The sequence below is a fragment of the Qipengyuania sp. genome, from assembly GCF_048550555.1.
Taxonomy (GTDB): domain Bacteria; phylum Pseudomonadota; class Alphaproteobacteria; order Sphingomonadales; family Sphingomonadaceae; genus Qipengyuania.
In genome coordinates, this window is sequence record NZ_JBLYYF010000031.1 from 1 (window position 1) to 49,382 (window position 49,382).

At 64.9% G+C, this 49,382-nt stretch carries 48 protein-coding genes and 1 pseudogene; 25 read left to right on the top strand and 24 right to left on the bottom strand.

What is annotated here, in order from left to right; genetic code table 11:
* The coding region (locus ACN4E0_RS07245) for an autotransporter outer membrane beta-barrel domain-containing protein (RefSeq protein WP_419566843.1) at positions 1-2,524 on the top strand (2,524 nt) is incomplete at its 5' end.
* A 253-nt stretch (positions 2,525-2,777) separates the two neighbouring features.
* Here ACN4E0_RS07245 and ACN4E0_RS07250 read toward each other — a convergent pair.
* The 5 genes and pseudogenes from ACN4E0_RS07250 to ACN4E0_RS07270 all read right to left on the bottom strand — a co-directional run.
* Positions 2,778-3,962 (bottom strand): hypothetical protein, encoded by a 1,185-nt coding sequence (locus tag ACN4E0_RS07250; protein WP_419566844.1) that lies wholly within the window; start codon positions 3,960-3,962, stop codon positions 2,778-2,780.
* Positions 3,963-4,002: 40 nt separating this feature from the next.
* Complete coding sequence (locus ACN4E0_RS07255; protein WP_419566845.1) at positions 4,003-4,494, bottom strand: hypothetical protein; 492 nt, start codon at positions 4,492-4,494, stop codon at positions 4,003-4,005.
* A gap of 8 nt (positions 4,495-4,502) precedes the next feature.
* Entirely contained in the window at positions 4,503-6,773 is a 2,271-nt protein-coding gene (locus ACN4E0_RS07260) for a hypothetical protein (protein WP_419566846.1), read from the bottom strand.
* A gap of 8 nt (positions 6,774-6,781) precedes the next feature.
* Entirely contained in the window at positions 6,782-8,923 is a 2,142-nt protein-coding gene (locus tag ACN4E0_RS07265; RefSeq protein ID WP_419566847.1) for a hypothetical protein, read from the bottom strand.
* Between the two features lie 561 nt (positions 8,924-9,484).
* Positions 9,485-9,715 (bottom strand): annotated as a pseudogene (locus tag ACN4E0_RS07270) (magnesium chelatase domain-containing protein); the annotation flags it as partial.
* Between the two features lie 161 nt (positions 9,716-9,876).
* On the opposite strand from ACN4E0_RS07270, the gene ACN4E0_RS07275 reads away from it, so the two are divergent.
* The 6 genes from ACN4E0_RS07275 (at position 9,877) to yihA (ending at position 14,214) form a co-directional block, all read left to right on the top strand.
* Positions 9,877-10,764, top strand: coding sequence for an alpha/beta hydrolase (locus tag ACN4E0_RS07275; protein ID WP_419566848.1), 888 nt, complete (start codon positions 9,877-9,879; stop codon positions 10,762-10,764).
* Between the two features lie 122 nt (positions 10,765-10,886).
* A complete protein-coding gene (gene rpmH, locus ACN4E0_RS07280) occupies positions 10,887-11,021 on the top strand; it encodes a 50S ribosomal protein L34 (protein ID WP_370031342.1) in 135 nt (44 codons plus the stop codon).
* 88 nt (positions 11,022-11,109) lie between these two features.
* The gene (gene rnpA, locus ACN4E0_RS07285) at positions 11,110-11,493 is read left to right on the top strand and encodes a ribonuclease P protein component (RefSeq protein WP_419566849.1); all 384 of its coding nucleotides are present in this window, start codon (positions 11,110-11,112) and stop codon (positions 11,491-11,493) included.
* Complete coding sequence (yidD, locus tag ACN4E0_RS07290; protein ID WP_419566850.1) at positions 11,490-11,699, top strand: membrane protein insertion efficiency factor YidD; 210 nt, start codon at positions 11,490-11,492, stop codon at positions 11,697-11,699. The genes rnpA and yidD overlap by 4 nt, the downstream gene beginning before the upstream one ends.
* A gap of 86 nt (positions 11,700-11,785) precedes the next feature.
* Positions 11,786-13,561 (top strand): membrane protein insertase YidC, encoded by a 1,776-nt coding sequence (yidC, locus tag ACN4E0_RS07295; protein WP_419566851.1) that lies wholly within the window; start codon positions 11,786-11,788, stop codon positions 13,559-13,561.
* Positions 13,561-14,214 (top strand): ribosome biogenesis GTP-binding protein YihA/YsxC, encoded by a 654-nt coding sequence (gene yihA / locus ACN4E0_RS07300; protein ID WP_370031334.1) that lies wholly within the window; start codon positions 13,561-13,563, stop codon positions 14,212-14,214. The genes yidC and yihA overlap by 1 nt, the downstream gene beginning before the upstream one ends.
* Positions 14,215-14,294: 80 nt before the next feature.
* On the opposite strand, the gene ACN4E0_RS07305 is transcribed toward yihA, so the two are convergent.
* Together ACN4E0_RS07305 and ACN4E0_RS07310 are read right to left on the bottom strand one after the other, a co-directional pair.
* The gene (locus ACN4E0_RS07305; protein ID WP_419566852.1) at positions 14,295-14,558 is read right to left on the bottom strand and encodes a hypothetical protein; all 264 of its coding nucleotides are present in this window, start codon (positions 14,556-14,558) and stop codon (positions 14,295-14,297) included.
* Positions 14,559-14,576: 18 nt separating this feature from the next.
* Positions 14,577-14,996 (bottom strand): VOC family protein, encoded by a 420-nt coding sequence (locus ACN4E0_RS07310; protein ID WP_419566853.1) that lies wholly within the window; start codon positions 14,994-14,996, stop codon positions 14,577-14,579.
* 104 nt (positions 14,997-15,100) lie between these two features.
* Here ACN4E0_RS07310 and ACN4E0_RS07315 point away from each other — a divergent pair, with 104 nt between their 5' ends.
* Positions 15,101-15,763 (top strand): glutathione S-transferase family protein, encoded by a 663-nt coding sequence (locus ACN4E0_RS07315; RefSeq protein ID WP_419566854.1) that lies wholly within the window; start codon positions 15,101-15,103, stop codon positions 15,761-15,763.
* Entirely contained in the window at positions 15,730-16,629 is a 900-nt protein-coding gene (locus tag ACN4E0_RS07320; RefSeq protein ID WP_419566855.1) for a S1/P1 nuclease, read from the top strand. Before ACN4E0_RS07315 ends, ACN4E0_RS07320 begins: the two co-directional genes overlap by 34 nt.
* On the opposite strand, the gene ACN4E0_RS07325 is transcribed toward ACN4E0_RS07320, so the two are convergent.
* Positions 16,626-17,093 carry a cupin domain-containing protein gene (locus ACN4E0_RS07325; protein ID WP_419566856.1) on the bottom strand — a complete coding sequence of 156 codons (468 nt, stop codon included), beginning with the start codon at positions 17,091-17,093 and terminating at the stop codon, positions 16,626-16,628. The two genes, ACN4E0_RS07320 and ACN4E0_RS07325, sit on opposite strands and share 4 nt — an antisense overlap.
* A gap of 29 nt (positions 17,094-17,122) precedes the next feature.
* On the opposite strand from ACN4E0_RS07325, the gene dapE reads away from it, so the two are divergent.
* The 3 genes from dapE to ACN4E0_RS07340 all read left to right on the top strand — a co-directional run bounded on the left by dapE (position 17,123) and on the right by ACN4E0_RS07340 (position 20,018).
* Positions 17,123-18,259 carry a succinyl-diaminopimelate desuccinylase gene (gene dapE / locus ACN4E0_RS07330; protein ID WP_419566857.1) on the top strand — a complete coding sequence of 379 codons (1,137 nt, stop codon included), beginning with the start codon at positions 17,123-17,125 and terminating at the stop codon, positions 18,257-18,259.
* A gap of 117 nt (positions 18,260-18,376) precedes the next feature.
* On the top strand, positions 18,377-19,615 hold the full coding sequence (locus tag ACN4E0_RS07335; protein WP_419566858.1) for a dicarboxylate/amino acid:cation symporter: 1,239 nt from the start codon (positions 18,377-18,379) through the stop codon (positions 19,613-19,615).
* The gene (locus ACN4E0_RS07340; RefSeq protein ID WP_419566859.1) at positions 19,608-20,018 is read left to right on the top strand and encodes a hypothetical protein; all 411 of its coding nucleotides are present in this window, start codon (positions 19,608-19,610) and stop codon (positions 20,016-20,018) included. Before ACN4E0_RS07335 ends, ACN4E0_RS07340 begins: the two co-directional genes overlap by 8 nt.
* On the opposite strand, the gene nth is transcribed toward ACN4E0_RS07340, so the two are convergent.
* From nth to dapB, 4 genes are read right to left on the bottom strand one after another with little or no spacing between them, the layout of a single operon-like run.
* On the bottom strand, positions 20,015-20,665 hold the full coding sequence (gene nth, locus ACN4E0_RS07345; RefSeq protein ID WP_419566860.1) for an endonuclease III: 651 nt from the start codon (positions 20,663-20,665) through the stop codon (positions 20,015-20,017). The two genes, ACN4E0_RS07340 and nth, sit on opposite strands and share 4 nt — an antisense overlap.
* Positions 20,662-21,522: an ion transporter gene (locus tag ACN4E0_RS07350; protein WP_419566861.1), complete on the bottom strand. Its 861-nt coding sequence runs from the start codon at positions 21,520-21,522 to the stop codon at positions 20,662-20,664. Before ACN4E0_RS07350 ends, nth begins: the two co-directional genes overlap by 4 nt.
* Positions 21,523-21,575: 53 nt before the next feature.
* A complete protein-coding gene (locus ACN4E0_RS07355) occupies positions 21,576-22,109 on the bottom strand; it encodes a hypothetical protein (protein WP_419566862.1) in 534 nt (177 codons plus the stop codon).
* Positions 22,106-22,834 carry a 4-hydroxy-tetrahydrodipicolinate reductase gene (dapB, locus tag ACN4E0_RS07360; RefSeq protein ID WP_419566863.1) on the bottom strand — a complete coding sequence of 243 codons (729 nt, stop codon included), beginning with the start codon at positions 22,832-22,834 and terminating at the stop codon, positions 22,106-22,108. Before dapB ends, ACN4E0_RS07355 begins: the two co-directional genes overlap by 4 nt.
* A 72-nt stretch (positions 22,835-22,906) precedes the next feature.
* Between dapB and ACN4E0_RS07365 the strand changes: the two genes are divergently transcribed.
* Positions 22,907-23,608, top strand: a complete 702-nt coding sequence (locus ACN4E0_RS07365; RefSeq protein WP_419566864.1) for an NAD-dependent deacylase — start codon at positions 22,907-22,909, stop codon at positions 23,606-23,608.
* Here ACN4E0_RS07365 and ACN4E0_RS07370 read toward each other — a convergent pair.
* The 4 genes from ACN4E0_RS07370 to rpsT form a co-directional block, all read right to left on the bottom strand.
* Positions 23,597-24,370 carry a HesA/MoeB/ThiF family protein gene (locus tag ACN4E0_RS07370; protein WP_419566865.1) on the bottom strand — a complete coding sequence of 258 codons (774 nt, stop codon included), beginning with the start codon at positions 24,368-24,370 and terminating at the stop codon, positions 23,597-23,599. The genes ACN4E0_RS07365 and ACN4E0_RS07370 overlap by 12 nt on opposite strands.
* Complete coding sequence (locus tag ACN4E0_RS07375) at positions 24,367-24,798, bottom strand: DUF983 domain-containing protein (protein WP_419566866.1); 432 nt, start codon at positions 24,796-24,798, stop codon at positions 24,367-24,369. Before ACN4E0_RS07375 ends, ACN4E0_RS07370 begins: the two co-directional genes overlap by 4 nt.
* 115 nt (positions 24,799-24,913) lie before the next feature.
* Positions 24,914-26,365, bottom strand: a complete 1,452-nt coding sequence (dnaA, locus tag ACN4E0_RS07380) for a chromosomal replication initiator protein DnaA (protein ID WP_419566867.1) — start codon at positions 26,363-26,365, stop codon at positions 24,914-24,916.
* 449 nt (positions 26,366-26,814) lie between these two features.
* A complete protein-coding gene (gene rpsT, locus ACN4E0_RS07385) occupies positions 26,815-27,075 on the bottom strand; it encodes a 30S ribosomal protein S20 (RefSeq protein WP_221601287.1) in 261 nt (86 codons plus the stop codon).
* Positions 27,076-27,274: 199 nt separating this feature from the next.
* On the opposite strand from rpsT, the gene msrB reads away from it, so the two are divergent.
* Positions 27,275-27,676: a peptide-methionine (R)-S-oxide reductase MsrB gene (msrB, locus tag ACN4E0_RS07390; protein ID WP_419566868.1), complete on the top strand. Its 402-nt coding sequence runs from the start codon at positions 27,275-27,277 to the stop codon at positions 27,674-27,676.
* Between the two features lie 102 nt (positions 27,677-27,778).
* The gene (locus ACN4E0_RS07395; protein WP_419566869.1) at positions 27,779-29,968 is read left to right on the top strand and encodes a transglycosylase domain-containing protein; all 2,190 of its coding nucleotides are present in this window, start codon (positions 27,779-27,781) and stop codon (positions 29,966-29,968) included.
* Between the two features lie 78 nt (positions 29,969-30,046).
* On the opposite strand, the gene ACN4E0_RS07400 is transcribed toward ACN4E0_RS07395, so the two are convergent.
* The 3 genes from ACN4E0_RS07400 to hflK form a co-directional block, all read right to left on the bottom strand.
* Positions 30,047-31,579, bottom strand: a complete 1,533-nt coding sequence (locus ACN4E0_RS07400) for a Do family serine endopeptidase (RefSeq protein WP_419566870.1) — start codon at positions 31,577-31,579, stop codon at positions 30,047-30,049.
* Positions 31,580-31,729: 150 nt separating this feature from the next.
* Positions 31,730-32,563 carry a protease modulator HflC gene (hflC, locus tag ACN4E0_RS07405; RefSeq protein WP_419566871.1) on the bottom strand — a complete coding sequence of 278 codons (834 nt, stop codon included), beginning with the start codon at positions 32,561-32,563 and terminating at the stop codon, positions 31,730-31,732.
* A gap of 1 nt (position 32,564) precedes the next feature.
* Positions 32,565-33,731: a protease modulator HflK gene (hflK, locus tag ACN4E0_RS07410; RefSeq protein WP_419566872.1), complete on the bottom strand. Its 1,167-nt coding sequence runs from the start codon at positions 33,729-33,731 to the stop codon at positions 32,565-32,567.
* A 76-nt stretch (positions 33,732-33,807) separates the two neighbouring features.
* On the opposite strand from hflK, the gene ACN4E0_RS07415 reads away from it, so the two are divergent.
* From ACN4E0_RS07415 to ACN4E0_RS07430, 4 genes are read left to right on the top strand one after another with little or no spacing between them, the layout of a single operon-like run.
* Entirely contained in the window at positions 33,808-34,770 is a 963-nt protein-coding gene (locus ACN4E0_RS07415; RefSeq protein WP_419566873.1) for an Mrp/NBP35 family ATP-binding protein, read from the top strand.
* On the top strand, positions 34,749-37,046 hold the full coding sequence (locus tag ACN4E0_RS07420; RefSeq protein WP_419566874.1) for a molybdopterin cofactor-binding domain-containing protein: 2,298 nt from the start codon (positions 34,749-34,751) through the stop codon (positions 37,044-37,046). The genes ACN4E0_RS07415 and ACN4E0_RS07420 overlap by 22 nt, the downstream gene beginning before the upstream one ends.
* On the top strand, positions 37,043-38,092 hold the full coding sequence (gene hemH, locus ACN4E0_RS07425; RefSeq protein WP_419566875.1) for a ferrochelatase: 1,050 nt from the start codon (positions 37,043-37,045) through the stop codon (positions 38,090-38,092). The genes ACN4E0_RS07420 and hemH overlap by 4 nt, the downstream gene beginning before the upstream one ends.
* A gap of 17 nt (positions 38,093-38,109) precedes the next feature.
* Complete coding sequence (locus tag ACN4E0_RS07430) at positions 38,110-39,510, top strand: cytochrome P450 (protein WP_419566876.1); 1,401 nt, start codon at positions 38,110-38,112, stop codon at positions 39,508-39,510.
* A 112-nt stretch (positions 39,511-39,622) separates the two neighbouring features.
* Here ACN4E0_RS07430 and ACN4E0_RS07435 read toward each other — a convergent pair whose 3' ends face one another.
* The gene (locus ACN4E0_RS07435) at positions 39,623-39,781 is read right to left on the bottom strand and encodes a DUF1674 domain-containing protein (protein WP_419566877.1); all 159 of its coding nucleotides are present in this window, start codon (positions 39,779-39,781) and stop codon (positions 39,623-39,625) included.
* Between the two features lie 57 nt (positions 39,782-39,838).
* Between ACN4E0_RS07435 and ACN4E0_RS07440 the strand changes: the two genes are divergently transcribed.
* Positions 39,839-41,077, top strand: coding sequence for an RsmB/NOP family class I SAM-dependent RNA methyltransferase (locus ACN4E0_RS07440; protein WP_419566878.1), 1,239 nt, complete (start codon positions 39,839-39,841; stop codon positions 41,075-41,077).
* Here the strand turns inward: ACN4E0_RS07440 and ACN4E0_RS07445 are convergent, their stop codons facing one another.
* The 3 genes from ACN4E0_RS07445 to msrA all read right to left on the bottom strand — a co-directional run bounded on the left by ACN4E0_RS07445 (position 41,078) and on the right by msrA (position 44,137).
* On the bottom strand, positions 41,078-42,463 hold the full coding sequence (locus ACN4E0_RS07445) for an alpha/beta fold hydrolase (protein ID WP_419566879.1): 1,386 nt from the start codon (positions 42,461-42,463) through the stop codon (positions 41,078-41,080). It lies immediately after the preceding gene.
* Between the two features lie 100 nt (positions 42,464-42,563).
* Positions 42,564-43,382, bottom strand: coding sequence for a hypothetical protein (locus ACN4E0_RS07450; RefSeq protein WP_419566880.1), 819 nt, complete (start codon positions 43,380-43,382; stop codon positions 42,564-42,566).
* 218 nt (positions 43,383-43,600) lie between these two features.
* Positions 43,601-44,137: a peptide-methionine (S)-S-oxide reductase MsrA gene (msrA, locus tag ACN4E0_RS07455; protein WP_419566881.1), complete on the bottom strand. Its 537-nt coding sequence runs from the start codon at positions 44,135-44,137 to the stop codon at positions 43,601-43,603.
* Between the two features lie 103 nt (positions 44,138-44,240).
* On the opposite strand from msrA, the gene ACN4E0_RS07460 reads away from it, so the two are divergent.
* The 4 genes from ACN4E0_RS07460 (at position 44,241) to ACN4E0_RS07475 (ending at position 47,290) form a co-directional block, all read left to right on the top strand.
* Positions 44,241-45,158 (top strand): class I SAM-dependent methyltransferase, encoded by a 918-nt coding sequence (locus ACN4E0_RS07460; protein WP_419566882.1) that lies wholly within the window; start codon positions 44,241-44,243, stop codon positions 45,156-45,158.
* 71 nt (positions 45,159-45,229) lie between these two features.
* Positions 45,230-45,994: an SIMPL domain-containing protein gene (locus ACN4E0_RS07465; RefSeq protein ID WP_419566883.1), complete on the top strand. Its 765-nt coding sequence runs from the start codon at positions 45,230-45,232 to the stop codon at positions 45,992-45,994.
* Between the two features lie 10 nt (positions 45,995-46,004).
* Entirely contained in the window at positions 46,005-46,868 is an 864-nt protein-coding gene (aguB, locus tag ACN4E0_RS07470) for an N-carbamoylputrescine amidase (protein ID WP_419566884.1), read from the top strand.
* A gap of 2 nt (positions 46,869-46,870) precedes the next feature.
* On the top strand, positions 46,871-47,290 hold the full coding sequence (locus ACN4E0_RS07475) for a hypothetical protein (RefSeq protein WP_419566885.1): 420 nt from the start codon (positions 46,871-46,873) through the stop codon (positions 47,288-47,290).
* Here the strand turns inward: ACN4E0_RS07475 and ACN4E0_RS07480 are convergent.
* Positions 47,287-48,708, bottom strand: a complete 1,422-nt coding sequence (locus ACN4E0_RS07480; RefSeq protein WP_419566886.1) for a M20/M25/M40 family metallo-hydrolase — start codon at positions 48,706-48,708, stop codon at positions 47,287-47,289. The two genes, ACN4E0_RS07475 and ACN4E0_RS07480, sit on opposite strands and share 4 nt — an antisense overlap.
* A 51-nt stretch (positions 48,709-48,759) precedes the next feature.
* Between ACN4E0_RS07480 and folK the strand changes: the two genes are divergently transcribed.
* Complete coding sequence (folK, locus tag ACN4E0_RS07485; RefSeq protein ID WP_419566887.1) at positions 48,760-49,254, top strand: 2-amino-4-hydroxy-6-hydroxymethyldihydropteridine diphosphokinase; 495 nt, start codon at positions 48,760-48,762, stop codon at positions 49,252-49,254.
* Positions 49,255-49,382: the final 128 nt, after the last annotated feature.

Here is a 49,382-nt window from a genome sequence, read left to right on the forward strand (position 1 = left end):
GCTCGACGGCGCGGTGGTGCTGCAGGGGTTCGATGCCGCCAGCACAATCGCCTTCACCAACAGCGGCACCATCCTGCAGAAGGGCGTCGGCAGCAACACGGTGGTGATCGCGACGTCCGGCAAGGCAAGCCTTACCAACACGGCCACCGGCCTGATCGACACCGCCAACGCCTTGCCCGCCGGATCGAGCGAGTCTGCCGCCACCACTTTGACGCCGCTGCAATTGAGCGGCGGGGGCCAGTTCACCGTCACCAATGCCGGCACGATCAACGGCTTCCGGACCGAAAAATACGCCATCGAAGCACTCGGCGTCGGTTCGCTCAAGCTGGTCAACTCAGGCACTATCGACACCAATTTCGGGCGCAGCGTGCTGGTCGAGGGCGGGCCCGCGGATATCACGAATTCGGGCACGATGGGCTTCATCCAGCTCGCAGCGGGCGACGACCGGATCGAGAACCTGTCGGGCGGCGCGCTGACATCGGTCGTGCTCGAGGCCGGCGACGACGTATTCATCGGCTGCGCGGGTTCGACGGCAGGCAGTCTCGAAGCCGATGAGGGCGACGACGAGGTCACCCTCGAGGAAGGCGCGCTCGAAGGCACCATCAATCTGGGCGATGGCGACGACACGCTCAACTTCATCGATTACGATCCGGCGGACTTCGCGCTCCTCGAAAAAATCACCGGCGGGGCCGGCGACGATCTGATTACGCTGACGCAGGCCGCGGGCGCCTACCTCCCTTTCGATCTCGATCCGATCACCCAGAATGGATTCGAACGCTTCCACCAGTTCGGTGCGGGGGTCATCGACCTGCGCGGAGCGACCGGCATCGCGCTCGCCTACGACATCTTCGGCGGCACCACCTTGGTCAACGCGACGCTCAACCTGGTCAATTTCACCCTGCATCCGGGCGGTATCATCGGCGGGACCGGCAGCCTCGGCCCGCTGACCAGTATCGGCGGCGTGGTCGCGCCGGGGAACAGCATCGGGACCTTGACGGTGAACGGCAACCTGTCGCTCGATGCGGCGTCGATCTTCCGGGTCGAGGTCGACGATGCGGGGCAGAGCGATCGCCTCGTGGTCAACGGCACGGTGACGCTGGGCGGCGCGACGCTCGACGTGGTTGAGAGCGGCGCCTTCGCAGGGACCGATCCGTTCAACTACACCATCATCGCCAATGACGGCACCGACGCGGTCAGCGGCACCTTTGGAACGGTGCAGAACGATTTCGCATTCCTCAAGGCGATGGTCAGCTACACCGCGGGCGACGGCAACGATGTCGGCCTGACGCTGACCCCGAACGGCGTGGCTCCTCCGCCGCCGCCTCCGCCGCCGCCGCCACCTCCGCCGCCGCCTCCTCCTCCTCCGCCGCCGCCGCCACCTCCGCCGCCACCGCCGCCGCCGCCTCCTCCTCCGCCGCCTCCACCGCCGACGTCGGGTACGGGGCTGTTCCCGACCGTGGCGAAGACCTTCAACCAGACCAATTCCGCCATCCGGCTCGACAATCTCGATCGGACCACGGCGGATGGCGACGCGGTCTATATGGCGGTGCTGTTCACCACCACGCCGCAGGCGCTCGCCGCCTTCGACAGCGCTTCGGGCGAGATCTACGCAACGCTCCTCGCGCAGCAGGCCGATACGGGCCTTGCGCGCAGCCGCCGGCTGATCGCGCGCGGCCAAGAGCAGGCCGGGGAAGGCTGGGGCCTGTGGGGCGGGATCCACGGCCTCATTGGCTCGGCCGACGGCGATGGCAATGCCGCCAAGGCCGACCACGACGGGATCGGGGCCGAGCTGGGGATCGATTATCGCGGCCCCGATAACGGCTGGGCGATCGGTGCCAGCGTCGCCTGGACCGACGGCGGGCTCGATATCCCCGCGCGCGCGAGCCAGGCCGATCTCGAGGGCTGGAGCCTCGGCGCCTATGCCCGCTACGGCACCGGCCATGCCGGGTTCACGCTCTCCGCCGCACTCGATTACTCGGCGGTCCAGGCCGATGTCGCGCGCACCATCTCGATCGCCACCCTCTCGCGCACTGCCACCGGCCATGCCGATTACGACAGCATCGCGCTCGCCGCCGAGGCGCGCTACGGGCTCGGCACGCCGGGCGAAGGCTGGGCATTCGGTCCGCTCGTCTCCATCGCGCATGTCTCGGCCGACTTCGACGGGGTCGACGAGAGCGGCGCCAATGCGCTCGACCTGTCAGGCGGCAGCGCAAGCCACAAGCGCACCCGCTACGGCGGCGGCGCCTTCGCCGGCTGGCAGGGCGAGCACGGAGCGTTCGACCTCTCGGCGCAATATGTCACCGGAGCAACGCGCTTAGCGGAGGTGACGCTCGCGCTCGACGGCGCGGCGGGCGCCCCGCGGCCGGTCCGCTCCTCCGCCACCGACGGCGAAGGCGCCCTCCTCTCCGCCTCGGGCCGGATGGACCTCGGCACAGGCTGGACTCTCTCGGGCGAAGCCCGCGCTCTACTCGGCTCCGACAGCGACAGCGTCGCAGGAAGCGTCAGTATCGGGTGGCGGTTTTAGACGGTGAACCGCATGGCGACTGATTGCCGACCCAGGATTGCGTGGGAGTAGATTGCGCATCTGCAGGCCCGAGCGACTTGCCCACGTCGCTCGGCGCCTCGGCGAACGGCGGCTCTCGGCAGATAACGCCGATGTCTTCAAAGGCCGCAATGAGGGCGCGATGCTGACATTCCCGCAGGCTCGCGACTGATGTTGGAGGTACGAAGGTCGTTTCCATTATCCTTCTTCGTATGTTCTGTGAGAATTTGCCTTTCTATTGATCGAACTCGCGAAGGGCAGCTTCACGAATGCGCGCGACATCCAGATAAGCACGCAAAGTTTCTCGGTGATTGTGCCCAGCAAGCCTAGCAAGCTCATTCAAGATGTCTTCTACGCTGAAATTGGCACCAAACATACGCCGGGCCTCGCTTATCAACTCTATCGCTTTGGTAGTCAGGTAGTATGCACGGAGTGCGTGACCGCTACCTTTGACCTTCGCGCTCTCAAAAGCCGCAGACACGATGTCTTTGATACTTCCGCGACTAAGCGGACCGCCGTCTCGCCAAGATATGAAGATTCGATTGTTATTGCGTCGCTTTGCACCAACGCGGTTCGCGATCAAAGTTTGGCGCCTGCCCCAGACATGATTTAGAAGTCTAATTGCGAGATCGATGGGTACCTCAACTTCACGCTTTTTCCCTCCTTTTTCGACGATTGAGGCGGCTATCACAGTGCGGCCGCGTTCAAGAAGGCCGTTAAGTTGCCGCCTAATCCGGATCTGCTCGCTCTTTGCCTGATACAGGTTGCCAATGCTTTGGGCTTCAATCTCGATGCCTGCACTCTCAAGCATTTTATCAAGCGTTTCGATTTCTAGGCTTTCGACTCCCATAGCTCGAAGGCCAATCCTCGCCTCCACCTGACCAATCAAAAAGTTTCTTTCGCTGAGAAACTGATCATCATAATTCCCGAGTTCTCTGAGAATGCGGCCGACTTCTTCATCGGTGGGAACACGCGGTGCGCGTGACTCCTTGCCCACTTTATATTCCAATTTCATCGACCAGTGGATCAATCCTTGATCGGTGATATTGGACTCCGATAACGTCTCGAAGAACGCTGCAGTAGTTTGCGCCAACGCGGGATCTGAGCGAAGACCCTTATAGAACTGCCAGATCAGCTCCTTTCTACGGTAAGCTCGGGCGGCACTTAATTTTTGCCCCCGGTTTCCTCGGTTCCCCCAGCGATGGTAGTCTGAAGGAAGAGCGTCTTCTAAAGTCTTGTTTCTCTTAGCTAGCCAGTTGAACCAGTCGGCCAAAATATAACATTCTTGCTCAAGCGTGCTTGTTTTAAGGCCTTTGTACACTCCCCTTTCGAAACAAAAGCGCAGGACGTGTTCATCAACTCCTCTGTCCGACCAAACCAGTAGCGCGAAGTCTCGCAAGAGCGCTCCGCCGATCTCCATTTCACCTTTCAATCGATGGACACGTACCCGACTGGCAATTTTAACCATTCGGAGGGCTGCGCTTGGCCGCGCTCAAAGGAATCAAAACGCTCAGTCTTTCGGTAAGTTCAGCGATCTTTGCTTTCGATGATTCAACCATCGCCTCTTTGGCGCGAAGAGCCGCTTCGGCTTCTCTGAGGCGCATTAAAATTTCAGCGTTCTGGCGGCATAGTGCGTCCCGTTCAGACTGGATGAGCCAAGTTTCGACAGACCTATCCTTGGGCGGGCGAGGCCCTCTCATTGATTTGCCAGTCTGAAGCTTCTTAAAGCTTGGTAAGATCCGATCAAATCGAGCACGTAGATCTGCATTTCGCCCACCAGGCGCAGCCACCGAAAAACTTTTCCAAGAGGTCAAGGGAGGCGTATCCCAACTTTGTAGATCTTTGACCTTAGCGATGATCGGATATTCCGGCGGTATAACGCCGCTAGCGGTTGCCTTCTCGAGCAACTCAACCTTCAAGCGGAAGGATTTTCGGGCCTCTCGTTCTGCCATGACGTAAATCAGTCCCGCAAACGGAGTTCTCGCTGCTCTTTAAGGAGTGCGAGACGACTTCGTTCGAGCTTTCTAACCGCAGGCGATCGTTGCGAAAACTCGGCTCGCTCCAAGGCGGCTATAGTCTTGTCGCATACGCTCTCGTTCTCTGGAAACTTGACCCCGTTGGCACAACGACCGCAAATTTCGTCCGAAGCATATGATTGATCTGGACCGCTTTTTACTTGCTCGCCAAACTGTGCGGCAAGCTTCAAACACTCTGCTTGTGCTAGGTCGATGGCGCTCCCAGTGCACTTACAATAGGAGTGACCAAGCTCGTTCGGTTCCAATTGTGTCGCTTTAACAATAGGCGCGATTGCCTCGATGTAGGTGGCTTTTTTAACCTTATCGTCTGCGGTTTCTAAGCAATCTGCGTAAGCTGCAATCTGCTTATATAGCTCACGCTTCAGAAACTCGCCACCGAAGCCTGTCATCGTCTCGCGTCCATCGAGGACGGCCAAGAAGCGCTCTTGGCGGAACTCCTGTCCGGCCTTTTCAAAATCTTCCAATCGCTGCCGCGCGCGATTTTCGTCTTTCTGCGCAATGAACTCGGTGTATTTGCTCTCAGTTATATAGCGGCGCGTTTGATTAGGGTCTGAGTGCCGATAAAAATGCGCAAGCGCGATTAGCTGAGGGAAGCGATAGCGGTTGTAATACGTTACACCGAACCAACGCCGAAATTGGTGAGGGCGCGGTGACCATCTCGAGCCGTCTGCAAGTAGGGGAGTTTCGACAAACTCCGAAAATCGAGTCAAAGCTCGATATATTTGGACTTTGCCAGACCTCTTAACCTCTTCTGGGGGCGCCTCGGATTTTCCTGAACGAACTGCAAGTAGCTCATCAAATGCTACGATCCACGGTTCTCCGGTACGAACGCGCCGCTTCTCAGAAAGCCAACGAAGGACATCCACGGCTGCTTTAACGGTAGCTGGGATGGGGATTTCATCAACACCCCGCAAAGTCTTCGCGATATAGCATCTGAGCGATAGACCGATATCGGTCTCGATAATACAATCATGTCTAAGAGAGTTTATCTCATTGTGCCTGCGAGCGGAAAAAGCGGCGATAACTATCACGCATGCTATCAGCAGATACTCAAAGAGTATTGTCCTTAGGCTAGGTCTGGTCCTGCCTTCTCGGGCGGCCTCAAAGTAAGCGCCATGGACCGGCCATGGAGAGCCGGGCTCGTTTAATCCGCATGTAGGCTCAAAAACAGCTAGAGCATCCTGAATAGCGCGCTCATGTGGGCGCCAATGCCCATCTGGACCAGTTAATTCATTGGTTCGTCGCTCGATGTCTTCGATGAGGCGCTGAATATCGGGTGCATAATCGTGAACCCAAACCAACGCCTTGTCTATTAGGTAGCACGCCTGCTGGGCCGGAACCGTGAAGGTGCGCTCCGCTTCTCTATCAGTAATGGACCTCGCTATTGATTGCCGAGTTTCTCCAGGAAAGGGGATGAAACCAAGCGGGTCATGGCTGAGCTTCGAGGAGAATGTATGTAAAGCGAAAAGCGGAGAGAAGAAATTCGCTACGCGGTTCTCTGTCGGAACTATATCATCTTTGCTGACTGAATTTTTGCGGGGAACTGGCAATCCCTGTTCCGCTACTAGTTCCCAAATCTCGCGCCGCAATGAAGGAGGAACGCTCGTCATGTTCGGTACGCCAAGCTCCCTTAGGAGGGCGTTAGATGCGAATTTAACTTTGGTGCCTTTGAGGTAAGTAGGCAACTCCCTCCTTCCCGATTGAGTTTCCAGTTTTATGGCCTGGAAAGCTTCGGCGACTGGAGGGAGCCCTGCGATGCCGCGAGTTCTGACCGATCCGCGAAGATTCTCAAGAACGTCTGGAGTTAAATCTGAATTGCGGTAGATGCCGATCCCAATACGCCAGCGTACAAACTGCAGATAATTTCTGACAAATATGGCTGCTACTTTTCCTCCTGTTATTGACCCCACTCTTATAGAGCAAAGCAGCAGCAGCTTCGCAGTGAGCAGATCTTTATCGAACTGAAAGTCAGACAATAGTTGGTTAGAAGCAATTGGGACATCGAACGATATGGGGACGCTTGCCGCCCGAAATTCCGCTGCATCCTCTAAGCGAATTACCCATCGATTTTCTAAGAGGGATCCGGATATCAACCAAGGAGGAATCGGATATTCGCTAAGCACCATTTCATGAAGGGTTCGCTCTGCTCGACGCTTCTCAGTTTTAGATTCTGGTGTGGGCTGGGCGCGTTTCATGTGGGTATCTAGAATGCCCGGAACGGCTCGAGTTTGCCGTCTGCCAGTTTGTGGAGAATATCATCGGCAATCGCTTTGAATCGCTCTGCACGGGGGCCAGAAGATAGGTTGTTCCAAATGGCAATCGATAGCGCGTGGAGAGGTAGCCATATGCTGACCCAACGACTCGGGTTTCTCGCGAAAAACTCGTCTTGTGCATGATCGAGAGAAAGCCTGAGTAGGGCGGCCGAAGCCATTCCTGAACTGGTATCTGAATACTCGATTGGCGTCAGTTCCAGTTCGGCAGACCCTAGAGGAGTGCAAAGGTCGACATTCTCGTAGAATGCAAGACCGCACTCTAATGCTCTTTCGCGCAGTCGATCGAAAGCCAAAGTAGGAACTGATTGGCTTGTACTATCATTTTTTGCAGGCGCTACGACCGCAACTTCAAGTAGGTTTTGGAAATCACGTATCTGCTCCTCCAGATGGATTCGGATATAGGGCCGGTTTAAGTAATTTTGGAATGTGGTTTTGGAGCTCTGATGGTTTGCTGAGACTGCGGCAAGCTCGACATCCCCATTGCGACCAGTTGCCTTCATTTGAATGACGGTCGGTCGAATATGTTTGCGTCGAATTGGAAGCCCACCAATAATCGGGTCATCGGCGTGATCTGTCAGCAGGCGGGTCCACCAATCCCGAAAGTTCCCTGCGCTCGCCTTCCTAACCTCTCCAGCATTATTCAATCCAGTAGGTAAGATCCAAAGCCAGTCTTCAACGTTATCGCCTCCGAGGCGGTCTGAGCGAGGAGCGCCATCTTGGGCATGACTGGCTGAGCGCTTCGCCGATTCTTCTTTCGCTCGGCGTCTGATTGGTTCCGAAATCTCAAGCCAAATATCGATGGCTCGCTTGCCTGAGATTTTATATCCCATCGAATTGAGAAACACCTGTCCTCCGCCAAGAATTGCTTGAACTCTCCTGGGTCTAGGACGGTTCTTAATCGAAGACAAAACGTGGAGGTCCACTCGTCCGGAGCTTGGTTGGCCCACGAACGGCTCAGAGGAAAGATCATTGCAGGATTGAACGTTGAAGCCCGACTCAATCAGTACAATCGTATACGCTGCAACCAACGCCCTGGTCCCACCTTCAAGGAATTCAGCTACTCTCTGCGGGCCACCATGAAGCGTTACGAGGTGCCGAATACCGTGCGTAGACCAATCGTTGCTGCCACTAACTTTGCCATCATGATTTTCGACAATATGGGCTAAGAGGTTCGCCAATTGCATTTCAGCGTCGTTAGTCGGAAAGCATGCCTCCACTATCCAAGGTAATTTGGACTTCCTTTTGGCGAAATCTGGAATACTCGCCAGCCGGAATTCAGCCCGTCGAAGGGTCGATGGGTCTTGAAGGTCTTTTCTGGACAGAAGTTCTTGGCCGCGCTTGTAGGTTTCATGGCACTCTATCAATTCTGCCTCTGCAATCGTCCTCAATCGATTTAGCCGCTCTCCATTTCGAGCGACTGTGCGAGCATAGAGGCCGGCGGTGCTGTTGCTATGACGATCTAGTTTGCCGTCAGTGAACTCGAGCTCGCCCAAGGAGGGCGTAACCCCCCTCTTTCTCTTCAGTGTACATTTTAGAGTTTTGATTTTCGGCCAGCCCATGGGTGTGGCGAGGCTCCGTATCGCCGCAGAAAGTGCCTCGATAACAGGTCGACGAGTCGTGTGATTTGATGTCGTGAATATTGACCGGTCGTTGGGGTCGTTGGCGCGAGAGACGAAGTCGGACAATGCATGCTCAAAATCATCAGCATTGATCGCGGAAAATTCACATGCGATCAGCTTTTCTCGGACCAGCCGAAGCGGCGCCGCAGCCTGTGGTTCATCAGCTCGATGGAAAAGGTCAATTAACCACCTGCGGAGTCCAGCTGCGCGTTTGGAATTCGAGGATGGGGGTCCGTCGATCCATTTCAAGGTGAACTCATCGAGGAGCTTGCCTGTGAAGGCCGGGCCGTAAAGCTTTCGGATCTCACCAAGATTGACAAGTTCACCCGCGAGCCGAACCGACGAGAAAGGAACTGCTTCTAATTCCCGATTTGCAATGGGCCTCTGAGACAATGCGATGTGGGGTCGCTGTCCACTCCCGCAAACGCGGCCAGGCACGGAGGTGATCGGCACGCGCTAAACTACACTCGTGTCAGCAACACGGGGAGATTGTCGACACTCTAGTTGCACCTTCATCAACCCTTTCGGAACCAGAATTGGGCGGATTATGGTGCAATTAAAAATGCGTGAGTCAAGTCTAAAATGTGACATAAAAGTGCGCAGGAAAAATAACCACAAACAAAAAGGCCCATAGGATAGTTGTGGAAGTCTTCCTAAAAGACCCAGAAATTACCTCAAAGTTCCTTAATGTTAGGAAATTCCTTGGATGCGTTCAGGGAGCAATGGGCATTTTGCCAAGGGTCTTTTCAGAATGTTTCTCGCGATCCAGATGTCATCTTTGAGAAGCCGCAAAACTTTCGGGCCGATGCGTTCGGCGACCATAAGTCGTCCCTCCCGCAATTGATCGCGCGATCTGACGGGCGGGCGTTCGCTTGAAGGGTGGGCGTTGGCGAAGGAGAGGGTACTAAGGTTCGCGCCGCCCGGACAGTAGGCTACTCTGGCGAGGCTTCTCAAAAATCAGCAGAATAGCAGCAGCTTTTGCAGATAGAGTAGGGTTCAAAGCTTCAAAAGGACGCCTTCCTTGGGCAGGTCGGCTGGCGACAGGTTGATCGTGATCCGCTTGGGCGGCAGCGCGAGCCCCATGCTGGCGAGCGCGGCGCGCACCCGCTCCTTGCTCTCGCCGACCGCCTTGTCCGCGAGACCGACGATATTGAATTTGGGCAGGCCGGGCGCGACCGAGCACTGCACTTCCACGCCACGCGCTTCGAGCCCCAGATAGGCCACTGTTTTGACCAGTGCGACCAGCGTTAATCCCCGCCTCCGTGTTCGCACTTGGACGATGACGCGAAAGGCCCCGCTTGTCGAGGAGAAAGCACCTCCGGATCGGAGCTGAAGAATTATGGTTAACAGCGGGTTAGCCATAGGTCTTGAGCGGCTGGAAAGCGGTTGGGCGGCAAAACCTTGCCATGTCCCGAATCGCAGCCCTCCTCCTCTCCGCTTTCGCCGCGCTGATCGCGGTCCCCGCCTCCGCCCAGTCGCTGACGCTGGTCAGCCTCCCGGTCGTCTACGTGTCGAACCCGGTGGTCCAGCAGACGCACCACGGACGCAAGGTCGCACCCGCCACCGTGGTGCGTCCGGCGATGCCGCAGGCAGAACGGCAGGAGCTCGCCGCGGTCCGGCCGCAGACCTATCAGCCGGCAGCGCTGCCGGTGTGGAAGGCGCCGCCTTTCATCGACCGCCGCTTCCGCGACTACAACCGCGGGATCGCGCAGTACGGGCCGTTCCGCGTGATCGACGAACGCCGCGTCGCGCTGGTCGGCGAAACCGACGCCTCCACCCCGCGCTACTTCCGCGCCATGCTGCGCGATTTCCCCGGCCTCGAGCAGCTCGACATGGTCGAATGCCCCGGTACGCAGGACGACCGCGCCAACCTCACGGTCGGCCGGATGATTCGCGACGCGGGCCTCGTCACTCATGTCCCCGCGATCGGCTCGGTCCGTTCGGGCGCAGTCGAACTGTTCCTCGCCGGCGTCGAGCGCGACATTGCCGAAGGTGCCGAATTCGCGGTGCACAGCTGGATGGACCCCTATGGTCGCGAGGCCGAAGACTTCTCCATGGATGCGCCCGAGAATCGCCAGTATCTCGACTATTACCGCGAAATGGGCATGAGCGCCGAGCAGGCTCGCGCCTTCTACGACTTCACCAATTCGGTGCCGCACCGCCGGGCGCTGTGGCTCGCCGCGAGCGACATGCGCCGCTGGTCGGGCCGCCCGCAGCAGGCCAAGACTCCCGCGCGCCGCAATCTGGTGAAGCCGGCCCCCACGCTGGCCTATGCCAACGTCACTTTTTCTTGACGGGCAGGGCACATTCGCCTAGGCGCGCGGCCCTGTAAGGCGGTCGCTCGCAGGGGCGGCCCTTTTTGTTGGCGCGATTCGTGTGTGCCGGCAGCCAACCAATTTTTTGTAAGGACGATCCGATGAAGCGGACATTCCAGCCCTCGAACCTCGTGCGCTCGCGCCGCCACGGTTTCTTCGCTCGCAAGGCTACCCCGGGTGGCCGCAAGGTCCTGCGCGCCCGCCGCGCCCGTGGCCGCAAGAAGCTCTGCGCGTAATGTGATCCGCCGCGCCTCACGGTGCGGCGCCAATCACGAACCAGCCAGCGGGCTCCCCTCGGGGAGCCCGTTCGCGTATGTAACGCCGATGCACCCTTCGCTTTCCGTGATCCGCAAGCGCAGCGATTTCCTCGCCGCGAATCGCGGCCTGCGCGTGGCGCGTCCGGGCTTCGTGCTGCTTGCCCGGCCCAATGACGGGCAGGGCAAGCGCTACGGCATCACCGTGACCAAGAAGATCGGCAATGCCGTGGTGCGCAACCGCATGAAGCGGCGCTTTCGCGAATTGCTGTGGGCGGCGCTGCCCGAAGCGGGCCTGCCCGATCACGACCATATCCTGATCGGCCGCGAAGGCGGGGTGGAGCGCGATTTCGCCCTGCTGCGCGCGGAACTTGCCGCCGCGCTTTCGCGTGCCGCCGAGGGCAAGGGCGACCGGCCGCGCACCCCGCGCTACCACCGGAGCCGGCGCGCATGAAGTATCCGCTGATCTGGATCGCGCGCCTGTGGCAGCTCGGCCCGAGCCGAATCCTGCCGTCCACCTGCCGCTATCACCCCTCGTGCAGCCAATACGCCATCGAGGCATTGGGAAAATACGGCGCGATCAAGGGTGGATGGATGGCGCTCAAGCGTATAATGCGCTGCCAACCCTGGGGCGGCCACGGCCACGACCCGGTGCCCTAGTGCTGTCTTGACAGACTAAGACACCACCCCACATTCATGATTTCGACCGGACAAAGACGGGACCGACCTTGGACAATCATCGCAATTTGATCGTCGCTATAGCGCTTTCCTTCCTGCTGCTGGTGGGCTGGAATTCGGCGATGGACTATTTCTACCCGCAGCCCGATGCGCCGGCCGCGGGCAAGGTCGACACGCCGACCGAGCAGGCGGCCACCGCGGACGATGCGTCCAAGGCCGAGGCGACCCAGCACACGCGCACCGGCGGGCTCGTCGATCCCGAACTGCGCGCGCTCGAGAAGGCCGATCTGAAGACCGCGCTCGCCAGTGCCGACCGCCTGCCGATCGACGGCCCCCGCGTCGCCGGATCGATCAACCTCAAGGGCGGTGTGCTCGACGACGTCGTGCTCAAGGACCATATGGAAGGCACCGGCAAGGACAGCGAGCCGGTCCGCCTGTTCTCGCCCAACGGCACGCCGGCGCAGCAGTTCGCGCAGTTCGGCTATCTCATCAACGGCACGCGCATCGCCGACGATGCCGTGTGGCAGGCCGACGGCCGCGTGCTGACGCAGGATACGCCGGTCACGCTGACGCACGATCTCGGCGACGGCATCACGGCGAAAATCCGCTATGCGATCGACGACAACTACATGTTCACCGTCGAGCAGAGCGTCGCCAATACCGGGTCCGTTCCGGCGGTCGTCCAGCCCTATGGCTATGTCAACCGCACCAGCCGCACCGCCAGTCAGGATTTGTGGATCGCGCATTCGGGCCCGATCGGCGTGTTCGGCGACGCAGCCGATTACGACGTCGATTACGACGATGTCGACGAGGCGCAGACGATCACCCCTGCCGGGCGCGCAAGCTGGTCGGGCTTCACCGACATCTACTGGCTCGCCGCGCTGGTCCCGCAGGACGGCGCCGCCCCCGCCACCACCTTCCGCGCGCTGGGCGACGAGACCTACCGCGCGGACATGATCTACGACGCGGTCACCCTGCCCGCGGGCAAGGCGCTGACCACCACCTCGCGCCTCTATGCCGGTGCCAAGGAAAGCACCGTGCTCGACAGCTACGAGGATGCGGGCCTGCAGAAATTCGGCCTCGCGATCGACTGGGGCTGGTTCCGCTGGTTCGAGAAGCCGTTCCTGTGGCTGCTGCGCAATATCTACGAGCTGGTCGGCAATTTCGGGATCGCGATCATGATCCTGACGCTGATCGTGCGCGGGGCGATGTTCCCGATCGCGCAGAAGGGCTTCGCCAGCATGGCCTCGATCAAGGCGATCCAGCCGAAGATGAAGGCCATCCAGGAGAAGTACAAGGACGACAAGCAGGTCCAGCAGCAGAAGATCATGGAGCTGTACAAGACCGAGAAGGTCAATCCGGTGGCGGGCTGCCTGCCCATGCTGCTGCAGATCCCGGTCTTCTTCGCGCTCTACAAGGTGCTCGTGCTCGGCATCGAGATGCGCCACCGCGAATTCCTCTGGATCAAGGATCTCGCCGCGCCCGATCCGGCCAACCTCGCCAATGCGCTGTCGCTGGTCGGCATCCAGGTCCCGCAGTTCCTGATGGTGATTTTCGGCCTCGGCGTGCTCGCCGTCATGCTCGGCTTCACCATGTGGATGACCTTCAAGCTCAACCCGAGCCAGATGGACCCGACGCAGCAGCAGATCTTCAACATCATGCCGTGGATCCTGATGTTCGTCATGGCGCCCTTCGCCGCAGGGCTGCTGCTCTACTGGGTGACCTCCAACCTGCTCACGCTGGCGCAGCAGAAATATCTCTATTCCAAGCATCCGCAGATGCGCGCGATGATCGAGGAAGAGAAGGCGAAGAAGGCGGCCGAAGCCGCAGCCAAGGCCGGATGATGACCGAGGAAGAAGCCGCCGCGCGGGCCGAGCTCGAACGGCGGGCGAACAGACTGTTCTCGGGGCGGGTGGATTTCCTCCTCTCGGCCCCGCAGCTCAAGTTCCTGCCCGAACCGACCGTGCCCGAGATCGCCTTTTGCGGGCGCTCGAACGTCGGCAAGAGCTCGCTGCTCAACGCGCTCACCGGGCGCAAGGCGATCGCGCGCGCCTCGGTCACGCCGGGCCGTACGCAGGAACTCAACTTCTTCGAGGTCGGCGACCCGACGCTGTTCCGCCTCGTCGACATGCCCGGCTATGGCTTCGCCAAGGCGCCGGTGAAGGTCGTCGAGAAGTGGAAGAACCTCGTGAAGACCTATCTCCGCGGCCGCCCCGTGCTGGCGCGCACGCTGGTGCTGGTCGACGGGCGTCACGGCCCCAAGGACGTCGACCGCGAGATGATGAAGATGCTCGACGAGGCGGCCGTGGGCTACCGCGTCGTGCTGACCAAGGCCGACAAGATGAAGGCCAGCGAGCTCGCCAAGGTCATCGAGGCGACCGAAGCCGAGGCGCGCAAGCATGTTGCCGCTTACCCCGAGATCCACGTCACCAGCGCGGAGAAGGGCATGGGCATTGGCGAACTAAGGGCTGCGGTGCTGGGCGACGCAGGGGTTTAAGGCCGCGCTTCGAGCTGGAGCCCAAGCGTAAGCTTCAGTTCCACACAAATCCAGCACGCTGTCATGGAACTTCCTGAGTCTCATCGAATGAGGTTGGCAATCAGAAGAGCCGAAAATTGCATAATGGCTAAAAGCAGAGACAAAGTAAAACGTCGGTAGATGGCAAGCGTGAATGCCACAATTCCGGATAGTACGAACGCCGTATCGAAAATGTACATCGCCACGGTAAAATTCTCGGGTGCGAACATCATTCCTGCGATTAGGCCCGCGGCTAAAGATAAAAGCAGCGCGAATGTTGCAACGACCATGGCGCAAAGCTTGAACAAGCGAGTTTCTGAGAGCATCCGGCTTCCCTGCCTGGTTTAACTTGCAAACAGCATATCGTCGCTGGCAAACGCCTTCATCTCGAGCGCATTGCCGCTGGGATCGCGGAAGAACATCGTCGCTTGTTCGCCGGGCTGCCCCTTGAACCGGATGGTCGGCTCGATGGCGAACTCCACCCCCGCCGCCGTCAGCCGCTCGGCGAGGTCCTGCCAGTCCTCCATCGCCAGCACGATGCCGAAATGCGGCACCGGCACGCCGTGGCCGTCGACATGGTTGCTCGCACGGTCGCCCGCGCCGCCAGGCGCGAGATGCGCGACGATCTGGTGGCCGTAGAAATCGAAGTCGATCCACTCTTCGGACGAGCGGCCCTCGCGGCAGCCCATCGCCCCGCCATAGAAGGCGCGCGCCTGCGCAAGGTCGTCGACGGGAAAGGCGAGGTGGAAGGGGCGCAGGCTCATGGCGTTGGTCTAGCCCAGCCGTCGTTCGTCGCCTAGCCTCTCCGTTCAGCCTCGACAGCACCAAGCTGAACCTCTACCGCGCCCCACGAAAGGTGGGCACGGGCATGAAACTGATCATCGGCAACAAGAACTATTCGAGCTGGTCGCTGCGCGGCTGGCTCGCGGCCAAGCAGTCGGGGCTCTCGTTCGAGGAGATTACCGTGCCGATGTTCGGCGAGGCTTGGGACGAGCTCAAGTCGAACGACGGCGGCACGCAGCCTTCCTCGGGCAAGGTGCCGATCCTGTGGGACGAGGAGGCGGTGGTGTGGGACAGCCTCGCGATCCTCGAATATCTCGCCGACAAGGTCGGGCGCGACCGCTTCTGGCCCAAGGACCCGGTGGCGCGCGGCATGGCGCGCTCGATGGTCGCCGAAATGCATTCCTCCTATCAGGCGCTGCGCAGCGAATGCCCGATGAACGTGCGCAAGCGCTTCGACGGCTTCGAACCGAGCGAGGCCTGCCGCGGCGACATCCTCCGCGTCCTCGGCCTGTGGGCGGAGGCGCGCAGCCGCTTCGGCAGCGGCGGGCCCTTCCTGTTCGGCACTTTCGGCGCGGCGGACGTGTTCTTCGCCCCCGTCGTGTCACGCTTCATCAGCTATCAGATCGCGGTCCCCGGCTTCGCCGCCGCCTATATGCAGGCGGTGTGGGAGCATGAGTGGCTGCAGGCCTGGATCGAGGCATCGGAAAACGAAGAATGGGTCATCGAACAATACGAAACCATCGCCTGAACGCGCTGGCGGCACTCGCCGCGCTCGCGACATTGCTGCTTCCCGCGAAGGCGCAGGCCTGGGGCTTCTACGCGCATACGGTCACCGCCGATATCGCGCTGGAGAACGTGCGTCCCGACACGCGGGCCAGAATCGCGCGCCTGCTCAAGGCCTCGCCCATGCTCGGCACGCCCGATTGCGCGCTCGATACGCTTCAGGACGCCGCCGTCTGGCCAGACTGCCTGCGCGGGCAATACTGGCGCTGGGGCTATACCTTCGCCTGGCACTACCAGACCGAGCCGGTGACCGAGGACTACGACGTCCGCAAGAACTGCTCGGGGCTCAATTGCGTCAGCGCGCAGATCGAGCGCAACGAGCGGATCCTCGCCGACGAGAGCCTGCCCGACAATGTCCGCGTCGAGGCGCTCGCCTTCCTCGTCCATTTCATCGGCGACATCCACATGCCGCTCCATTCGGGCGATCTCGACGATCGCGGCGGCAACGACCGCAAGGCCGATTACGGCATCGTCCCGGGCCTCAACCTGCACTGGATCTGGGACGGGCCGCTGGCCGAGCGCGCGATCAGCGGCGACCCGCCCATCGCGCGGCGCTATTCGGCGGCCGAGCGGGCCGAGCTGGCGGGTGGAGCGTCGGCCGACTGGGGGCGCGAGAGCTGGGAGATCGCGCGCAGCTTCGTCTATCCCGAAACCTTCGGCTGCGACCCCTGCACGGGCGAGCTGCCGCGCGAGACCGCGCTGTCGCAGGAACTGATCGTCCGCTCGGCCCCGATCGCGCGGCGCCGCGTGCTTCAGGCGGGGCTGCGCATGGCCGAATATCTCGACAAAGCGTTCGAACCCGGGCCGCTGCCCGAGCCGGCGCGCGACTAGGGAATGCGCTTCGTCGGATAGGGCGTGCCGTCCTTGCGGGCATAGCCGTCTGGACCGAAGACCATGTCGATGTCGGGATATTCGCCCGAGTCCCTGGCCTTGTCGCCCGCGCTGACGGCGACGAAGACGCAGTCCTCGTCCGATCGGTTGTGCAGCCGGTGGCCGTTCTCGACCCCGGCGGCCCAGGCCAGCACATCGCCCGGTCGCACCACGGTTTCGCCCGCGTCTTCGATCAGCACGGCTTCGCCCGCGATCATCACCAGGAGCTCGTCCTCCACCCGGTGCCAGTGGCGCTGCGAGGAATAGGCACCCGGCTTCAGCGTGACATGGCTCGCGCCCATCTGCGTCAGCCCGGCTGCCGGTGCGAGGCGGCGATACCAGCGGCCTTTGACATCGGCATCGAAGGGGGCGGGATAGCCCGTCGTATTGGTCTGGGGGATGGCGTCGAGATCGAGCTTGGGCATTGTCGCGCACTCCTGCTAGCGGATGCAGAATGACCGATGTTCTCGATCTCGCCAAGCGGCTGATGGCCGCTGAAAGCATCACCCCGGCCAGCGGGCCGGTGTTCGATGCGATGGAAGCGATGCTCGCCCCGCTCGGCTTCGAGGTCACCCGCTTCACCCGCGGCGCGGGCGAGGCGGGCAGTCCCGAAGAGCCGGTCGAGAATCTCTTCGCGATCCGGCGCGGGCCCGAAGGATCGAAGCATTTCGCCTTTGCCGGCCATCTCGACGTCGTCCCGCCGGGCGGCGGCTGGGCCTCCGAACCCTTCGCGCCCGAAGAACGCGGCGAGCTGCTCTACGGGCGCGGGGCGGTCGACATGAAGGGCTCGATCGCCTGCATGGTCGACGCGGTGCGCGAGGTGCCCGCCGAGGCCGGAACGGTGAGCTTCATCATCACCGGCGACGAGGAAGGCCCCGCGCTCCACGGCACGCGCGCGCTGATCGACTTCATGCGCGAGCACGGCCACCAGCCCGACCTTTGCCTCGTCGGCGAGCCGACTTCGGTAAACCGCCTCGGCGACATGATGAAGATCGGCCGGCGCGGCTCGGTCAATATCTTCCTCGAGGTCGAGGGCACGCAGGGCCACGTCGCCTATCCGCACCTCGCCGACAATCCGATCCCCAAGCTGGTCGCCATGCTCGCCGAACTCGACGCGCTGGTGCTCGACGAGGGCACCGACTGGTTCCAGCCCTCCAACCTCGAGATCACCGAGATCGAGGTCGGCAATCCGGCGCACAACGTCATTCCCGAGAAGGCGAAGGCGCGCATCTCGATCCGCTTCAACGATTGCCACTCGGGCGCCTCGCTGTCGGCCAAGGTCAGCGCGATCGCCGAGAAACATGGCGGCACCGCCCTGCCGATCGTCTCGGGCGAGCCCTTCCTGACGCCGCCGGGCACCTTCTCAAGCATCATCGCCGCGGCGGTGAGGGCGGAGACCGGGCTCGAGCCCGAGCCGTCGACCACCGGGGGCACCTCCGACGCGCGTTTCCTGCGCGCCGTGTGCCCGGTGATCGAATTCGGCCTGTGCAACGCAACCATGCACAAGCGCGACGAGGCGGTGGCCATCGAGGACCTTTCGACGCTAAGCCGCATCTACGCGCGGATTGCCCGCGACGCCTTGGCCGCTTGATCTTTTCAAACCGTCATTGCGAGCGTAGCGAAGCAATCCTGGGAGGGGCGCATGGCGCTCTGGATTGCCGCGGCGACTGCGTCGCCTCGCAATGACACGCAAATGGGGTAGCGCCGCATGCTGAAGACCTGGTTCGAAATTCCGCTGTGGCAGCGCGTGATCACCGCGCTCATTCTCGGCGTGCTCACCGGCTGGGCCTGGGGCCCCGAGGCCGAAAGCATCAAGTGGATCGGCGATTTCTTCATCAAGTCGATCAAGATGCTGGTCGTCCCGCTGATCTTCTTCAGCCTCGTCTCGGGCGTCGCGGCGATTGGCGATCTGCGCAAGCTGGGCGCGGTCGGGGGCAGGGCGCTGCTGCTGTTCGTCGTCACCGGCCAGATCGCGGTGTGGCTCGGCCTCGCGCTCGGCACGCTGGTCCAGCCCGGCGCGGGCGTCGATACCTCGGCGATCCAGATGGGCGCCACGCCCGAACCCAACCCCACCACCGCGGTCGACATGATCCTCTCGATCGTGCCCGAAAGCCCGGTGCAGGTGATGGCCGATGTGGCGGTGCTGCCGTTGATCGTCTTCTCCATGTTGGTGGGCATCGGCATATTGATGGCCAAGGAGGAGGGCGAGCCGGTCCAGAAGGTCTTCGATAGCGGCGCCATCATCATGCAGAAGGTCACCATGATCGTCATGGAGCTGACCCCCTTCGGCGTCTTCGCGCTGATGGCCTGGGTCGCGGGCACGCTGGGGCTCGACGCGCTGATCGCGCTGTCGAAGCTGGTCGCGCTCAACTATGCCGGCTGCCTGCTGATCATCTTCGTGATGTATTCGGCGATGATCAAATTCCTCGCCAAATTGCCGGTGGGCGATTTCTTCCGCGGCATCATCGATGCGATGGCGGTGAGCTATTCGACCGCCAGCTCGAACGCGACGTTGCCGGTCACGCTGCGTTGTGCCGAGCGCAATCTCGGTGTGTCGAATTCGGTGGCGAGCTTCGTCATCAGCCTTGGCGCGACGATCAACATGAACGGCACGGCGATGTATCTCGGCCTCGCCACTTTGTTCGGGGCGCAGATCTTCGGGGTCGATCTCAGCTGGGGCGACTATTTCCTCATCTCGATCCTCGCCACGCTCGGCGCGGTCGGCGCGGCGGGCATTCCGGGCGCGGGCCTGATCATGATGGCGCTGGTCTTCGGCGCGGTCGGCGTCCCGCTCGAAACGATCGCCTTCGTCGCCGGGGTCGACCGGATCATGGACATGATGCGCACCACCACCAACGTCAGCGGTGATGCCGCGGTGGCGACGACGGTGGCGGTGATGACCGGCGAGATCGATACCGCCGAGATGATCTCGGCGGACGATGTCTGAGCCCTCAAGCCCAAATTTCGCGAGCGCCTACCAGCAAGTTTTGAACGAGTTACGTCTCAAGGCTCGTGAGGATTTGGCAGTTGAAATCCGCTTTGAATCCTTGCGGCGTTGGAGCGAGCAGTCCCAGCTTTCCGTCGAAAGTTTCATTGATAGGTTTGCTGTCGAGATAGCCCACGATTATCTCTCCGGCTTCTTGAATTGGGATTTCTGCGAGATGCTAGCAAATAATATGTGGCACGCCGCCGTAGTAGATAATCCGGGCCGTACCATCGAGTTGGGGTTTTTTGAGGATCTCTTTGAGGCTTTTGATGAGTCAGAGATGAGCAATCCGCCGGAGAATGATCGGCGGGCAAGGACGCTAGTTGCCGAGTATCTGGCAAAGCATATCCGAGAGAAACCTTAGCGCCCCTTCGGCTTCTCCAGCACTTTCTGTCGGTAGCTGCACAAATCCACCACCGGGCAGCGCCAGCATTCGGGCGTGCGCGCCTTGCAGACATAGCGGCCGTGCAGGATCAGCCAGTGATGCGCGCCCAGCCGGAAGGGCTGCGGCACGCGCTTTTCGAGCTTGGCCTCGACCTGTTCGGGGGTCTTGCCCTTGGCCAGCCCGGTGCGGTTGCCGACGCGGAAGATATGCGTGTCGACCGCGAAGGTCTCCTGCCCGAACCAGCAATTGAGCACCACATTGGCGGTCTTGCGGCCGACGCCGGGCAGCTTGACCAGCTCCTCGCGGCTGTCGGGGACCTCGCCGCCGTAATCGTCGACGAGCAGCTGGCTGAGTGCGATCACGTTCTTGGCCTTGGAATTGAACAGGCCGATCGTCTTGATGTGCTCCTTCAGCCCATCCTCGCCCAGTTGAATCATGTGTGCGGGCGTTTCGACTGCGCGAAACAGCGCTCTGGTGGCCTTGTTGACCCCCACGTCGGTGGCCTGCGCGCTCAGCGCGACCGCCACCACCAGTTGGTAGGCATTGCCGTATTCGAGCTCGGTCTCGGGCGCTGGATTGTCCTCCGCCAGGCGGCGGAAGAACTCGAAGATCTGGTCCTTGGTCATGGGTGCGGCTTGCTGGTCCTCTCGAGTGCGGCGAGCTTGGCTTCGACCGCCTCGTCGATCTCGTCGAGTCTGGCAAGATGCGCGCGCATGTCCTCGATCTTCTGGTCGCGGCGGCGCTGCATGGCTTCGGAAAAGGCCGAGGCGATGATCCCCGTCGGCATGGCGACGAAGGCGATGCCCGACAGCGCGAGAATGCTGCCGAAGATCTTGCCCAGCGCGGTCACCGGATAGGCATCGCCATAACCGACCGTGGTCAGCGTGATCACCGCCCACCACAGTGCGCGCGGGATCGAGCCGAAGACCTCGGGCTGGATATGCCCCTCGATCATGTAGAGCGCGGTCGCCCCGACCAGCACGAAGACGAAGGCCAGCGCCACGGTCACGATGAGATCGTCGGCGCGGTCGGCGATCGCGCCCCACACTTCCTTGATCGCGCGGCTGAAACGCCCGAACTTCATCACCGCGAAGACGCGCAGCAGGCGGATCGTGCGCAGCATGGCGGCGTCGGCGGTGACCAGCGGCAGCAGGGTGGAGACGACCACGAAGAGGTCGATCAGCCCCAGCGGCGAGCGGATGAAGGCCCAGCGCTTGGCCCAGTCGCTTGCGTCGCCCGGTTCCTCCGCCGCGGCATAGATGCGCGCGCAATATTCGAGCAGGAAGATCGCGCCGAAGACGATCTCGCCCAGCACCAGCCCGCGGTGCCATTGCGGCGGCAAGGTCGGCTCGGTCGAGAGCGCGGCGGAGACGACGGCGGCGACGATGACGAGGATCAGCAGGCGGTTGAGCAGCGTCAGCCGCCCGTCGGGATGTGCCCCGACGAAGAGCTGGTCGTGCAATGTCTTGCGCAGTCCCGCCACTGGCTGTCCCCAAGCCGCTGGTTTCCCGGCCTCAGGCTATGCCGCGATGCGTCTCAGCGCAACCAGCGGATCATGTTGGGATAGGTCGGCGCGCCCGCGGCGAGCGCGCTGCGCAGGTCGATCATCGTCATGCCGAGCTCGGCGAGCCCGTCCGCGCCGATGAACTGGCCGATTGCATAGCAACTGGCGGCGAATTCATAGCCACCCTTGTAGCCTTCGGGATGGAACAGCTGGCGCAGGTTCAGATCGCATTGCCGCGCCGCGGCATAGGACCAGGCGATCGCCATCAGCTCCTCGCCGCGATCGGGTTCGAGGTCGCACAGCGTGGCGCGGCGCTCCGCCTCGGTCACCGCGATATGGCCCGCCTCGTGAAGCACGTCGCCCGGCCACAGCGGCACCTCGGGATCGATCACCACCGCACCATTGCTGATCGCCAGCCCCTGGATCGGCTGGGTCATGGCCTCGCCTTCGCCGCGCGCACGCACGGGAATGCCGACCCCGTCGATGAAGGCGATGCACCGCCGGGCCGCCGCTTCGCCGCCGCCATCCTCGTGCCAGCGGCAGGTCGCGGCGGACAGCGTGGTCACAGCCCCAGCACCTCGTCCATCGAATAGCGCCCTGCCGGCTTGCCCATCAGCCATTCTGCCGCGCGCACCGCGCCGCGCGCGAAAATGCTGCGGTTCTCGGCACTGTGAGACAAGGTGATGCGCTCCTCCTCGCCCGCCAGGATCACACTGTGCTCGCCAGCGACCGTCCCGCCGCGCAGGCTCGCGAAGCCCACCGCGCCTTCCTCGCGTGCGCCGGTATGGCCGTCGCGCCCGCGTTCGGAATGGTCGGCGAGTTCGATCCCGCGCCCCTTTGCCGCCGCTTCGCCCAGCAGCAGCGCGGTCCCGCTCGGCGCATCGACCTTGCGGCGATGGTGCATCTCGAGGATTTCGATGTCCCACTCGGGGCCGAGCCGCGCCGCGGCCTCGCGCACCAGATGCGCGAGCAGCGTCACGCCGAGCGAAGTATTGCCGGTCTGCAGCACAGCCACCACGCGCGCGGCTTCGTCGATCGCACGATGGTGTTTCTCCTCGAGCCCGGTGGTGCCGATCACGATCGGAATGCCCGCGCCGATCGCCGCATGGAGGTTGGTGCAGAGCGCGGCCGGGGCGCTGAAATCGACCAGCACCTCGCTCGCATCGGCCAGCTTCTCGGCGCTGCCGCCGCGGTCGATGCCGCCCGACAGCTCGTGCCCCGTGGCGGCGATCACATGGGCGAGGGCGTGACCCATGGCGCCCTCGCTGCCGATTATCCCGATCCGCGCCATTCTGTCTCCCTGCCGGCCTGCGATCCATGGCCGGTCTTTGACTTGCCCTACCGCATCGCTACTTGAAGGCAAATGAGCGAGATGCGCAACATCGTGATCCTCACCGGGGCGGGGATTTCCGCCGAAAGCGGGATCGACACCTTCCGCGATGCCGGGGGCCTGTGGGAACAGCACAAGGTGGAGGACGTCGCCACGCCCGAGGCCTTCGCGCGCGATCCCGACCTGGTGCTGCGCTTCTACGACCAGCGGCGCGAGGCGATCCAGACCAAGCAGCCCAATGCCGCGCACGAGGCGCTCGCCCGGCTCGATGCCGCGTGGGAGGGCGAACTGCTGATCGTGACGCAGAATGTCGACGACCTCCACGAGCGCGCCGGGGCCAGCCGCGTACTCCACATGCACGGCACGCATCTCAACGCCTGGTGCACCGCCTGCGACACCCGCTCGCGCTGGACCGGCACGCTGCTCGACCGGCCGGGCTGCCCCGTCTGCGGCACGCCCGCGCTACGCCCCGACGTCGTCTGGTTCGGCGAGATGCCCTACGAGATGGACCGCATCTATGCCGCGCTGCGGCAGGCGGATCTGTTCGTGTCGATCGGTACCTCGGGCGCGGTCTATCCCGCCGCCGGCTTCGTCCAGGATGCGCGCTCGCTGCGCGTCCGCACGCTCGAGCTCAATCTCGAGGCGAGCATGGGCTCGCGCTGGTTCCACGACTCGCGCCACGGCCCGGCGACGCAGATCGTGCCGCAGTGGGTCGACGAGGTTCTAGCCGGCTGAGCCGCAGGCGCGGCACTCGGGGTCCTTGGCGATGGTGAAGCTGCGCATCGCCGGGGCGAGGCCGTCGAGCAGGTGAACGCGGCCCCAGTCGGCCTCGCCCAGCGCGCTGACATCCTTGAGCAGCACGCGGACCGCCTGCAGCGCGGCGAAGGTCGCGACCCAGCCTGCCATCGCGCCGAGCATGCCGTCTTCGGCGCAGGTGTCGCAATCCTCGGCATCGAAAGCGTCGCCGACGAAGCAGCGGTAGCATGCCTGGTCGGGCAGGTGCCCGGCGAAGGCCCCGACCTGCCCCTGAAAACGTCCCACGGCGGCCGAGAGCAGGGGCACGCGCTCGGCCACGCAGGCATCGGATACCGCGAGGCGGGTGGCGAAATTGTCGGTCCCGTCGAGCACCAGATCGGCACCGACGACCAGCTCGTGCGCATTTTCCGCGGTGATCCGCCGGTCGCTGATCGCCACGTCGAGGGCGGGGTCGAAGCCGGTCACCCAGCGCTTGGCGATCACCGCCTTGCCGTGGCCGACGTCGCGGCTGTTGTAGAGTGTCTGGCGCTGGAGATTGCTTGCATCGACGCGGTCGTCGTCGACCAGCGTGAGCTTTCCGATGCCGGCGCCCGCGAGATATTGCAGCGCGGGACTGCCGATCCCGCCGAGCCCCACCAGCACCAGGTGCTTGCCCGCCAGCGCGACCTGCCCCGCGCCGCCGATTTCGGGCAGCACGATGTGGCGCGCGAAGCGTTCGAGGCGCTCGGGCTCGAGGCTCATTCGGATCCGTCCCCGCTCTCGGGCAGCCGCTCGCGGCGGAAGCCGTGCATGCCGTGCCACCACTGCAGCGCGATCACCGCGCCCTTGGCAGGCTGCAGCGTCAGCAGCATGAAGATCACGGCGAGCGGCAGGATGATGGCGATGATCGCCATGGTCGAGAGCGCGAAGTCGTTGACCAGCATGATCAGCACCGGGGCGAGCAGGTGGCCGGTGACGAAGATTGAGACATAGGCGGGAAAATCGTCCGCGCGCTGCCCCGAAATGTCGAGCGCGCAGGCGGGGCAGGTGTCGACCGGCTTGAGCCAGGCGCGAAACAGCCGGCCGTCGCCGCAGCGCGGGCAGCGGCAGCGCGCCCCGCGCAGCAGCGCGGCGCCGAAGGAATGGGGCAGCGCCACATCGGTGCGCGGCGGGTTATGGGGTTCGTGCATTACGCGAGGCTCTTTGACGCCTCGCACGCCGCCTGTCGACAAGTCTGTGCATAGACCTGTCGACAGGCGGTGTGTGGATTGTGGAGCGGACCCGAAGGGCTGCGGCGTTTTCCCCTCAGCTTTCGAGCTGTCTCAACAGGCTGCGCACATCGCCGTCCATGTCGGCATCGCGCTGGCGCAGATCCTCGATCAGGCGGACGGCGTGGATCACGGTCGAATGGTCGCGCCCGCCGAACTTGCGGCCGATCTCGGGATAGCTGCGCGGCGTGAGGACCTTGGAGAGGTACATCGCCACCTGGCGCGGGCGGACCACGGCGCGGGCGCGGCGCTTGCTGCTCATCTCGCTGCGATCGATGCGGTAGAACTGGCACACGGTGCGCTGGATCTCGTCGATCGTGATCCGGCGGCGGTTGGCCGAGAGGATGTCGGTGAGCTGCTCCTCGGCCAGCTGGAGCGAGACTTCCTGGCCCGTGAGCTGGGCATAGGCGATCAGCTTGTTGAGGCCGCCGACCAGCTCGCGGACGTTACGCGTGATCGTGCGGGCGAGGAATTCGAGCACGTCGCCGGGCACTTCGAGCGGGGCGAAGCGCGCCAGCTTGGAGGTGAGGATCTTCTTGCGCAGCTCGATGTCCGCCGCCTGGATATCGGCGACGAGACCCATCGACAGGCGCGAGAGGAGGCGCGGTTCGACCCCGTCGAGCGCCTGCGGTGCGCGGTCGGCAGCGAAGACCAGCCGCTTGCCTTCGGCGAGCAGCGCGTCGATCGTGTAGAGCAGTTCTTCCTGCGCCGAAGCCTTGCCGATGATGAACTGGATGTCGTCGACCAGCAGCAGGTCGAAGCTGCGCAGGCGGGCCTTGAACTCGAGCATCTGGTTGGCCTTCAGCGCCTGCACGAATTCGACCATGAAGCGCTCGGCGCTGCAGTAGAAGATGCGGCTGCGCGGATGCGCCTGCAGGAAGCTGTGGCCGATCGCGTGGAGCAGGTGCGTCTTGCCCTGGCCGGTCGCGGCCTTGAGGTAGAGCGGCGAGAACTGCGGCTTCTCGGTCGCGCCCATGCGCTGCGCGGCGTTGAAGGCGAGCACGTTCGCCTCGCCGGTGATGAAGGCGGCGAAGGTCAGGCTCGGGTCGAGACCGACCGAGCTGGTGAAGCCGGTATCGCCGAGCGTGTCGGCGCCGATCGCCATCATGCTGGTATCGGCGCCGTCGTTGGCCGCGCGGCGCCCGTCCGCATGCAGCCGCAGGTCGGCGACCTGGCGACGGCCGGGGTGCACCTGGATGCGCACGTCGCGCACTTCGCTGCGCGCGATCTTCCATGCCAGGCTCAGCCGGTCGGCGAAGCGGTCCTTGACCCAGTTGGCGCTGAATTCGGTCGGCAGGAACAGATCGAGTGTGCCGGTGGCCTTGTCGATCCCGCCGACCTGGATCGGCTTGATCCACTGGCTGTGAAGCTGGTGACCGAGATCTTTTCGCAGGCCCTGGCTGATGTCAGCCCAGTCCGCTGCGAGGTTCACCGCTTCCTGATCTTCCATCAAATCGTCCTGTGCCTTCTGCGCGCCGCTGTCAGTCATTCTACGCATTCACAATCACCCCCGGCCGGTTCACGTCCCGACGCTAATTTTTATCGTCATTGGCAAGGCCGGGCACAGCTCCGCCCACTCCGGAAAACGGCGTTTCCCGGAGGCTCCCCAATCGTCTAATGTCTAAGAGCCCAAGCTGTCCCGTCTCGGGCTGAGAACGATTGTGTAAGTCGCCCGCCGGATGAGTCGCAAGGGGGATAACTGCAAAAAATATGAAATATAGTTGTTGACTCGGGTGTAAGCCGCAGCCCCCCGTTCAAGCCTATGGATTCATTTGAATTCGCCCAATTTTACCTCGCGAATCGCGGGATTCCTTGGGTTTATGTTACGCCGCCATTTCGGGTCGGTATCGGAACGCAACCGGAATACGACAAAGGGGCCGCCGGGTCGACCGGCAGCCCCTTGCGCAATGGTCGGACCGGTCTTCGACCGGCGCGAGATCAGAGAGCGGAGACGCGCTTCGTCAGGCGGCTCATCTTGCGCGCTGCGGTGTTCTTGTGCAGCACGCCGCGAGCGACGCCGCGAGCCAGTTCGGGCTGGGCGGTCTTGAGCGCAGCCTGGGCGCTATCCTTGTCGCCGCCTTCGATCGCGACTTCCACCTTCTTGAGGAAGTTGCGGATGCGGCTCATGCGGGCGCCGTTGATTTCGGCGCGCTTCTCGTTGCGACGGATGCGCTTCTTGGCTTGCGGCGTATTGGCCATGTTTGTCCTCGTCAGGCCGCACGGCGTGCGCGGCGGAAAATCTTGTACAATGCGTGCGAAAGGGCGGCACGGGCCGCCGGAAAGCGGCGCACTTAGCGGCGCCCTCCCGAATCGTCAAGCAAATCGTCGCTCGCTGGCGGAACCGTGGGCACCGGCTCCGGTTGCCGCTATATGGGGGTGTGACACGAAAGGACAAGGTGTGCCCGACAAGCCCGAACTGAGCGATGCCGAATGGCGCGAGAAGCTCACCCCCGAACAGTACCACGTGCTCCGCGAGGCAGGCACCGAGCGGGCCTACACCGGTCGCTACGACAAGCATTACGCCGAAGGCGAGTATTACTGCGCCGGCTGCGGGCAGAAGCTGTTCGAAAGCGATGCCAAATACAACAGCGGCTGCGGCTGGCCGGCCTTTACCGCGCCCGCCCAAGGCGAGGCGGTCGACGAACATCGCGATACCTCGCACGGCATGATCCGCACCGAAGTGACCTGCGCCAATTGCGGCGGCCACCTGGGGCACGTGTTCCCCGACGGGCCGCCCGACCGCGGGGGCTTGCGCTATTGCATCAACTCCGCCGCGCTCGACTTCGAGCCCGAGGATTGATCGTCCGGGACCCGGCGCGCGGCGTTCACGCGGCGTTAGACCTCGCCATGCAAGATTGTGGCAACTATAGGGCGGCGAGCAACAAGGATGCCTGCGTAAAATATGGATAAGAGAGGGAGTCGCCGCAAGCGTTCCACGCGCAAGGAGCGCGCTGAACGGGCCGCTGCGGACACACCGCAAAGCCGCCTCAGTTTGTGGACCCGCCGTCTGGTCATCTGGGGCGGGGCGTTCACGCTGCTGGCGGCGCTGTTTCTGGGGCTCGCCGTCGCCTTCGCGGCGCGTTCGATGCCGAACTATTACCAGCTCAAGGCGACCCAGACCGCGCAGACCATCGTCGTGCGCGCGCGCGACGGGACCGAGATCGTCGAACTCGGGCCGAGCTTCGGCAAATGGCTGGATGCAGACGAAATCCCGCAGGTGATGAAGGATGCGATGGTTTCGGTCGAGGACCGGCGGTTCTACTCGCATCTCGGGATCGATCCCTGGCGGACGGGCGGCGCGATCATCGAGGGTGTGACCGGTTCGCGCGAGCGCGTCGGCGGGACCTCGACGATCACCCAGCAGCTCGCACGCAACGTCTTCCTCAACAACAACCGCTCGCTCGACCGCAAGCTGCGCGAAGCGGTGCTGGCGATGGCGCTGGAATGGAAGTTCTCGAAGGAGCAGATCCTCGAGCTCTATCTCAACAAGGTCTATTTCGGCGGCGGCGCCTATGGCATCGATTCGGCCAGCCGGAAGTTCTTCAGCCATCCCGCGAACGAGCTGTCGGTCGCCGAGGCGGCGATCATCGCCGGCCTGGTCAAGGCGCCGAGCCGCTATTCGCCCACCGCCGATGTCGATGCCGCGGTCGGCCGCGCCAGCGTCGTGCTGCGGCTGATGAAGGAACAGGGCCGCATCGCGCCCGACGTCACGGTCGACCCGAGCACGGTCAAGCTGAAGGAAGAGCCGGGCCAGAATTCGGTCCGCTACTTCACCGACTGGGCGCTGCCGCAGCTCGACCTGCTGCTGCCCGACACGACCGAGCCGATCGAGGTCTGGACCACGCTCGACGTCGGCATGCAGCGCGCCGCGACCGCGTCGATCAAGTCGAACACGCCCAAGGGCGCGCAGGGCGCGCTGGTCAGCATGGACCGCGACGGCGCGGTGCTCGCGCTGGTCGGGGGCACCGACTATGTCCAGACCAACTACAACCGCGCGACCGATGCGCTGCGCCAGCCGGGTTCGGCGTGGAAGCTGTTCGTCTATCTCGCCGCGCTCGAGGCGGGCTACACCCCCGACGATCGCGTGGTCGATACGCCGGTGACGATCGATGGCTGGAGCCCGCGCAATTCCTCCGGGCGCAATGTCGGCGAAATCGATCTGAGGACCGCCTTCGCCTATTCGATCAACACCGTCGCCGCGCAGCTCGGCAACGAGGTGGGCTTCGGCACCGTCGCCTCGATGGCCCGGCGCTTCGGCATCTCGACCGAGATCAACACCTACCCCGCCATGGTGCTGGGATCGAACGAGGTCCGCCTGATCGACATGACCCGCGCCTTCGCGGCAGTGTCGGCGGGCGGCAATTCGGTCGAGCCCTATGGCATCCTGAAGGTCGAAACCGCCGAGGGCGATCTGCTCTATCAGCACGAGCAGGCCCGCAGCACGCAGCTGGTCCCAGACTACGTCGCCGCCGGCATTACCGACCTGCTGCAGACCGCGGTCGCCACGGGGACCGGCCGCGCGGCGCAGATCGGGCGCCCGGTGGCGGGCAAGACCGGCACGACGAGCTCGAACAAGGACGGCTATTTCGTCGGCTTTTCCTCCGGCATCACCACCGGCGTGTGGATGGGGCGCGACGACAATGCCCGCGTCGGCGGACTGGCCGGCGGGACCGCCCCGGCGCGCGCCTTCGCCGCCTATATGCGCTATGCGGTGAAGGATCGCCCGGTCGAGGAATTCGATACCGACCTGCAGCTTCCGGAATGGCAGCTGGAGCCCGACGACGAGTACATGCTCGGCGACCCCGAGGACTACTATTTCATCGACGAGCAGGGCAATCTGATCGAGCCCGGCACCTCCGACCGGCAGCGTCAGGACCCCTTCGGCGACGAGTTCGATCGCACGCTCGATCCCGGCCGGGCGCCTCCGCCGGGGCCCAATGGCCAGCGGGTTCCGCCACCCGCCCCGCGCGGCGCCGATGGTGCGCCGCAGGCGGTCGGCGACGACTTCCTCAACGAGGCGACCGGCGCGCGGCGCGAGCCGAGGCAGCAACAGCCACCCCGGCAGCAAGCGTCTCCCCGTCCGATCGAGTAGCGGACCCGGGCACGAAAAGGGCGGCTCCCTCAGATCGAGGAAGCCGCCCTTTTCCGGTCATCGCTGGGCGGTCGGCGGTCAGCGCATCCGGACGGCGATATAGGCGGGCGGACGGCCACGCCGCTGGACCCGCAGGAGTACGGCCTCGCGGTTTTCGCCCTGCGCGGCGCGGATGGTGTTCTCGAGATCGTCGAGCGTGGTCACCGGGCGATAGTTCGCGGTGAGGATGATGTCGCCGCGCTGCAGACCCTTGCGCGCCGCATCGGCATTCTGGTCGACGCCCGCGACGACGAGACCCTTGGTGTCCTCGCCGGCTCCCAGCTGGCGCGCGATCTGCGGCGTCAGGGGCAGGACCTGCAGGCCGAGCTTCTGCTCGATCACCGCATTTTCGTCCGGTTCCATCGGATCGTCGTCCTCGGCATCGGGGTTGAACTGCTGCTGCTGGCGCAGTTCCTCCTCGCTCGGGCGCTTGCCGACCGTCACGTTGACCCGGCGGCTCTCGCCATCGCGGATCAGCTCGACCGGGATGGTCTTGCCCGGCGCGATATTGGCGACGAGATAGGACAGGGTCTGGTCGGGGGTGACCTCCTTGCCGTTGACCTTGGTGACGATGTCGCCCGCGCGGATACCAGCCTTGTCGGCCGGTTCGCCCGGCTGGACCGACTGGATGAATTCGCCGCGGTTCTGCGCCACGCCGAGCGAATCGGCGAGGTCGTCGGAGACCGGCTGGATCTGCACGCCGAGATAGCCGCGTTCGATCTCGACCCCGTCGCGCAGCTTCTGCACGATCGGCGCCGCGATCTCGGCGGGGATGGCGAAGCCGATGCCCACGCTGCCGCCCGAAGGCGAGAAAATGGCGTTGTTGATGCCGATAACATTGCCCTGCATGTCGAACAGCGGACCGCCCGAATTGCCGCGATTGATCGCCGCATCGGTCTGGATGTAACGATCGTAAGCGCCGCCCTGGCCGGTGTTGCGATAGACTGCCGAGACGATGCCCGAGGTGACCGTTCCGCCGAGGCCGAAGGGATTGCCGATCGCGACCACCCAGTCGCCCGGGCGTGCCTGGGCGCTGTCGCCGAATTCGACGAAGGGGAAGGCTTCGCCGCGGCTGATCTTGAGCACCGCGAGGTCGCTCTGCGCATCGGTCCCGACGAGCTTGGCGGGATAGTCCGTGCCGTCGGGCATGGTGACGGTGATTTCTTCGACCGTCCCGCGGCCCGTCGGGCTGACGACGTGGTTGTTGGTCACGACATAGCCGTCGGCCGAGATGATGAAGCCGCTGCCGAGCGACTGGCCCTCGCGGAACTGCGGTTCCTGCTGGCCCCCGCCGCGCTGGCCGAAGAGTCCCTCGAACGGGGTCCCGGCAAAGGGGTTGCCGTTGTTGGTCGGCACTTCGATCCGCTGGCGGGTGGAGATGTTGACCACTGCCGGCTGCAATTGCGCGGTCAGCTCGGCGAAGCTGGTCGGGGCGCCGGCACGCGGAACGACGCGGGCCATGTGGCTGTCGTCGTTCTGGGCGACCTGAGCGCCGGCCGGATAGCCGGTCGCGAGCGAGATTGCGGCGCCACCCACCAGCAGCGCACTCGTCACGGAATATGCGTATCGCACGGGCTTCACGTCCTTTTCGTCCTCTTCTCTACTTGGCCGGGCTTCTGGTCGCGCTATCGCTAGCGCACCATTGGCCCTGCGGTCCGGCGGGCACTGTCTCCCCCGCCGCTGAATGCCGATTGAACGGCACGGTGCCAGCTCTACGAACGATCAACGTCGCCCGCGGAACTGCCGCAGATATTCGTTCTCCGGCGACAGGATGATGCTGCTCTCCGAAGAATTGTCGGGATTGGAGAAGGTTGCGTCATAGCTCTGCATCGCGCGGTAGAAATCGTAGAATTCGGCATCCTTGCCGAAGCTGTCGGCATAGATCTTGGCCGCCTGGGCATCGGCCTCGGCGCGGATGATGCGGGCGTCGCGACCGCCCTGGGCGCGGATCGTGCGCGCCTCGCGCTCGCGGTCCGATTCCATCCGCCGGAAGGCCGATTGCAGCGGTGCCTCGGGCAGGTCGGTGCGCATGATCTTCACATCGACCACCTCGGCACCGTACTGGCGCGCCTGGCGGTCGAGATTGGCGCGGACATTGGCCAGCGCGCTGCCGCGCTCGGCGGTGAGCATGGCCTGGAAGGTGCGCCGCCCCAGTTCCTGGCGCAGCACCGAGTTGAGGATCGGCTCGAGTGCATTGCGGACGCCGTCGGTCGAGCCGGCGCGTTCGACCATGCGAATGGGATCGGAGATGCGGAAGCGGGCATAGGCGTTGACCAGCAGGCGCTGCTGGTCGGCCGACAGCACCTCCTCGTCGTTCATCTCGAGATCGAGCAGGCGCTTCTCGACACGCACGATGCGGTCGAGGAACGGCCATTTGAGCCACAGGCCCGGGCCCATCTTGCCGCCCGGCGCATTGATCGTGCCGACCGGTTCGCCGGTGCGGACCACCACGATCTGTTCCTCTTCGGGCACGACATAGACGCTCATCATCGAGGCGATGACCAGCACGACGAGCGCGATCACGGCGGTGCGGTATCTCTGCAGGAAATCGCTCATGTCACTGGCCCTCCGGCGCGGTCACGACGGTGGGGGGCGCGGCGCTTTGCGCCCGCTTGCGGATTTCGGGCAGCGGCAGGTAGGGCGTGACGCCCGGCGCCTCGAGTATGGTCTTGTCGGTCTTGCTCAGCACGCGTTCCATGGTTTCGTAATAAAGCCGCTGGCGAGTCACCTGAGGTGCGAGGCGATACTGTTCGTAGACCTTGTCGAAGGCTTCGGCCTCGCCTTCGGCCTGTGCCAGCACCTGCTGGGCATAGCCGCGCGCCTGGTTGCGCGCCGCGTCGGCATTCTGTTCGGCGACCTGCACGTCGCGGAAGGCGTCGACCACCTGCGCGGGCGGGTCGGCCTTCTCGATTTCGACGCCGAGCACGCGCACGCCGGCGCGATAGCCATCGAGCGTTCGCTGCATGCGTTCGCGCACGTCGAGCTCGATCGCCGCACGGCCCTGGCCCGAGAAGGTCTCGTCGAGGCCCTTCTCGGCCACCGCCGCGCGCATCGCGGCCTCGGCGGAATCGGCGACCGTCTCGATCGGGTCGACCACGCGGAACTTGAAATCGGCCAGGTCCGTGATGTTCCAGCGGACGATGTAGCTGACATCGACGAGGTTCTGGTCGCCGGTCAGGATCAGCTTGGCCTGGCTGTTGCTGCCGGGGATGCGCAGCGTACGCACTCCCTCGACATCCTCGACATCGACCGTCTCGATCGGGAAGGGGGCGGTGATCCGCAGCCCCGGCTCGAGCGTGCGGCTGTAGCTGCCCAGCGTCTTGACCACCGCCTGCTGCTGCGGCGCGACGAGATGGAAACTGGTCGCGACGAGACCGAGCCCGACGATCGCGACGACCGCGACGGGGAACCAGCTCTTGCCGCCGGGGCGCTGGGGAAAGCGGAAGCCGGGGCCGCCCGGTCCGCCGCCACCGCTGCGGCGCGGGCCTTCGGGGCCGCGGCTCTTGAAGATGTCCTCGATATTGGGCGCGCGGCGGCCGCCGCCGCCACCGCCCCCGCCGCCTGGCGGCAGCCAGGGGTTGCGTGGGCCCTTGGGCTTGTCGCCGCTGTCGGAACCGTCCGGCTTGTCGCCCTCGCCGTCATTACCCGAGCCGCTGCCCCAGGGGCTCTTCTTGCCCGCCATCGCCAGCGATATCCTCTGTCCGAACCCGTCGAAAATTCTCATGCCATCCCTTATAGGTGTCGTTCTTCGGAAAAACAGGGGTTGCCGCGCGCTTTTCGATGCTACAGCAGCGCGCTCCATGAGTTCGATCGATCCGAAATCGCTTCTGCCCGCCAGCATCGCCGACCGCGTTTCCGCGCTCACCGTGAAGGAGGGGCGGGCGATCGCCGTGATCGACGCGGCGGGGCTCGGCGACGGCGAGCGCGCCGAGATCGAGCGCGCGGTGACCGATATCCTTTCGGAGCGCGAGGAGATTTCGCAGGTCCATGTGGCGATGACCGCCGAGCGCGTGCAGCGCCGACTGATCGCGGTCGGCAGCGGGAAGGGCGGGGTCGGCAAGTCTACGCTGACCGCCAATCTCGCGATTGCGCTGGCCCGCCGCGGGCGCAAGGTCGGGCTGGTCGATGCCGATATCTACGGTCCCTCGCAGCCGGTCATTCTCGGCAACCAGGGCAGCAAGCCGGTTGCGCGCGACGAGAAGCTCGTGCCCGTCGAAAGCGCCTTCGGCATCCCGGTGCTGTCGATGGGCCATCTGGTCGAACCGGGGCGTGCGCTCGCCTGGCGCGGCCCGATGGCGGGCAATGCGCTGTCGCAGCTGGTCGATGCGCATTGGGGCGACGTCGACACGCTCCTCGTCGACCTCCCGCCGGGGACGGGCGACGTCCAGCTGACCATGCTCCAGCGCTTCAAGCCACTGGGTGCGGTGCTCGTCTCGACGCCGCAGGATCTCGCCCTGATCGATGCCGCGCGTGCCGGGCAGCTGTTCGACCAGGCGGGCGTACCGGTGATCGGTCTGGTGGAGAACATGGCGGGCTATGCCTGCCCGCATTGCGGCGAGCTGTCGGATCCCTTCGGCAAGGGCGGGGTGGAAACCGCCGCCGCGCGGCTCGAGCTGCCCTTCCTCGGGCGCATTCCGCTCGACCTCGCCATTCGCGAGGGGAGCGACAGGGGCAAACCGCCCGCTGCGGAAGACGGGGCGCTGGCCTCGCCTTTCCACGAAATCGCCGCCAAGGTCGACGCATGGATTGGCGAGAACAGCTAGACCGGCTTTCCGTCACGCGGCGCCAGCTGATCGCGGGCGCGGCGGTCGGTGGCGGCCTCGCGGTCGCCTGGTGGCTCTGGCCGCGCCATTACGCCAGCCCGCTCGCGCCGGGGCCGAACGATCGCGATTTCGGCGGCTGGATCACCATCGGCACCGACGGCGTGGTGACGGTTGCGGTACCGCAGCTCGAGATGGGGCAGGGGATCACCACCGTGCTGGCGCAGGTCGTGGCGGTCGAACTGGGTGCCGACTGGCGCCAGATCGGCGTCGAACCGGTGCCGCCCGCCGGCCTCTACGCCAATAATCCGCTGGCCGCGAAATGGGCCCCGCTATGGTCGCGGCTTCCGGGGCTGGCGGGTGATCCGGGCAGTCGACTGGCGGAAAGCTTCGCCCGCTCGAATGCCTTCGCGGCCACTGCCGACGGCACCTCGCTCGCTGCCTACGAGCAGCCGCTGCGCGAAGCGGCGGCGAGCGCCCGCGCGCTGCTGGCACTGGCGGCTGCGGCACGCTGGGAGGTCGACTGGGAGGAATGCGAGGTCGAGCAGGGGCTGGTTCGCCATGGCGATCGCCAGCTGGGCTTCGGCGCGCTGGTCGAAGAGGCCGCCGGGTTCGATCCGCCCGACCCTCCGCCCTTGCGCGTCATGCCGGCGAGTGAAGAGGCCTCCCCCGCGGCGGCCGAGCTCGCACCGATCTTTCCGCGGCTCGACCTGCCGGCCAAGGTCGATGGCAGCTTCCTCTTTGCCGCCGATATTCGCCTGCCGAACATGGTCTATGCCTCGATCCGCCACGGGCCGCTGGGCCAGCCCGACCTGGCCCGTTTCGACGCCGCGGCGGTCGCGGGGCTGAAGGGACTCGTCGCGGTTGTGAAATCGCGCCGCTACCTCGCCTCGGTGGCGGAGAGCTGGTGGATCGCGGAACAGGCGCTCAAGGCCATGCGCCCGATCTTCGCCGGGCCGAATGCGGTCGAGAGCGCCGGAGCGTTGCAGGCGCTCGACGCGGCGCTCGACGAGGGCGAGGCCGAACGCATTGTCGATGACGGCGATGCCGACGAACGGCTCGCGCGGTCCGATTACGCCCAGGATTACGCGGTCGCCCCGGCAGTCCATGCCGCCATCGAGACCGCCAGTGCCACCGCGCGCTTCGACGGCGGCAAGCTGGAACTGTGGATTGCGGCACAGGCCCCCGAACTGACCCGCCGCGCGGCGGCCAAGGCGATCGGCATCGCGTCGCAGGACGTCGTGCTCTACCCCACAGCCGCGGGCGGCAGTTTCGATGCCAGGCTCGAACGGCGCCATGCGATCGAGGTGGCCCAGATCGCGAAACAGGTCGGGCGGCCGGTCCAGCTGACCTGGCCGCGCGTGCAGGAATTCCAGTCGCTCCCCGTACGCCCGGCGATCAGCGCCCGGCTGGAGGCGGGCTTCGAACCGGCCAGCGGCGGGCGGATCGCGGCCTGGCGCGCGCGGCTGGCCATGCCTTCCGCCATGCGCGAATTCGGCCTCCGCCTGTTCGACAACAAGACCCCGCAGGCGGCGATCGAACATGCCGCAGGCGAAGCCGACGCGCTCGCCTGCGAGGGTGCCGTACCACCCTATGCCATCGCCAATGTGGCGATCGATCACGTGCCCGTGAGCCTGCCCATCCCGAGCGGCCGGCTGCGCGGCAATGCCATGGCCTATACCGCCTTCTTCACCGAAAGCTTCATCGACGAACTGGCCGAGCGCGCCGGGCGCGACCCCTTCCTCTACCGCATCGAAATGCTCGGCAAGATGCCGCGCATGGCCGATTGCCTGCGGCGCGCGACGCGGCTGGCGGGCTGGGACGGCGGCCGCCGCGGGACCGGGCAGGGGCTGGCGATGGTCAGGGTCGGCCCGCCCGATACCGGCGGGCGTATTGCCTGTGTCGCGCAGGCGACGCTGGCCGAGGGCGGGGTACGCGTGACCAAGCTGCATGCGGCGGTCGATATCGGGCGGATCGTCAATCACGACATCGCGCGCCAGCAGATCGAGGGCGGGCTGATCTTCGGCCTCTCGCTCGCGACCGGATCGAGCATAGCCTACGAAGACGGCAAACCCGTCCCCAATACGCTGGCCGGCCTGTCCCTGCCGACGCTCGCCGACTGTCCCGAAATGGTGATCGAGTTCCTCCCGAGCGAAGCACCGCCCTTCGATCCGGGAGAGCTCGGAGTGGCCGTCGCCCCGCCGGCAATCGCGAATGCTCTTTACTCTGCCACCGGCGTGCGCTTTCGCCGCCTGCCATTGCTTTCGGAGGGCCTATGACCTGGCAGACGCAGAATCCACCCGCCGACCACCCGCCGGTGGCATCGGGGGGCGTCGGCGTGCTGATCGTCAATCTCGGCACGCCGGACGCGCCCGAGCCGGGTCCGGTGAAGCGCTATCTCGCCGAATTCCTGTCCGATCGGCGGGTGGTCGAGCTGCCCCCGCTCCTGTGGCAGCCGATCCTGCGCGGCATCATCCTCAACACGCGCCCCAAGCAAAGCGCGCATGCCTACAGCCAGGTGTGGACCGATGAGGGCTCGCCGCTGGCGGCGATCACGCGTGCGCAGGCCGAAGCGATGCAGGCGCGCCTAGGGGCAGAGGTCATGGTCGACTGGGCGATGCGCTATGGCACGCCGTCGATCCCCGACCGCATCCAGGCGCTGATGGACGCCGGCTGCGAGCGCATCCTGCTCGCGCCGCTCTACCCGCAGTACAGCGCAGCGACGACCGCGACCGTTGTGGACAAGGCTGCGGACAAGCTGCGGACAATGCGTTGGCAACCCGCGCTGCGCACGCTGCCGCAATATCACGACGACCCCGCCTATATCGACGCGCTGGCTGAGGACCTCGCACGCCAGCTCGACGCGCTCACCTTCGCGCCCGAACTGCTGCTGCTGAGCTTCCACGGCATGCCCGAGCGCACGCTGCACCTCGGCGATCCCTACCATTGCCACTGCCGCAAGACCGCGCGGCTGGTGGAAGAAAGGCTCGCACGCCCGGGCCTGCGGCTGCGCACCAGCTTCCAGTCGCGCTTCGGCCGCGCCAAATGGCTCGAACCGGCGACCGATGCGGTGATCGAGGAGGAAGCCAGGGCCGGAACGAAGCGTCTCGCCATCGCCGCGCCGGGCTTTTCCGCCGATTGCCTCGAGACGCTCGAGGAGCTGGCGATCCAGGGGCGCGAGCAGTTCATGGAGGCGGGGGGCGAGCATTTCGCCGCCCTGTCCTGCCTCAACACTTCGGAGGCGGGCCTCGCGATGCTCGAGACGTTGCTGCGGCGCGAATTGGCAGGCTGGATTCCGGGCCAGGAATTACTTACACTGCGGTAAGTTGTCAGGAGCTACCGATGGCCACGCTTGCCGCACACCAGCCGACCGAAACCTTGCCTGCCCATTGGACCGAGGGCAATCCCGATGCGGACGCGCTCGCGCATATCCCGGGCGAGAAGGGCTGGCCGCTGGTCGGCAACACTTTCAGGATGCTCGCCGATCCGCATGGCATGGCCAAAGCGATGGTCGAGAAATACGGCAAGGTCTACAAGAACCGCGCCTTCGGCGGCTGGAACGTCGCGCTGATCGGCGCCGATGCCAACGAACTCGTGCTGTTCGACCGCGAGAAGCTGTTTTCCTCGGAACAGGGCTGGGGTCCGATCCTCGACCAGCTCTTCCCGCGCGGGCTGATGCTGATGGATTTCGACCATCACCGCGCCGATCGCCGCGCGCTGTCGATCGCCTTCAAGCCGGGTCCGATGCGGCACTATGCCGACGCGCTCAACCGCGGAATCGCCCGGCAGGTGGAGCAATGGGGGGCGGGCGAGATGCGCTTCTATCCCGCGATCAAGGCACTGACTCTCGATCTCGCCGCCGACAGCTTCATCGGCATCCCCTGGGGCCCCGAGGCGGACCAGATCAACCGCGCCTTCGTCGACATGGTCCAGGCCAGCGTCGCCCCGGTGCGCAAGCCGCTGCCCTTCACCCAGATGAAGAAGGGCGTCGACGGGCGCGCTTTCCTGGTCGATTATTTCACGCAGGAAACGCACCGCCGCCGCGCCGAGGGCGGGGGGCAGGACATGTTCAGCCAGTTCGCCACCGCCGAATATGACGATGGCAGCCTGATGCCGGTCGACGAGGTGGTCGATCACATGAACTTCCTGATGATGGCGGCGCACGACACCATCACCTCCTCCGCGACCTCGCTGCTGTGGCTGCTCGCCAAGCATCCCGAATGGCAGCAGAAGTTGCGCGACGAGGTCGAGGCGGTGACCGGCGGCGCCGATGCACAGGGCAAGCCGCGCGATCTCGCCTATGAGGATCTCGGCAGGCTCGATCTCACCGAAATGGCCTTCAAGGAGGCTTTGCGCTTCATCCCGCCGGTGCCTTCGATGCCGCGCCGCGCGCTGCGCGACTTCGAATTCGGCGGCTATCGCATCCCCGCGGGCACGCCGGTCGGGATCAACATCCACTGGACCCACCACAGCGACGAATACTGGGACGAGCCCGAAAAATTCGATCCGCTGCGCTTCACCCCCGACAAGGTGAAGGCGCGGCACAAATATGCCTGGGTGCCCTTCGGCGGCGGCGCGCATATGTGCCTCGGGCTGCACTTCGCCTACATGCAGGTGAAGATCCTGATGGCGCAGCTCCTGCCGCGCTACCGCGTCGAACTGGTCGATGGCGATCCCGAATGGCAGGCCTGGCCGATCCCCAAGCCCAGGGACGGGCTCAAGATCGCGCTCAAGCCGCTCTAGAAAGCCCGAACCGAAGGTGAGGCAAGGCCGACCGGCCGCCCGAGCCTATGCGAGGAAGCCAAGCCGCACGGATGTGCGGCGCCCGGCGTTTGAGGGCGCAAACAGGACTCGCTCAGAAATCGACCGCGATGCCGTCCCTGACCCAGTCGCCGTAGCGGGTCGGGCTGAGTTCCTCCTCGTCCTCGCCCTGCTTCGGCTCGGGCGGAGGGTCGTTCGTCCAGTGCGAAGGCTTGTCGAAGCCCTGGGGGCGTTTGGTCGCGCGCTCGGTCATGCAGGCAAGATGATGGTGCTGGCGGCTTTGCGCAAGGGCGGGTAAGGCGCGCGGCCAATGGCCCAACCCCAAGGTATCCACGCGCGCCGCGCGGCGCTGCGCCTGCTCGATGCGGTCCTGCGTCGTGGCGAGACGCTCGACATCGCCTTCGCCGCCGCGACCAAGGACGTGCGCAAGTTCGAGGACAAGGCGCTCGCCCGCGCCATCGCCAGCGAGGTGCTGCGCTGGCTGACCGATCTCGACGCGCTGATCGACAGCGCAACGAAGAAACCGCTGCCGGGCGACGCCAAGGCGCGGCAGGTGCTGCGGATGATGCTGGCGCAATGGCTGCGGCTCGGCACGCCGCCGCATGCGGTGGTCGCGACCGGGCTCGACCTGCTGGCGGGCGGTCCGCGCCGACTGGCGCATGGGGTCTTCTCGACTTTGACGAAGCGCGAGGTTGCGCTGCCCGAAGTGCCGAGACTGCCGGCCGAAGTCGCCGCGCGCTGGGGCGATCGTGCTCCGGCGATCGCTGCGGGTCTGGCCGAACCGCCCCCGCTCGACCTCACCCTGCGCGATCCCGCCGAGACCGAACACTGGCAGGTCCAGCTTTCCGCCGACAGCCTGATGCCGGGCCACCTGCGCCTTGCGCGCGGCGCGAATGTCGAGGCGCTGCCCGGCTTCGCCGACGGCGCTTGGTGGGTGCAGGACCTCGCCGCCTCGCTGCCCGCGCGGCTGCTGGGGCAGGGAGAGGGAGGCCACGTGCTTGACCTCTGCGCCGCACCCGGCGGCAAGACGCTGCAACTCGCAGCGCAGGGCTGGCAAGTCACCGCGCTCGACATCTCCAAGCGCCGGCTCGACCTGCTGAAGGCCAATCTCAAGCGCACCGGGTTGAAGGCGGGCGCCGTGCGCGCCGACGCTCTCAAATGGGAGCCGAAACACCAGTTCGACGCGATCCTGCTTGATGCGCCGTGCACCGCCACGGGCACCGCGCGCCGCCATCCCGATGTGCTCCACCGGATCGGTGCGCGGCAGATCGAGGAGATGGCCGAGCTGCAGGCCGAGCTGCTCGACCGCGCGCAGGGCTGGCTGAAGCCGGGCGGCACGCTGGTCTATGCGACCTGCTCGCTCGAACGCGCGGAGGGGGAGGAGCAGGCCGCTGCCATCGGCCTGCCCCTCGCGCCGATCCTGCCCGAAGAGCTGCCGCAGGGCCTCGCGCCCGCGCCCGAAGGCTGGCTGCGCACCGACCCCGGCATGCTTGCCGAGCACGGCGGGCTAGACGGCTTCTTCATCGCGCGCTGGCGCGGCGGCGCCTGACTATTCGGCGAGGAATGCCCGGACCTGCGCAACGAAGAAATCGGGGTCGGTCATCAGCAGATAGTGCGGTGCGGTCTCGCTGCTGGCCAGCTCGATCTCGCCCGCCGCGCGCAGCCGATCGACATAGGCCTTCGCGCCATCATGCGCGGTCTTGGGATCGAGTTTGCCGTGCAGCACCAGCGTGGGCGGAATGCTCTCCGGCAATTGTCCGAGCTCGGGCCCGGCCTCGTAGGTCGGGAAACCACCCGGCAGCAGGTGGCGGGGCAGCGGGCTGGTGAACAGCAATCCCGCTTCCTCGCTGTCGATCGTTTCGGCGGTGAGGGCGGGCCGGCGGTTGTTCTCCGAGCCGCTGATCAGGCTGACCAGCGGGATCGACGATCCGAACTGCGGATAGGGCGCGAATCGCGCCTGAACCTTGGCGAGCTGTGCCTGTGCATGATCGAGCCACGCGGTGTCGCCCGCGCGCAGCCCCGCGATCACGAAGGGGAGCGCGGCGCGCGTTTCGGGAAAGTCGAGCATGGTCGACAGCAGGTATTTGGGCTTGGGCCCGAGAGGCTTCGACAGCTCCGGATTCGCGAGCAGTTCTTCGAGAGCCTGTTCGACCGGGCGGTCGAAATAGCGGCTGCAGTCCGCGCGCGCGTCGCATCCTCGGAGCACCTGCCGCCCCACGGCATCGGTGACCTGCGACCGTCGGCTGAGATCGTGACGCTCGTCGTCATCCGCCGGAACCAGCGAATCGAGAATCACTCCGTCGAGACCGGCGGGCGCGGCGACAGTCAGCGTCCGCAGGACCAGCTGGGTGCCGTAGGATACGCCGTAGAGATAGGTCCGATCGCCCGTACCCAGTCGCTCCATCAGCAGCTCGATGTCGTGCGCGGCATTGGTGATGCTGAAGGACTGCGTGCGCTCTGGATCGGCATGCATCGCGCCGATGCAGCTGCCCCATTCGGCGCCCTCCAGCGCCGTGCCGCCGGCGCTTTCGGCGCTTTCCTCATTCGGGCAGAGGCGGGTGGAAAAGCCGGTGCCGCGATGGTCGGGGATTATCAAGTCGAAGCCCGGAGCGGCAGCGCGCAGCGTGTCGATGAATGGGTAGAAGGAGGCGCCCGATTCACCGGGACTGCCAGCGATCAGCCACAGCTCGCCCTGGGAGGTGCCGCGTGCGGGGAATTTGCGCACGAACAGCTCGATGTCGCCCTTAGCCGGTGCCGCATGATCGAGCGGGCTTGCGACACGCGCGCATTGCGTCTCGGCCAGCGCGGGGAGGGAGGCGCCTTCGGCGCAGGGGACGAATTTCCCTTCGCTGGTCGTCGGCGCCATCTGCGCCTGCGCCGTGTGGGGCAGGGCGAGAGCGGCAAAGGTAACGATGGCGCGCGAAAATGCTGGCAATTCAATCTCCTGCAGGAAGCGTATGGATCGATACCGGGCAGTCGGGCGGCCGGAAATCAAGGGCGGGATCGACGATCCTTCAAGTCACCACGACGAGCGGCTAGGTGTCGGCGATACGGTATTCGATCCGCGTGCAGTCTCGGCCTGACTGACGCAATTGCATCGAGACGAAGTCGTTCTCGCCACCTGTCCGTTCGATCTCGAACGGCACACCCAGTTCGACATAGCGGTCGAAGCGCATCTCGGCTTGGGTCACGCGGAAGGGCGCGCCGCCGCGCAGCAGGCTGACGAATTGCCGCGCGACTTCGGCGAGGTGCGCCGAGTTTACATGGTCGCCCGAGCCGTCGAGCCAGGGATGGGCGGGGGGCATGGCATTGGCCGCGTCGAGCAGGCCGATCGCCCGGCCGTGGTCGAGCGGGCCGAGGAAGGCGAATTCGCCTGTATCCAGGCCGAGCTCTTCGGGATTGGCATAGGCGAAACCGGCCGAGGCGACCTTTGCCGACGCCTCCTTCGCCTCGCTTCTCCACTTTTCGAAATCGCGCGTGCGAAACACCACGCCGCGCCCGTCGAGGCGGCAGACGAGCGCATCCTCTGCGTCGTAGAGATGGACCGAGAAGCTCTCCTTCCCTTCGATCCGGACGCGCTCGTATCGGCCATGCGCCATGCGGCCGACCGCCGGATCGCCGCAGGCCCAGCGGGTCCAGGTCAGCGCGGACCATTTGTCCGGGTCCCAGCCGCCCAGCGCGGTGGCGCTTTCGACGCTCAGCCAGTAGCTCGCGGCCTGGATCGCGCCGGGATGGTGCGGGCCGATCGCGGTCCACGGCCACGCCTGCGGGTCCTGCGAACAGGCGAAGACGACCGTGCCGTCCGCGTCGACGACATGGTCGTGAGTGAAGTGCTTGCCATATGCTCGCGGCATGCGCGCGAGAATTGCAGAGCAAGCGCTTTCCTACAATGGCACCGCCGTGCCATGGTCGCGCCATGCCGCATGGTCGATCCGCCAGTCCGCAGCCCCTCCCTCAAGGGGCGGCGTGCGGGCCCGGCACTTTTTCCGCATTGGACCGTGTAACAGGCGGTCCATGTGGATGGACTGTCGAGGGGAAATCCTTCCCCTCTCCTGCACCGGCGGAAGCCGAATCAGGCGTCGTCCTTGAGGTATTTCTGGAAGCTCTTGCGCAGCTTCATCAGCTTTGGTGGGATGACCGCGAGGCAGTAGGGATTGCGCTGGCCTTCCCCCTCCCAATACTCCTGGTGGTAGTCCTCGGCCGGGTACCATTCGCCGCTTTCGACGGTGGTCACCGCTTCCTGGCCGGGGTGTTCGTCGTTCCAGCGCGCGATGGCGGCGCGGGCTTCCTCTTCCTGCCCTTCGAGCGGGAAGATCGCGCTACGGTATTGTGTGCCGACGTCGTTGCCCTGACGATTGAGCTGGGTCGGATCGTGCGTGCCCATGAAGACATCATAGAGCTGGGCGAGGCTGATCTTCGCGTCGTCGAAGGTGACGCGCACCCCCTCCGCATGACCGGTGTCGCCGGTGCAGACCTCCTTGTAGGTCGGGTCTGCCTTGTGCCCGCCGATATAGCCGCTCTCGACGCCGTCGACGCCGATCACGTCCTTCATCACCGCTTCGGTGCACCAGAAGCACCCGCCCGCGACGATCGCCTGCTGTTTAGCCATGTCACTCGATCTCCTTTGCGAGGAACAGATAGGGAGCCGCTTCGTCCTTGTCATGCGTGCCCGCGCAACTATTGCTGTCAGGGTACAAACAGGGGAGAAATCAATGCGTAGATCGATTGCCGCCGCGCTGGCTGGCGCAACGCTCGCCACCATGGCCACGCCCGCTCTCGCGCAGGAGGGCAATTCGACCCGCCAGGTGCTCGGCCGTATTCTGGATGTGATTCTCGGACCCGACGAACAGGCGCAGCCCGACGATGCAGCGGCGCCCATCGTCGCCCCGGTGTCCATGGACCAGGCGCTCGCCGCCCCGGCCCGCAACGAGGACCGGGCGCGCGACGAGTGGCGTCACCCGGCCGAAACGCTTGGCTTCTTCCGGGTTCAGCCGGGCCAGACCGTGGTCGACTACATGCCGGCGAGCGGCTGGTACACGCGTGTACTGGTCCCCTATCTCGGCTCGCAGGGTCTCTACATCGGGCTCACCCCCGACCCCGCTGCCGCGGATGGAGAGCGATTCGAGACCTATTTCGCCGGGCTTCCGGGCAAGTTCCGCGAAGCTGCGCCCGGCTGGGGTCTGACCGGCGCGCCGATGGCGGTTTACGCATCGCAGGACCTGCCCGAGGAACTGGACGGCCAGGTCGATCGCGTGCTGATCTTCCGCGAGATGCACAATCTCCTGCGCTCCGGAGTGCTTTACACCGAACTCTCGCGGATCCGCGGCCTCCTCAAGCCCGACGGGATGGTCGGCATCGTCCAGCATCGCGCCAAGGAGAGTGCTCCTGCCGACTACACTCTGGGCGGGAACGGGTATCTGCGCGAAACCGACGTGGTCGCGCTGATGCGCGCGCACGGGTTCGAACTCGTCGACAGCAGCGCGATCAACGCCAATCCGCGCGATCCGGCGAACTGGGAAGGCGGCGTATGGGTCATGCCTCCCGGGTTGAGCGGCGACGATGCCGTTGATGCGCAGACCCGCGATCTGGGCGAATCCGACCGGATGACGCTGCTGTTCCGCAAGCGCTAGCCCGTCAGCCGGCGTTCATGCCCAAACGAGCATTCCCTCGATGTAACACTATCACATCACGGGAATGCTCGATGAAACCTGCCTATCTCCTTCTCGCAGCGCCGCTCGCACTCGCCGCCTGCGCCGAGCGTGCCGACGAGGCGCGCGGGGTCGATCACGGCGAGACGCTGCTCTCGGTGAGCGCCAGTGGACAGGCCGAAAGCCGCCCCGATCGCGCCCAGTTCCAGGCGGGGGTGGAAACCTGGGCCCGCTCGGCCAGGGAAGCGAGCAAGGCCAACCAGGACAAGATCGCCGAGATCGTTGCGGCGCTGCGCGAACTGGGCGTCGAGGAGAAGGATATCCAGACCCGCGCGGTCAATGTTCAGCGGATCAACTGGGGCGACCGCAAGGGTCAGTTCCAGGCGGGCAATGTGGTCGAGGTAACGATGCGCGATCCGGCGAAGGCGGGCGATGCGGTGACCGCGGTCACCGAAGCGGGGGCCAATATCGTATCGGGCCCGAACCTGTCGATGACCGATCCCGAGGCGACCGCCAACCTCGCCTATGCCGACGCCTACAAGGCGGCACGCAAGCGGGCCGAGGCCTATGCCGAAGCCGCGGGAATGGAAGTGAGCCGGGTGCTCTATATCCGCGATGCCGGGGGGCAGCAGGGCCAGACCTGGCTGCGCGGCGCCGATGCGATGAACGAAAGCGCGGCGATCCGGACGCAGGCCGTGGCGCCGCCTCCGCCTCCCGTCAGCATGCCGATGCCCGAGCAGGGCTCGTCCTCGATGATGGTCGGGACTACGCGCAGCGACGTCTATATCCAGGTGGACTTCGCCCTGCGGGAGAAATAGTGCGGAGCGCATGAGAGACCTGACCGTAGCCGTTCTGCAGCTGTCGCTCGCCCGCAAGGAGGCGGCGGATAATATCGCCGCGGTTTCCGCGCTCGTCGAAGAGGCCGCCGGGAAGGGTGCGCAAGTCATCCTGCCACCCGAGCTGTTCGCGGGCGAATATTTCTGCCGCGAGGAGGAGGAAGACCTCTTCGCGCTCGCCCACCCGACCGCGGAGAGCCCGAGCGTGCGCGCCATGCAGGACCTCGCGAAGAAGCTCGGCGTGGCGATCCCCACCAGCTTCTTCGAGCGCGACGGGCACCATTACTACAACACGCTGGCCATGGTCGGGCCCGACGGCGAACTGATGGGCACCTATCGCAAGAGCCATATCCCCGACGGTCCGGGTTATGAGGAAAAGTACTATTTCCGTCCCGGCAACGACGGGTTCAAGGTGTGGGACGTCTTCGGTGCGCGCATCGGCGTCGGCATCTGCTGGGACCAGTGGTATCCCGAATGCGCACGGGTTATGGCGTTGAAGGGCGCCGAGGTACTGTTCTACCCGACCGCGATCGGGTCGGAGCCCTATGACGCCGATCTCGATACCAGCCGCATGTGGCGCCGCGCGATGATCGGCCATGCGGTGTCGAACTGCATGCCCGTCTGCGCCGCCAACCGGATCGGCCATGAAGGCCCCGCCGACCGGCAGCAGAGCTTCTACGGGCACAGCTTCATCTCGGACGAGTGGGGCGACCTGACCGAGGAATTCGGCGCCTCGGACAGCGGCGTCCTGGTCGCGACGCTCGATCTCGATCGCGCGGCCAAGCACCGCGCGGGAATGGGCTTCTTCCGCGATCGCCGACCGCAACTCTACGGACGCATCAGCGAGGATATCTGAGCTTGGGCGGGGGCATCGATCAGGACCAGCTCGACGCCCTCTTCACCGCTGCGCTCGAGGCGGGGATCGCCCGCATCGAGAAGGACGGGACCTTCTTCCCGCTGCTGTTCGAGCTGCGCGTGACCGGCTCGATCCAGAATGTCGCCGTCCTCGAGAGCGGGCCCATCGATGGCCGACAGACAGTGCTCGACCGGTTCGCCGAGGTGCTGCGGTCGCGCATCGCCGAAGGGCTGGTCGCCGCCGCCGCCATAGTGGTCCATCGCCACGCCGAAGACATGGTCGAAGTGCAGCTGCGCGCAGCCAACTACTCGGCCAATGTCTTTGCGCCCTACGGGCTGGCAACCAGAGGTTTCCTGGCGCGCAAGCGTCAGCTTTCGCTGGGGGCCTTCGTCGTCCGGCCGGCGCCCAACGAGGTCTTCTAGCCTCCGGCGAGGTCCTTGAGCACGATGCTCCAGTGGTCGAGCCCGGCATAGAAGGCATCGACGCGCATGCGCTCGTTGAGCCCGTGGGCGAAGATGTCCTGCGAGCGGCTGGCCCCCGCGCCTATGGCGATGGTGTCATAGCCCAGTGCCCGGTAGTGCATGCCGTCGGTCCCGCCCGATGACATCGTCGGGACCATCGGAATGGGCTTGCCGAACCGCGCGGCCAGCGACTTGGCGAGCGCATCGCGGACCTCGTCGGGGAAGCTGCTCATCGCGCTTTCGGTCGCCTCGGCGCGTTGCGTCACGCTGATCGCCCCATTGCCGATCGCCTGTTCGAGCGCGGCCTTGACCGATGCCACGCCTTCGCCGGGGAAGACGCGGCAATTGACCGTCGCGCCGGCCGATTGCGGCAGAGCGTTCTCGGCGTGCCCGGCCTTCAGCATCGTTGCGACGCAGGTCGTCCGCAGCGTGCCGACGAAGCCCGGATCGGCGCTGATCGTCGCAATCGCCGCGGCGTCGGAGGGATCGGCGGCGAAGGTGCGCATGGCGGCACCCAGTGCGCCGGGAATGCTCTGCCCCATGGCGGCGAAATAGCTGCGCGTCAGCTCGCTCTCGCGGACGGGAAACTGCAAGTCCGAGATCCGCGTCAGTGCGGCGGCAAGATCGTAGATCGCATTGTCGGGCCGCGGACGCGAGGAATGGCCGCCCGGATTGGTCGCAGTGATGTCGAAGGTGACATAGGTCTTCTCGGCCAGCTGGACCTGCTGCGCGATGGGCGAGAAATCGTCGGCGAGCCCGATCCCGCCCGCGTCCGAATTGAGAACATAGGCCGGGTCGACATTCTCGGCGACCCACTTGGCCTGCGCGCGGGTGGAGATCATCCCGGTCTCCTCGTCGCCCGAAAAGGCCAGGTAGAGATCGCGATTGGGAACCCAGCCTTCTTCCTTCAGCCGGATGAAGGTGCCGGTGAGATTGGCGACGCCGTATTTGTTGTCCTGCGTCCCGCGACCGAAGAAATAGCCGTCCTCCTCGACCAGTGTGAAGGGATCGCGCTCCCAGTCCTCGGGCAGCGCGTCGACCACATCCATATGCGCGAGCAGGACGATCGGCTTTTCTCCGGAGGAGCCGTCGCCGCGATAGCGCACGATCAGCCCCTGCGTGGCATTGCCATTGCTGTCGTAGTCGGTGACCATGAGGTCTTCCGCGGCAAAGCCGGCCTCGGCGAGCCGACCCTTGAGATAGGCGACCTCGTCGTCGACCTGATCGTGACCTGCGGCGCTGCGGAAGGCGATGATAGTGCGATAGATGTCGCGGACACGCTGCTCATGCGCGGTGAGTTGACGCGCGCCGGTATCCTGCGCCGCAGCCTGTCCCGCCATCGCCAGCGCGCCCGCCAGCAGAATTGCCCTCACCTTCATGTCCCGCCGCTCCCGATTGGCTGTTTGTCGCGCGGAGGCTAGGGCGGGGCCATGACCGAGGCAAGCGCGCATCGCTACCTGATTGCATTGGGCTCCAACCAGCGGCTGCCGGGCGTGGGGCGCCCGCGCGCCGTGCTCGATGCGGCGGTCGCAGCGCTCGCCGAAGGAGGGTGGCAAGTCGAGGCGGTTTCGCGCTGGATCGAGAGCAGGCCGCTCGGCCCATCCTTGCGCCGCTATGCCAATGGCGCGGCGCTGATCGCCGGCGATCTCGACCCGCCCGAGGCGCTGGAAAGCCTGCAGGCGATCGAGCGATCCTTCGGCCGCGAGCGACGGGGGCAGCGCTGGCGTTCGCGCACGCTCGATCTCGACATCGTGCTGTGGAGCGGCGGCGCATGGCACTCGCCCGATCTGGCGATCCCGCATCCGGCGTTTCGCGAGCGCCGCTTCGTGCTCGGGCCCGCGGAGCAAATCGTCCCGCAATGGCGCGATCCGGTGACCCGACTGACTGTCCGCCAGCTGTCATGGCGGGCGGACCCGTGCGCATGACGGGATAGCTGCAACAGCTGCTTGACCACCCGCGACAGCGCCCCTAGGTGGCACGCCGTGGTCGGGCCGTTAGCTCAGTCGGTAGAGCAACTGACTTTTAATCAGTAGGTCGCTGGTTCGAACCCAGC

Coding starts and splice junctions, on each gene's coding strand:
- ACN4E0_RS07250 (WP_419566844.1), bottom strand. CDS start 3,962: ATGGAGATCGGCGGAGCGCTCTTGCGAGACTTCGCGCTACTGGTTTGG.
- ACN4E0_RS07255 (WP_419566845.1), bottom strand. CDS start 4,494: ATGGCAGAACGAGAGGCCCGAAAATCCTTCCGCTTGAAGGTTGAGTTG.
- ACN4E0_RS07260 (WP_419566846.1), bottom strand. CDS start 6,773: ATGAAACGCGCCCAGCCCACACCAGAATCTAAAACTGAGAAGCGTCGA.
- ACN4E0_RS07275 (WP_419566848.1), top strand. CDS start 9,877: ATGTCCCGAATCGCAGCCCTCCTCCTCTCCGCTTTCGCCGCGCTGATC.
- rpmH (WP_370031342.1), top strand. CDS start 10,887: ATGAAGCGGACATTCCAGCCCTCGAACCTCGTGCGCTCGCGCCGCCAC.
- rnpA (WP_419566849.1), top strand. CDS start 11,110: ATGCACCCTTCGCTTTCCGTGATCCGCAAGCGCAGCGATTTCCTCGCC.
- yidD (WP_419566850.1), top strand. CDS start 11,490: ATGAAGTATCCGCTGATCTGGATCGCGCGCCTGTGGCAGCTCGGCCCG.
- yihA (WP_370031334.1), top strand. CDS start 13,561: ATGACCGAGGAAGAAGCCGCCGCGCGGGCCGAGCTCGAACGGCGGGCG.
- ACN4E0_RS07305 (WP_419566852.1), bottom strand. CDS start 14,558: ATGCTCTCAGAAACTCGCTTGTTCAAGCTTTGCGCCATGGTCGTTGCA.
- ACN4E0_RS07310 (WP_419566853.1), bottom strand. CDS start 14,996: ATGAGCCTGCGCCCCTTCCACCTCGCCTTTCCCGTCGACGACCTTGCG.
- ACN4E0_RS07315 (WP_419566854.1), top strand. CDS start 15,101: ATGAAACTGATCATCGGCAACAAGAACTATTCGAGCTGGTCGCTGCGC.
- ACN4E0_RS07320 (WP_419566855.1), top strand. CDS start 15,730: ATGGGTCATCGAACAATACGAAACCATCGCCTGAACGCGCTGGCGGCA.
- ACN4E0_RS07325 (WP_419566856.1), bottom strand. CDS start 17,093: ATGCCCAAGCTCGATCTCGACGCCATCCCCCAGACCAATACGACGGGC.
- dapE (WP_419566857.1), top strand. CDS start 17,123: ATGACCGATGTTCTCGATCTCGCCAAGCGGCTGATGGCCGCTGAAAGC.
- ACN4E0_RS07335 (WP_419566858.1), top strand. CDS start 18,377: ATGCTGAAGACCTGGTTCGAAATTCCGCTGTGGCAGCGCGTGATCACC.
- ACN4E0_RS07340 (WP_419566859.1), top strand. CDS start 19,608: ATGTCTGAGCCCTCAAGCCCAAATTTCGCGAGCGCCTACCAGCAAGTT.
- nth (WP_419566860.1), bottom strand. CDS start 20,665: ATGACCAAGGACCAGATCTTCGAGTTCTTCCGCCGCCTGGCGGAGGAC.
- dapB (WP_419566863.1), bottom strand. CDS start 22,834: ATGGCGCGGATCGGGATAATCGGCAGCGAGGGCGCCATGGGTCACGCC.
- ACN4E0_RS07365 (WP_419566864.1), top strand. CDS start 22,907: ATGAGCGAGATGCGCAACATCGTGATCCTCACCGGGGCGGGGATTTCC.
- ACN4E0_RS07370 (WP_419566865.1), bottom strand. CDS start 24,370: ATGAGCCTCGAGCCCGAGCGCCTCGAACGCTTCGCGCGCCACATCGTG.
- ACN4E0_RS07375 (WP_419566866.1), bottom strand. CDS start 24,798: ATGCACGAACCCCATAACCCGCCGCGCACCGATGTGGCGCTGCCCCAT.
- dnaA (WP_419566867.1), bottom strand. CDS start 26,365: ATGACTGACAGCGGCGCGCAGAAGGCACAGGACGATTTGATGGAAGAT.
- rpsT (WP_221601287.1), bottom strand. CDS start 27,075: ATGGCCAATACGCCGCAAGCCAAGAAGCGCATCCGTCGCAACGAGAAG.
- ACN4E0_RS07395 (WP_419566869.1), top strand. CDS start 27,779: ATGGATAAGAGAGGGAGTCGCCGCAAGCGTTCCACGCGCAAGGAGCGC.
- hflC (WP_419566871.1), bottom strand. CDS start 32,563: ATGAGCGATTTCCTGCAGAGATACCGCACCGCCGTGATCGCGCTCGTC.
- hflK (WP_419566872.1), bottom strand. CDS start 33,731: ATGAGAATTTTCGACGGGTTCGGACAGAGGATATCGCTGGCGATGGCG.
- ACN4E0_RS07415 (WP_419566873.1), top strand. CDS start 33,808: ATGAGTTCGATCGATCCGAAATCGCTTCTGCCCGCCAGCATCGCCGAC.
- ACN4E0_RS07420 (WP_419566874.1), top strand. CDS start 34,749: ATGGATTGGCGAGAACAGCTAGACCGGCTTTCCGTCACGCGGCGCCAG.
- hemH (WP_419566875.1), top strand. CDS start 37,043: ATGACCTGGCAGACGCAGAATCCACCCGCCGACCACCCGCCGGTGGCA.
- ACN4E0_RS07430 (WP_419566876.1), top strand. CDS start 38,110: ATGGCCACGCTTGCCGCACACCAGCCGACCGAAACCTTGCCTGCCCAT.
- ACN4E0_RS07435 (WP_419566877.1), bottom strand. CDS start 39,781: ATGACCGAGCGCGCGACCAAACGCCCCCAGGGCTTCGACAAGCCTTCG.
- ACN4E0_RS07440 (WP_419566878.1), top strand. CDS start 39,839: ATGGCCCAACCCCAAGGTATCCACGCGCGCCGCGCGGCGCTGCGCCTG.
- ACN4E0_RS07450 (WP_419566880.1), bottom strand. CDS start 43,382: ATGCCGCGAGCATATGGCAAGCACTTCACTCACGACCATGTCGTCGAC.
- msrA (WP_419566881.1), bottom strand. CDS start 44,137: ATGGCTAAACAGCAGGCGATCGTCGCGGGCGGGTGCTTCTGGTGCACC.
- ACN4E0_RS07460 (WP_419566882.1), top strand. CDS start 44,241: ATGCGTAGATCGATTGCCGCCGCGCTGGCTGGCGCAACGCTCGCCACC.
- ACN4E0_RS07465 (WP_419566883.1), top strand. CDS start 45,230: ATGAAACCTGCCTATCTCCTTCTCGCAGCGCCGCTCGCACTCGCCGCC.
- aguB (WP_419566884.1), top strand. CDS start 46,005: ATGAGAGACCTGACCGTAGCCGTTCTGCAGCTGTCGCTCGCCCGCAAG.
- ACN4E0_RS07480 (WP_419566886.1), bottom strand. CDS start 48,708: ATGAAGGTGAGGGCAATTCTGCTGGCGGGCGCGCTGGCGATGGCGGGA.
- folK (WP_419566887.1), top strand. CDS start 48,760: ATGACCGAGGCAAGCGCGCATCGCTACCTGATTGCATTGGGCTCCAAC.